Below are 56,485 nucleotides of genomic sequence, written 5' to 3'. Positions count from 1 at the left end.
GCTGGGACGGGGCGTGAACGCCTCGGCCGAGAACCCCTCGTACCACGGGGAGATGGTCGCGATGGCCGACTACGTGCACCGGGCCGGCAACCGCGACTGGGCGGCGACGACGCTGTACTCGACCGCGGAGCCCTGTGCCATGTGCATGAGCGCCTGCGCCTGGGCGGGGGTGGGCCAGGTGGTCTGGGGGACCTCGATCGAGGAGCTCGCCCGCACCGGTCTCGACCAGATCGCGATCCCGGCGGCCGAGGTGGTGCGGGCCGCGAGCCCCTTCTACTCCCCCGGCCTGCTCGGCGGAGTGCTGGCCGGGACGACGGACGCTCTGTTCCGGCGGGCGTGGCAGCTGCGCGCCGGCGGTACCGGCGAGGCGCCCTAGCCGGCCGGGACCGAAGCCCGCGAGGTGCGCAACGGCCCAGGTCCGTACCGGATTTCACGCGAAGGTTGCCCGTTCACCCTTTCGAAGCGGGGCCGCGTGCTGACAGACTCCGCAGGGTGCGCGATTTCGACATGCTTGTCATCGGATCCGGACCCGGCGGCCAGAAGGCCGCCATCGCCGCGGCCAAGCTCGGCCGCCGGGTCGCCGTCGTCGACAGCCCCGACATGGTCGGCGGCGTGTCCATCCACACCGGGACCATCCCCTCGAAGACCCTGCGCGAGGCGGTCCTCTACCTGACCGGTCTCACCCAGCGGGATCTCTACGGGCAGAGCTACCGGCTGAAGGAGGAGATCACCGTCGCCGACCTGACCGCGCGCACCCAGCACGTGGTCAGCCGCGAGGTGGACGTCATCCGCAACCAGCTCTCCCGCAACCACGTCACGCTGTGCTCCGGCACCGGCCGGTTCGTCGACCCGCACACCGTCGCCCTGCGCGAACCGAGCGGCAACGAACGTCTGTTGACCTCGGAGCACATCGTCATAGCCACCGGCACCCGGCCGGCCCGCCCGGACAGCGTCGCGTTCGACGGCCGCACCGTCATGGACTCGGACAACGTGCTGTCCCTGGAGCGGGTGCCGCGCTCCATGGTCATCGTCGGCGCCGGTGTCATCGGCATGGAGTACGCCAGCATGTTCGCCGCGCTCGGCAGCAAGGTCACCGTGGTCGAGAAGCGCGCGGCCATGCTCGACATGTGTGACGTCGAGGTCGTGGAGTCGCTCAAGTACCACCTGCGGGACCTGGCCGTCACCTTCCGGTTCGGGGAGACCGTCGCCGCCGTGGAGCGGCACCCCCGGGGCACCCTGACCGTGCTGGAGAGCGGCAAGAAGATACCGGCGGACACGGTGATGTACTCGGCGGGCCGCCAGGGTCTCACCGACGGACTGGACCTGGACAAGGCGGGCCTGTCCGCGGACCGGCGGGGCCGGATCACGGTGGACGAGCACTTCCGCACCGGGGTGCCGCACATCTACGCCGTCGGCGACGTCATCGGCTTCCCGGCGCTCGCCGCGACCTCGATGGAACAGGGCCGGGTCGCCGCGTACCACGCCTGCGGGGAACCGGTCGGGCAGATGGACAACCTGCAGCCCATCGGCATCTACACCATCCCGGAGATCAGCTTCGTCGGCCGGACCGAGGACCAGCTCACCGAGGACTGCGTGCCGTTCGAGGTCGGGGTGGCCCGCTACCGGGAGCTGGCCCGGGGCCAGATCATCGGCGACTCGCACGGCATGCTCAAGCTCCTGGTCTCCCCGGAGGACCGGCGGCTGCTCGGTGTGCACTGCTTCGGTACCGGAGCGACAGAACTGATCCATATCGGTCAGTCGGTGATGGGTTGCGGGGGCACGGTCGACTACTTGGTGGACGCGGTGTTCAACTACCCGACGCTCGCGGAGTCTTACAAGGTCGCGGCCCTCGACGCCACCAACAAGCTGCGGCAGCTCGACCGGCTGGAGGACTGAGGGACTGACGGAACGTCTGCTTCCGATGTGAGAGTTGATGGCTCCAAGTGGCATATGTGATTACCGCTCGGTCAGCTTGAAAGGTCAAAGAGGGCCGCTATAGTCACACCCACACACGCGGTGTGACCGCCCGCCGACTCTCGGCATGCGGCCTTCACCACCCCTTTCTTCTCCTGGCCGACCCCTGCCCCGAGGCCATCCCTCACCGGGTCCGAGGACGGTCGCGCACCCCCCACCCGTACCGCCGCGGGCCTGCACTCCTGTGCGCCGTGCACGACCGGAAAGCAGCACAACCTATGAGCAACAACAGGGGCAGAGGGCTGCAGGCCAACGCCCTCGGCACGTTCGACACGGTGGTCATGGCCGTCGCGGGCAGTGCACCGGCGTACTCGCTGGCCGCGACCACCGCGGTGCTGGTCGGGTCGGTGGGGCTGGCCAGTCCGGCCGCGCTGCTGTGGTGTGCGATACCGATGCTGGGCATCGCGCTCGCCTTCAGCTACCTGGGCCGTATCGACGTGAACGCGGGCGCCAGCTACTCCTGGGTGGGCCGTACCCTGCACCCCTTCCTCGGCTTCGTCAGCGGCTGGGCGCTGGTGGTGTCCGCGACCATCTTCATGGTGGCCGGCTCACTGCCCGCCGGGTCGATGACGCTGTCCCTGTTCGACGCGGACCTCGCCGACAACGTGGCCCTGTCCACCGTGGTCGGCGCCGCCTGGTTCCTGATCATGCTCGCGGTGGTGCTCGGCGGCGCCCGCCTCACCGTGCGCGCCCAGCTGCTGATGTCCGGCATCGAGCTGACGATCCTGCTGCTCTTCGCGGTGCTGGCCCTGTTCCACACCGGCAACGCCCGCGCCTTCGACTGGTCCTGGCTCGGCTTCTCCCACTTCGACGGCGTCTCCGGCTTCGCCTCGGGCGCACTCATCGCCGCGTTCTACTACTGGGGCTGGGACGTCACCAGCAACCTCAGCGAGGAGACCCGCAACTCCCGGCGCACCACCGGCCTCGCCGGCCTGATCGGCGTGGGCATCGTCTTCGCCCTGTTCGAGGTGTTCACGATCGCCGTGAACGTCATCCTGTCCTCGGACCAGATCGCGGCGAACGACGCCAACGTCCTCGGCGTGCTGGGCGACGAGATCTGGCCGGGCTGGGGCGGCAAGCTGCTCATCGTCGCCGTGATGCTCTCCACCATCGCCACCCTGGAGACGACCCTCATCCAGGTCACCCGCTCGCTGTTCGCGATGGGCCGGGACCGGACGATGCCGACCGCCCTCGGCAAGGTGCACCGCACCTGGAACACCCCGCACGTGGCGATCGCCGTGGTCGGCGCGGTGGCCCTGACCCTGTTCATCGCCTCCAACGCGCTGGGCTCGGTGGGCGAGATCCTCTCCGACGCCATCTCGGCGATCGGCCTGCAGATCGCCGTCTACTACGGCCTCGCGGGCCTCGCGGTGGTCGTGGCCTACCGCAAGATGCTGTTCAGGTCGGCGGGCAACTTCCTCCTCGGCGGGCTCTGGCCGCTGGGCGGCGCGGTGTTCATGTTCTGGATCTTCGTCGAGTCGCTGGGCGAGCTGAGCACCGCGGCGATCGCGATCGGCATCGGCGGCCTGGCCGTCGGCCTGGTCCCGATGCTCTGGTACTGGAGGCAGGGCAGCGACTACTACCGGCCGGCCAAGCTGGACGCCACCCGCACGGTCGAGGCCGACTACGTCCCCGACGACCCTGTCACCGTGCAGGCCCAGGCTTACGAAGGTCTCCCCACCGACTTCTGAGGTACGAGTCCGATGGCGCGCGACCGCTTCGCCCCCGACTTCGACCCGGACTGCGGGGACCAGCCCCTCACCTCGGCCCGTCAGGACATCGTCATCGGCCGCTGGCAGGGCCTGAGGGACCTGCTGCGGGCCACCGGCCCGGACTGGCTGGTCCGGGGGCACCGGGTACGGCTGCTGGCGCAGGCCTGCGCGGGCAGTTCGACGGCGGAGTCCTGGCTGGCCACCGAGCCGCACGGCGCCGACGCGCTGGTGCTGCGCGCGGCGACCGAGACGGCCCGGGCGTTCACCCTGGCCATCTCGGCGGGCCGGGGTGTCCCGATCGACCGGGCCAGGATCGACACCGCCGTGCTGGCCTGCCTGGCCGCCGCCGAGGCGTACCCGCAGGACCCGACCCCCTGGGTCTCCCTGATCTCGGTGGCCCGGCTGTATCCGACCGGGGTGCGCCGGCAGGAACTCGCCCGCTGGTGGGACGAGTTGCACCGGCGCGACCCGTACAACGTGGAGGGCCACCTCCAGGTGCTCCACTACTACTCCGCGCGCTGGCACGGCACGCACGGCCTGATGTACGACTTCGCCCGGGACGCTGCCGGGGTCGCCCCACCGGGCTGCGCGCTGCCCGTCCTGGTGCAGTACGCCCGCGTCGAGGAGTTCCGGTACGCCCTGGACGCGGCGCAGGGTCAGCAGAACGCGGTCGCGCTCAGCCAGCACTGGAAGCACGACGGCGCGGTCAGCGACGTACGGCGCACCTGGGAGCGGTGGATCACCCATCGCGGCGAGACCCCGGTGGCCCCGGGCGAGCTGCGGGACCTCAACTACCTGACACACGCGGCCTGTCAGGCGGGCGTCACGGACGTCGCCACGGACCTGCTGCGGCTCATGGGGCGACGGGCCACCCGCACGCCCTGGTCGTACACCGGGGACGCGGAGAAGCAGATCGTGAAGTGGCGGGCGGATCTGAAGGTGCGTGGGTGACGGCTGAGCGCTCCGCTGGAAGTGCCGCGTGCCGCGATGTGCCGACTGCCGACTGCGGCGCCGTCGTGGCTGGTCGCGCGGTTCCCCGCGCCCCTACGGGGCGCTGCCGAACCGCAGCGGACTTCGCTGGACCCGCTCAGCCCTCGGTCTGCTCGGCGGGGCGGGCGAGGCCGGTGGTCCACTTCTCCTCGATGCGCCCCGCCTTCCAGACCAGCAGGGCGATGGCCCAGGTGGCGAAGAAGAGGCCGACGATGACGAAGCCGACGGTGTTGAGGTCGAGGCCGGCGACCCAGTCCCAGAAGAAGCCGTGCAGGTCGAGCTTGTCGGCGAGGAGGCCGAGGAGTTCCACGGTGCCGATGATGAGGGCGACGGCGACGGACAGGCCGGTGATGGTGAGGTTGTAGTAGACCTTGCGGACCGGCTTGGAGAACGCCCACTCGTAGGCGAAGTTCATGAACGAGCCGTCGATGGTGTCGAGCAGCGACATGCCGGCCGCGAAGAGCACCGGCAGGGTGAGGATGGCGTACCAGGGCAGGCCGGAGGCGGCGCCGGAGCCGGCGAGGACCAGCAGGGCGATCTCGGTGGCGGTGTCGAAGCCGAGCCCGAACAGCAGGCCGAGCGGGTACATCTGCCAGGGCTTGCTGATCGAGCCGGTGACCCGGCCGAGGAAGCGGTTCATGAAGCCGCGGTTGTTCAGCTGCGTCTCCAGCGCGGCCTCGTCGTAGGCGCCGGAGCGCATCTGCCGGAACACCTTCCAGATGCCGGCCAGGATGACGAGGTTGATGCCGGCGATGAGGTAGAGGAAGGTGCCGGAGACGGTCGTACCGATGAGGCCGGTGACCTCGTGCAGGTGCGAGTCGTCGTTCTGGACCGGTCCGGCCAGGGTCTTCATGCCGAGCGAGAGCAGCAGGGCGAGACCGAAGACGATGCTGGAGTGGCCGAGGGAGAACCAGAAACCGACCGACAGCGGCCGCTGCCCCTCCCCCATCAGCTTGCGGGTGGTGTTGTCGATGGCCGCGATGTGGTCGGCGTCGAAGGCGTGCCGCATGCCCAGCGTGTACGCGGTCACGCCGATGCCGATGCCGAAGGACTCGGTACCGACGCTGAAGTGCTGCGGTGCGATGATCCCGACCAGCGTGCCCCAGCCGATGACGTGCAGGGCGAGTACGAAGCCGGCCATCCCGCCGACCCTGATCCACTCCTGCCGTGTCATGGAGCCCCGGACACGGCGCCAGGCCGAGCGCTTGGCGTCGGCCTGGACGGGGCGGGACGGAGCGGAACCAGGGGCGGCCGTCATCGGGAGGTGACATCCTTCGGTCGAGCAGTGGGCAGCTGCCATCGGCAGCCTTGTGCCATCCTCCCGTACCTGCAAATGGTTCGCATCAATGCCCGCGGCAGGCCTTCACCAAGAGAATCCCACGGGAAGGTAAAGGCCGGTGCGGCGGTCAGGCGGTCGCCAGCAGTCCGCTCCCCAGCCAGTCCTCGGCGTTCCTCACGCCCGGCAGGGCGAAGAAGTAGCCGCCGCCGGTCGGCGAGATGTAGTCGACGAGGGGCTCGTCGATGAGCCGGGTCTGGGTGGCCTCGAACTGGCGCCGGACGTCCTGGTTGTAGCAGCAGAAGACCAGGCCCATGTCGAGGTTGCCGACGCTGTCGATGCCCCGGTCGTAGTTGTAGCCGCGGCGCAGGATGCGGGAGCTGTCGGTCTTCGCGGTCCGCGGGTTGGCGAGCCGGATGTGGGCGTCCAGCGGGATGGCGTTGCCCTTCGGGTCCTTGGCGTACTGCGGGATGTCGGTCTCCTTGGCGCCGTCCAGCGGGGCGCCGGTGTCCTTGCGGCGGCCGAACATCAGCTCCTGCTCGCTGAGCGAGACCCGGTCCCAGAACTCGACGAGCATCCGGATGATCCGGACGACCTGGTAGCTGCCGCCCGCCGTCCAGGCCGGCTCACCCTGCCCCTCGCCGACCCAGATCAGCCGGTCGGTCTCCCGGGCGGAGCCGACGTCCGGGTTGGCGATGCCGTCCTTGAAGCCGAGCAGGTTGCGCTGGGCGCCGGTGGGGCGAGGGGCGTTCTGGAAGCCGTCGATCCGCCACCTGATCTGCATGGCGCCGCGGGTGTGCTTGGCGATGTCGCGCAGCGCGTGCAGCACGGTGTCGGTGCTGGCGGCGCAGATCTGCAGCGAGAGGTCGCCGTGGCACTCGGCGGCCTTCAGGTTGTCGTTGGGGAAGGTCCGCATCGGCGTCAGCCGGGCCGGCTTCGCCTTCGCCAGGCCGTAGCGGTCGTCGAAGAGGGAGGCGCCGACGCCGACGGTGACGGTCAGCGCGTCGGAGGGGACCTCGGGGCCGAGGATGCCGTTGTCGGCGGGCGGCGCGCCGACGCCGAGGTCCTCGGGGGCGCCGCCGGAGGTGAGGAAGCGGGCCCGCTCGGTGATCGTCTTCAGCAGGTCGGAGAGTCCCTGCCGGTCGTCGGCGATGACGTCGAGGGAGACGAAGGTGGCGGCGGCCGGGGCCGGGGTGAGGATGCCGGCCTGGTGGGTGCCGTGGAAGGGGACCTTCGTGGTGCCGGTCGCGTCGGCGGCCCGGGCCTCGGCGGTGCCGCCGGCCTGGCTCAGCGCGAAGCCGCCGCCGGCCAGGACCGCGCCCGCGGCCCCGGCGCCCAGCGCGGTCCGCACGAAGGAGCGGCGGCCGGCGCCCATCGGGCAGGACGGGGTGTCGGCAGCGGACATCGGAGGGTTCCCTTCGTCGTACGGGTGCGGGTGCTCTGCGCGGTTCATCAGGCGGACTTCCTGATCTCCAGGAGGTCCGGCACCGGGGCGAGGTCCTCCAGGAGCTGGCCGGTGGCTCCGGCGATCCGCTGCCGGGTGACGGTGTCGAGCTGCTCGACCGGGGTCCAGGTCGCGCCCTGGTGCTGGGCGTCCAGGAGCTTCTGGAGGCGGGCGATGTCCGCGTCGACGACCGGCAGCAGCTTCGGCGCCCGGGTGGTCAGCAGCGGGCGCAGTACGGTGAGGAGCTCGCGGGTGCCTGCGAGGTTGGCGTCCGCGGTGGCGAGGTTGGTGCCGCTGCCCTCGTCGGTGTCTGCGGTCAGCTCGAACTGGAGGGTGTTCTCCAGGATCTCGTGGGCGCGCAGCGGCAGGTCGCCCGGGTCGAAGTCCTGGGACGGGAACGCCTTCTGGAGCCCGGCGGCCGCGTCCGCGAGGGCCTGGACCGGCGCCTTCAGCCGTCCGGCGGTCTGCGCGTGCCACAGCCCGTACTCGACCCGGTGGAATCCGGCGAAGTCCTGGTCGGCCACCCCGCCCGGGAGGCCGTCGGCGCGGCCGTTGATCTTCTGGTCGTAGTCCTCGAAGGTGCCGTAGGCGGCGCCGAGGGAGGCGTAGGTGAGGTGGGCGGTCAGCCAGTCGGTGCGGGCCTTGGCGAGGTGGTTGCCCGCGATGTCGTCCTGGAGCGTGCGGGTCTGCGCGACGAGGGTGGCCAGGCCCTGTTCGACATAGGCCTTGTACGCGGTCAGCGGTGCGGTGAGGTCGTTCTCGGAGACCGGTACGACCGCCTTGGTGCTGCCTCCGCCGCCGCTGACGGTGACCGACCGCGAGGTGACGGCCTTGCCGCTGGAGGGGACGCAGCGCCAGGCGTAGGTGCCGCCGGCCACGGTGGCGACCAGGTCGCGGGTGGTGCCGGGGGCGAGGCCCTCGACCTCGCCGTAGACCGCGTTGCTGCCCGGGTCGATCAGGTACACCTCGGCGGTCTTGCCGCCGGTGTTCTGCATCCGGAAGGTCTGCCGGCCCGGCTTCGGCGCGGTGAAGCCCTTGCCGCACTCGGTCTCGGAGACGGCGACGGTCTGCCCGCCGCTCGGCTTGGGCCGGGCGAAGGCGACGACGAGCCCGGCGACCACGGCGGGGACGGCGACCACGGCCACGGGCACGACCCAGGCAGGCCGGCGCCACGGCTCCCTGGCGGGCTTGCCCGGTTCCGGCCGGCCGGCGGCGAGGTCCGGCCGCGCCTGCGGCTCGGGCTCCCCTGCGGCGAGCCGCGCCGCCGAACCGGCGGCGGCGGGCTCGGGCCGCGACTCGGGCCGGTCCGCACCGGGATCCGGCACGGCCCCGCCGGCAGCGGATTCCGGCTCGCCCTCACCCGCGACCGGCTCCGGCTCCGGCCGGCCTGCGGCAGCGGTCGGCTCCTTCCGCTCGGCGGCCGGCTTCGGTACGGACGTCCGCACTCCGCGCACGAACAGGGTCATGACGACGGCCAGATAGGCGACGTACCCGGTCACCTGCAGCCAGGTCATCGTCGGTGTGATGTTGAGGACGCCCTGGAGGAGGGTGCTGTACCAGGAGCCCGCGTCGATGTGGCCGCTGAGGTCGACGGCGTAGGCCGTGTTGCCCGGGAGGACGCCGCCCTCCTGGAGGTCGCGCAGTCCGTAGCCGAGGACGCCGGCCGCGATCACGATCAGGACCGCGCCCGTGTAGGTGAAGAACCTCGTGAGGTTGATCTTCAGCACGCGTCGGTACAGGCCCCAGCAGAGGCCGGCCGCCAGGACCAGGCCGATCCCGGCGCCGGTCAGGGGGCCCGCGGACTCGCCGGCCGCCTTGGCCGTGGTCCACAGGAACAGCGCGGTCTCCAGGCCCTCACGGCCGACCGCGAGGAACGAGGTGAGGATCAGGACGCCCGAGCCCATGGCCAGGGCGCCGGTGACCTTCTCCTTGATCTCGCCGGCGAGGCTGCGGGTCGAGCGGCGCATCCAGAAGACCATCGCGGTGACGAAGGCGACCGCGATCACGCTGAGGGTGCCGCCGAAGGCCTCCTGGGCGGTCGCGGAGAGGGAGGCGGCGGTGAAGGTGAGGACCGCGCCGAAACTCATCGCCAGCGCGATCGCGGCCAGGACACCCGTCCACACCTGCGGCAGCCGGTTCCTGGCCTCGGCCCGCACCAGCGTGGCGACGAGGATCGAGACGATCAGCCCGGCCTCGAGACCCTCCCTCAGCCCGATCAGGAAACTAGGAAACGCGTCGTCCCACATCCGTCGCAGCCCTCCCCGGCAGGCCCGTCCCCGCCCCTTGGCTCGAACTTAGTGAAGGCATGCCTTACTCCGCCGACCATGATGACTACACCCATGTAGTCAGTCGGTCATGAACTGGCAATGGTGCGGCAAAGGCCGCGACCGGACCCGGACGTGACCCGGACGCGGACCCGCGGGAACGCCGGCGTGGCGCCGATCGTCTACATTCGAGTAGACCGACTACACCTTCGTAGTCACCGGATCGTCGTAGTCACCGGAAAGGGCCGTCGTCGGCGTCATGGCAGGCAAGAGGACCGCGGAGTTCGCGGGGAGCGTCGCGTTCGGGGCCTGGACGGCGTTCGCGGTGCTGGCCCTGGTCGTGACCGGGCTGCACGGCGCCCCGCTCGGCCCGGACCGCACCCTGCTGGACTGGTCCCTCGCGCACCGGCCGGACGTGGCGGTGGCCGTGGCCCGCGGGATCACCGCGACCGGCACCGGGGTCGTGCCGTACGCCCTGGTCGTGGCGGCCGGGGTGGCCGTGGGCCGCACCCGGCGGCAGCGGCTGGTCGCCGCGCTCCTCGGCGCCGGTTGCCTCGCCCTGGGCCAGACCGCCCGGAGCGCGCTGATGGAGCTCGTCGGCCGGGCCCGGCCGCCGCAGGCCGACTGGCAGACGTCCGCCTCCGGCTGGTCGTTCCCCTCCGGGCACAGCACCACGGCCGCGCTGGCCGCCGGCCTCCTGATCCTCGCCCTCCGGTGGCGGGCCCCGCACGGCCGTACGCCCTGGTGCGTGGCCGTCGCCTGCTGGGGGCCGGCCGTCGGGGCCACCCGGGTGTTCCTCGGCGTGCACTGGTGCACCGACGTGCTGGGCGGCTGGCTGTTCGCGGTCGGGTGGCTCGGGATCTGCGTGTACGCGGCGGCCCGGTGGGTTCCGCGCGCCTGGGTACCGGACGACGTACCGGAGAGACCGGTGGCCGCGCCGTGAGTCAGGACGCGGCGCGGGGTCCGTCCGGGCGGGTGCGGCGCTGGTCGACCATCTCCCGGGTCAGGTCCGCCGTCTCGGGCTCCGGCAGCCGTTCGAAGCCGTCCTCCGTGATGACCGAGACCAGCGGGAAGATACGGCGGCTGAGGTCGGGGCCGCCGGTCGCCGAGTCGTCGTCGGCCGCGTCGTAGAGCGCCTGGAGTGCGGCCAGGGCGGCCTCGCGGCGGGTGAGGCCGGGGCGGTACAGCTTCTTCAGGGCGCCTCCGGCGTACGGCGAGCCGCTGCCCTCGGCGTGGAACGCGCGCTTCTCGTACAGGCCGCCGGCGACGTCGAAGCTGAAGATGCGGCCGCGTTCACCCTCCGGCGCCCTGGGGTCGTAGCCGGCGAGCAGCGGGACGACGGCGAGGCCCTGCATGGCCTGGCCGAGGTTCTCGCGGATCATCGCGGCGAGCCGGCGGGCCTTGCCGTCGAGGGTCAGGGGGATGCCCTCGACCTTCTCGAAGTGGGTCAGTTCGACCTGGTAGAGCTTGACCATGTCGAGGGCGAGCCCGACCGTGCCGGCGAAGGCGACCGCCGTGTGGTCGTCCGCGGGGTGCACCTTCTCCAGGTCGCGCTGGGCGATGAGGTTGCCCATGGTGGCCCGGCGGTCGCCGGCGATCAGCACCCCGTCGCGGTAGGCGAGGGCGAGGACGGTGGTGCCGTGCGGGAAGGCGTCGGGCGCGGCGACCGTGCCCGGGGGCAGCGGGCTGCGGGTGGGCAGCAGTGCGGGCCGGTGCGCGGCGAGGAACCGGGCGAAGGACGAGGTCCCCGGCGTGAAGAACTCCTCCCCCAGCCGCCCCCCGGTGTCGTTCTCCGGCATACCAGTCCCCCTCCTGTCGGCCGACGACACCGGACTCCTACCTACTGCGGGCCGCCGGGAAACGCCCGCCCGGTCACAGCGCCCGGCGCCGGATCAGCACCCCGAGCACCAGCAGGCCCGGCAGCAGCGGCAGCCACACGGTCAGCAGCCGGTAGCCGAGCACGGCGGAGGCGGCCGCGGCGGCCGGGGTTCCGGAGGCGGTGAGGGCGAGCGCGAGGGCGGCGTCGAGGGAGCCGAGCCCGCCCGGGGTGGGCAGCAGCGCCGCGGCACCGCTGGCCGCGAGGTAGAGCAGCGCCACCCGGGCCGGGGCGAGCGGCAGTCCGACGGCCCGGGAGACGGCGATGAGGACCAACGCGTGCAGCCCGGCGAAGGCGAGCGAACCGCCCCACAGCGCGGCCGCGCGGACCGGACGGGCGTGCAGGGCCCGGATGTCGGCGGTCACGGCGGCCGCCGCGCCCCGGCAGCGGGGCCACACCCGGGCCCCGACAAGGACAAGGACCACGACGACCGCCGCGGCGACGGCGAGGAGGGCGGCCACGGACACGTGCGGGATCCGCAGCAACCCCGGACACGCGGGGGCGAGGACGGCGACGAGGGCCAGCCGGACCACCGCGCCGGCGGCCGCCTTGACCGCGAGGGCCGAAGCGCCGCGGCCCGCCGGAAGTCCGCAGCGCATCAGGAACCGCAGGTTCACCGCGCCCGCGCCGAGCCCGGCGGGCAGCACGTGGTTGGCCGCGGAGGCGGCGAACTGCGCGGCGACCAGCCGCCCGCCGGGCAGCCGGCACGCGACCGCGCCCTGCTGGGCGAGCGCGGAGGACACCCAGGTCCCGACCGCCGCCACGGCCGCCACCAGCAGCCACCCCTGGTCGGCGACGGCGAGCCGGACCGCCCCGTGCGTCACGGCCGGCCAGTGCCGCCGGACCAGCCAGCCGGCGCCGAGCAGCAGCACGAGGCAGACGCCGCTCTGCCAGTAGAGTCCCCGGCGCCCCAGGACGGGCGTGGCGTTCACGTTCGGGACCATCGAGGCACCCCCCCTGTTCCTCTGCGATGCGCGGGACCCTTCATGGACTCAGGGACAAACACTGACAAATTAACCGGACTTATCGGCGGAGGCAGCGCGGGTACGGCCATACGAACGGCGGCACTACGCGCTGTAAGGTTGTGCCATGGCTGGCACAGGGTCCCGCGGCAGGGCGGAGCGGCGCAGCGCCGGGGAGCTCGAGAGCGAGGTCCTGGCAGCCCTGTGGGCGACCGAACGCCCCTTGACCCCGGCCGAGATCCAGACCGAGATCGGCGGCGGGCTCGCCTACAACACGGTCCACACCATCCTGAAGCGGCTGTACGACAAGGGCCTGGTGCTGCGGGACGCCGACGGGCGGCGCGGCGCGTACCGGCCGGCGAAGAACGCGGCCCAGCTGACCGCCGAGGCCATGCACGAGGCCCTGGACCGGGGCCCGGACCCGATCGCCGCGCTCCAGCAGTTCGTCTCCGGGCTGAGCCCGGAGGAGGAGCGGGCGCTGCGGAACCTGTTCGCCGGAGGCGGCGCATGAGGTTCGACGTCTACACCCCACTGCTGGTCTCCCTCCTGCTGCCCCTGGTCAGCCCGGTGGTCGGCCGCCGGATGGCCCCCGCGCTGGCGGCACGCGTACTGGCGTCCGCCGCCGTGCTCACCGCGGCCGCGGCCACCTGGTCGCTGATCCTGCTGACGACGGCCCTGCTGGGCGACGCGCCGCCGGTGGTCCGGGAGGCCCACGAGGACGGCCGCCCACTGGCCGACCCGGTGCCCGAGGTCATCGGCGTCGCCGCGTGTCTCGCGCTGGCCGTGGTGGTCTGGCGGGTGCAGCGGGCGGTACGGGCCGAGCGGCGCACCCGGCGGGCGCTGCGCCGGCTCTGCGAGGGGCATCCGCGGGACACCGAGCTGGTGGTGGCCGCCTGCGAGGTGCCGCAGGCGTTCGCGATCCCGGGCCGACCGGGCCGCATCCTGGTCACCTCGGCGATGCTGGGCGCGCTGGCACCGGCGGAGCGGCGGGTGCTGCTGGCCCACGAGCGGGCCCATCTGCGGCACCGCCACGGCCGCCTGGTGACCGCGGTGACACTCGCCGCGGCCGCCAACCCGCTGCTCGGCCCGGTCCGTTCCGCCGTGACCTTCCTGGTCGAGCGGTGGGCGGACGAGCAGGCGGCGACCGAGGTCGGAGACCGCGGCACCACCGCCAGGGCACTGGCCCGGGCGGCCCTCAGCGCGGGCCGCGCCGCGCGCCCGGCCTGCACCCTCAACTTCACGGACCGCGCGGTCACGCGCCGGATCGCCGCCCTGCAGACGAGTCCGCCCCCGCATCTCTGGCCGGCCGCGGCAGCCGTTCTCGCCCTGGGCGCACTGGCGGCCCTGTTCGCGGCGGACGCGACGAGCGATCTCGTGGGGCTGCTGTGGAACGCGTTGACGTGACCGAGCGGGCCGCCGGAAGGATCGGAAGGCACGATCGAGTCGTTGCCCGGACGACGGGCGGATGAGCAGCTGGGCCGGCCGGCGGTCGATGCGGGCTCGGTCGGCTGTCAACCGGGGGCGGGCGCGAGCCGGAACACCGGCCAGCCGATCTCGGTACGCCAGGCTGCCGGATCCGGGTCGTCGCGCGGGCCGACGAGATAGGTCTCGTGCACCGGACCGTCGACCGCGAGGGCATGGTCGACCACCCAGGCGCCGAGCCGGCCGTAGGTGACGTCGATGTCGTCGTGCGGTCCGGGATGGACGACCACGGCAAGCTCGCCGGCCGGGAGATCCACCGGTCGCACCCGGCCCCGGGTCGGCGGGTCGGCCACAGGCCGGTGGACCAGCGCCGTTCCGCGACCGCGGGTGAACAGCTCGTTGGCGTAGCACCCACCCGGCGGCCCCAGTGCGGGCAGACCGGCGACCGCGGCGTCGAGTTCGGCCATCGCCCCGTCGTACCAGGAGGTCACCTCCTCGTGTCCGACGACGTCCTCGATCCCGGCGACCGTTCTGGCTGCCACCGGTCGCAGCTCGACCTGCAGGCCGCCGCCGTCGGGGCGCAGCAGGCTCCGCAGGGAGGTCAGAGCGGCTCGCGTGCGGTCCAGTTCCGCTTCCAGCCGCTGCACGTGTTCACCGACCAGGTCCGCGCGCTCCGCGGCGTCCTCGGTGGCGAGGATCTTGGCCACGTCGGCCAGCGGCACGTCCAGTTCACGCAGCCGATGGATGACCTGCGCGGCGGGGATCTGGTCGCTGGAGTAGCGGCGGTAGCCACTGACGGGGTCCACCGAGGCGGGCTCCAGCAGCCCGGACTCGTGGTGACGACGCAGGGTCCGCACACTCAGGTGCGTCAGCTGCGCGAACTCGCCGATCGTCAGTCCACGGGACATTCCCCCAGTGTGCATCCGCCGGGCTCGACGCGCTTGACCCTCTCCCCGGGGGAGGCCCCATCGTGATCGGCATGAGCCACCCGGCCGGCATGAAGGTTCTCGCACCCGGGCTTCTGAACCGGTCGCGGGCCGTGGCCTCCCCCACCCGATCAACTCTCGTAAGGCACCCCATGACCGACAGCACCGTTCGTATCGGCATCACCGAGCTGCCCGCGGCCGTCCGGCAGTTCGTGACCGCGCTCGACACCCGGGACACCACCGCGGTGGCCGGGATCCTGACCCCGCAGGCGAGCGTGACCGACGAGGGCCGCACCCACACCGGCATCCCCTCGATCACCGAGTGGATGGCCGGCGCCGCCTCCGAGTTCACCTACACCACCACGCCGGTGGCCGCCGAGCGCACCGGCACCCACCAGTTCACCCTCACCCAGCACCTGGAGGGCGACTTCCCCGGCGGCAGCGTCGATCTCGACTACCGCTTCACCCTCGAAGGCACGCTGATCAGCAGCCTGGTCATCGCCCCCTGACGCGCTGCCGCCTGTCACTCTCCAAGAATCCGAGGAGGAGCACTGTGAGGACATGGTTCATCACCGGCGGTACCGGTGGTTTCGGCAGGGCCTATGCCGACGTCGCGCTGGAGCAGGGCGACAACGTCGTGCTGACCGCCCGCCGGCCCGGGCAGCTCAAGGAATGGGCCGACCTGCACGGCGCCGAGGCGCGCGAGCGGATCCTGCTGCTGGAGCTGGACACCACCGACCCCCAGCAGGTCCGGGACACGGTCCGGGCCGCGGAAGCGCACTTCGGCGGGATCGATGTGCTGGTCAACAATGCCGGCCGCGGTTGGTACGGCTCGGTGGAGGGCTCCCCGGAGGCGGATGTACGCCGTTCCTTCGAGCTGAACTTCTTCTCCGTCGTCGACCTGGTCCGCGCGGTGCTTCCCGGAATGCGGGAGCGGCGCAGCGGATGGATCGTCAACATGTCCTCGGTCGCCGGGATCGCGGGCGTGCCCGGTTTCGGTTTCTACAGTGCCGCCAAGTTCGCGGTGGAGGGCATGACGGACGCGCTGCGCACCGAGGTGGAGCCGTTCGGTGTCCAGGTCCTCGCCGTGGAGCCGGGCGCCTTCCGCACCCGGGCCTACGCCAGCTTCGCCGAGGAGCCGGTGACCGAGACCGTGGAGGCCTACCGGGCGTTCGTGGAGAGCGTGCGGGTGGCCATGGTCGGTCAGGACGGCCGCCAGCCCGGCGATCCCCACCGCGGCGTCAGGGCCGTGGTCGACGCCATGGGCCAGGACTCCCCGCCCCGCCGCATCGTCCTGGGCAGCGGCGGCTACGACGCCGTCCACGACCGGCTGCGCGGCGCCCTGGACGAACTGCGCGCCCAGGAGACCGCCTCCCGGGCCGCGGACTTCCCCCCGGCGGGGTAGCCCGAGCGCGCACCCTGCGGCGACCCGGGGCACAGGGCCCTCGGCTGTCTGCTCAGGTCGGCTCAGGCGTTGGGGCGCTTGCCGTGATTGGCCTTCTTCTTCTTGCGGGCGCGTCGTTTGTTCCCTCGTTTGGCCATGGCAGATATCTCCCTAATCCATTATTTTCCACTCCTCGCCAGTCTAGATTCGCCCCGAGATGTCCGCATCAAGTGACGCAGCCCCGGCCCCTCAGGCCGGTCGGTTCGGTGCCCGGTGCGGTGGCTGCCGCGGAGCCGGGCCCGGGCGGGCCGGGGGCACCGCACGCACGGCGGGGCTGTCGGTGCCGACCGTCACCGGCTCCCCGTGGTGATGGACGGTGAGCGGCGGGCCGTCGAGGAGGGTGTACGTCGCCTTGTCGGCGCCGATCTCCACGCGGAGCCTGCTGTCGCGCAGTTGCAGGCTGAAGGCCAGCCTCCGCAGCCGCTCCGGCAGCCGCGGGGCGAACCTGGCGCCGTCGTCGTAGTGGCGCAGCCCGCCGAAGCCGGCCACCAGGGCCATCCAGGTGCCGGCGAGGGAGGCGATGTGCAGTCCGTCGCGGGTGTTGTGCTCCAGGTCGTCGAGGTCCATCAGCGCGGCCTCCGCCGTGTAGGCGTGCGCGAGCGTCAGGTGCCCGGCCTGGGCGGCGACGACGGCCTGGCAGCAGGCGGACAAGGAGGAGTCGCGGACGGTCAGCGGCTCGTAGTAGGCGAAGTTGCGGGCGATGTGCTCCTCGTCGAAGTACGCCTCGCAGGTGTACATCGCCAGCACCAGGTCGGCCTGTTTGACGACCTGTTTGCGGTAGAGGTCGAAGTAGGGGAAGTTCAGCAGCAGCGGGTACTGCTCGGGGCGGGTGTTCTCGAAGTCCCAGCGCTGGTAGCGGGTGAACCCGGCGTGCTGCTCGTGGACGCCGAGCTCGTGGTTGTAGGGGATGTGCACGGACTCGGCGGCGTCCCGCCAGGCCGCGCTCTCCTCCGCGTCGACACCGAGTTCCGCCGCCTGCCTCGGGTGGCGTTCGACGGCGTCGGCGGCGGCCAGCAGGTTCGCCCGGGCCATGAGGTTGGTGTACGTGTTGTCGTCGGCGACCGCGCTGTACTCGTCGGGGCCGGTGACGCCGTCGATGTGGAAGGCGCCGCGGCTGTCGTGGTGGCCGAGGGAACGCCACAGGCGGGCGGTCTCCACGAGCAGTTCGACGCCGGTGTCCCGTTCGAAGTCGGTGTCGCCGGTGGCGGCGACATAGCGGACCACCGCGTCGGCGACGTCGGCGTTGACATGGAAGGCTGCGGTACCGGCCGGCCAGTAGGCGGAGCCCTCCGAGCCGGCGATGGTCCGCCACGGGAACGCGGCCCCGTTCAGGCCCAGTTGGGCGGCGCGTTCGCGGGCGGCGGGCAGGGTGTTGTGGCGCCAGCGCAGCGCCTCGGCGACGGCGCCGGGGGCGGTGTGGGTGAGGACGGGCAGCACGAACATCTCGGTGTCCCAGAAGGCGTGCCCGTCGTACCCGGAGCCGGTGAGGCCCTTGGCGGGTATCGCCCGCTGTTCGGCGCGGGCACCCGCCTGCAGGACGTGGAAGAGAGCGAAGCGGACGGCCTGCTGGACCTCCTCGTCGCCGTCCACCTCGACGTCGGCACGGGACCAGAAGTCGTCCAGGTAGCCGCACTGCTCGTCGGCGAGCCCCTGCCAGCCCTCGTGGGCGGCGGCCGCGAGCGCCGCGTCCACCTGGTCGGCCATGGCGGGCAGCGAACGCACCCCGGACCAGCCGTGGGCGACGAACTTCTCCACCCGCAGCCGCTGCCCCGGCTCCAGCACGGAGGTGACGGTCAGCCGGGCCACGTCCACACCACTCTCGGCGCGGGCCGAGGTCCGCTCAGGACCGGAGACCGTGTGGTCGGCGGCGACGGCGACCCGCAGGCCGCTGCGCCGGGTGCGGTGCACCATGCGCAGCCGGTGCCCGGAGACGAAGTTGTCCTCCTGCTCCAGCGCCGACCCCAGCGCCACGGCGGCGCGCGGGTCGCCGTTGGACCCGGGCAACTGCTCGTTGGCGACCAGTTCGGACTGGACGACGATCCGGCAGCGCCGGTCGACGGCCTCCACCTCGTAGGAGACGGCGGCGATCGCCCGCTGGGTCAGCGACACCAGCCGGGTCGAGCGCACCCGCACGGTGGAGCCGGCCGGCGAGGTCCACTCGCAGGTCCGCTCCAGGACGCCCCGGCGCAGGTCGAGGACCCGCTCGTGGGCGACGAGCCGGCCGTAGCGCAGGTCGAAGGGTTCGTCGTCGACGAGCAGCCGCAGGATCTTGCCGTTGGTGATGTTGATGACGGTCTGCCCGGACTCGGGGTAGCCGTAGCCGGCCTCGGCGTACGGCAGCGGGTGCACCTCGTGCACGCCGTTGAGGTAGCTGCCGGGGAGGCCGTGCGGCTCGCCCTCGTCGAGGTTGCCGCGCCAGCCGACGTGCCCGTTGGACAGGGCGAACACCGACTCGCTCTGCGCGAGCACGTCGAGGTTGAGGTGCGTCTCACGGACCGCCCAGGGCTCCACGGCGTACGACCGGTGGGTGATCACTCCTTGCCTCCCAGCTCCGCGAGGTCCTTCACGACGGTGTCCGCGCCGTGCGCGTACAGGGCGTCGGTCTGCCCGACCCGGTCCACGCCGACGACGTACCCGAAACGGCCCGCGCGACCCGCGTCCATCCCGGCGAGGGCGTCCTCGAAGACCGCGCCCGCGGCGGGTTCGACCCCCAGGTCACGGGCGGCGGCCAGGAAGGTGTCCGGGTGCGGCTTGCCGGGCAGCCGGCGCTCGGCGGCCACGACCCCGTCGATACGGACGTCGAAGAAGTGCTCGGCGCCGATCGAGCGCAGCACGTCACGGCAGTTGGCGCTGGAGGAGACGATCGCGGTGCGCAGCCCGTGCGCGCGGACCGCCTCCAGGTAGCGCAGGGTGCCGTCGTAGGCCTCGACCCCCTGGGCGCGGATCTTCGCCAGCAGCAGCTCGTTCTTGCGGTTGCCGAGGCCGTGCACGGTCGGGGCGTCCGGCGGGTCGTCGGGGGTGCCCTCGGGCAGGTGGATGCCGCGGGAGTCGAGGAAGGCGCGGACCCCGTCGGCGCGCGGGCGTCCGTCGACGTACTCGTCGTAGTCGTCGACCGCGTCGAAGGGCCGCTGTCCGTCGCGGTCGCGCAGGAAGGCGTCGAAGGTCTCCTTCCAGGCCGCGGCGTGCACGACGGCCGTCTTGGTGACGACCCCGTCGAGATCGAAGAGACAGGCCTGGATGGTGTCGGGCAGACCGAGTGCAGTCATGACCCGCATCTTCCCCACCGGACGGCTTCGAGGGGGTGGCGCCCGCCACATTCCGGGCCCGGTGCCACACTTTTTGCGTGCCGCTGACTTTCGACGACCTTCTCGACCGCGCCCGTTCACTCGCCGGACGGGCCCCGCGCGCGATCCTCGGCATCGCCGGCAGCCCCGGCGCCGGCAAGACCACCCTCGCCGAACATCTGGTGCGGGAGCTGAACGGCGCCGGTGAGCCGTGGGCCGCGCACGTGCCGATGGACGGATTCCACCTGGCCGACGTCGAGTTGGACCGCCTCGGCCTCAGGGACCGCAAGGGGGCGCCCGCGACCTTCGACGCGGGCGGGTACGCGGCGCTGCTGCGGCGGCTGCGCACGGAGACGGACGTCGTGGTGTACGCGCCGGGTTTCGAACGGGTCCTGGAGCAGCCGCTCGCAGGCGCGATCCCCGTCCTGCCGACGGCCCGGCTGGTGGTGACGGAGGGCAACTACCTGCTGCTGACGGAGGGTCTGTGGACGCGGGTACGGCCTGCCCTGGACGAGGTCTGGTTCTGCGAGATCGACGAGACGGAGCGGGTACGGCGCCTGGTCGCCCGGCACGAGGAGTTCGGCAAGGCGCACGAGCAGGCGGTGGCCTGGGTGGCCGGCACCGACCAGCTCAACGCCGACCTGGTCGCCGCCACCCGGGACCGCGCGGACCTGGTGGTTCCCGAGACGGTACTGGGCAGCGCCCCGTAAGAGGAGCGCCCCGTAAGAGGAGCGCCCCGTAAGAGGAGCGCCCCGTAAGGGGCGCGGGGCCGTATCCGATATGCGGCTGCCGCCGCGTGGGCGCGACCAGCCACGACGTCGCCGCAGCCGACAGACGGCCTGCCGCGGCAGTTCCAGCGCAGCGCTCAGCAGGCGGCGAGAGCCAGTTCGGGATCCCCGTGCGCGTCCTCGCCCCCGATGACCGCCGTGAACGCCTCCGTGTGCACGGTCAGGTCGCCCTCGAACGACGGCGTGAAGTCACCGCCGGGCCCGTACCGCACGGCGAACACGTGCAGCGACTCCGGTGCGCCCGGCGCCGGTTCGGCCTCGTACGCCGTGGAGGCGACCAGATGGCGCCAGCCCTCGTCCGGGTTGCCGTAGCCGCGCGGGTCGGCGGCTAGGGCGAACGCGGCCTGTTCCTGGGTGAGTTCGGTGCGCGCGTCGAAGTGGTCGGCGCCCTGCGCCGAGGGGTGTGTGAGCCGCAGCGCACCCGCCGAGGCGACCTCGCCCTCGGCGACCCTGCGCACCCGGTCGCCGTCGTCCGCGGCGTACGGCAGCCCGGCCAGCAGGTACGGCGTCCCGGCGAGCCGCTCCACGGCCACCGTCACCCACAGCCGGGTGCCGTCCGTGACGTACAGGGAACGCACGTGGCGCAGCACGTGGTCGCGGCCCACGACCGGCTTGCTGACCAGCTTGGCGGTCAGGCCGTCGGCGCTCATGTCCCGGACCCGGACCTCGCCCATCGGCCTGCAGTACAGGAAGCCGTCCAGGACCGGGCCGAAGCCGGGCTGGCGGTTCACCGCCGCCGGCAGGTAGTAGGTGCCGGCGGCCTCGACCAGCGACGGGGTCATCCGGCTGTCGAAGGCCACCGAGACGGAGCCCGCGCGGAGTTGGTGGCGGGCCGGGGCGGTCGCCGGGTCGCGGTGCCAGGGGGTGGTGTCCTGGATCTGCCAGACCAGCATCCAGGCGAAGTGCCCGTCGACACCGCCGTCCGGCTTGACCGCGTGCCGGCCCCAGTTGGTGTCGCCCCGGTAGCGGCCCAGGTCGGATCCGATCCGGGCGCCGAAGTAGCGCAGCCCGAGGACGGATTCGAAGCCGGAGTGCTGTTCGCTGTAGCGGGGGCCGCCGTTGTCGAAGCCGCCGCCCGGCAGGCGGGCGTCGAGGTAGCGGGCGAGTGCGTCGCCGTCCTCGGCGAACATCTCCGAGTCGCTGATCCGGTGGGCCTGGGCGAGGAAGGACAGGGAGATCGGGCCGTAGTTGTTGTCGTAGGCGCCGCCGTGCTCGGGCGGCAGCAGTGCGCCCCGGTCCAGGACCCGGTGGGCACGGATCTTGTCCGCGTACAGGGCCAGTGCCCGCTCGCGGACCGGCTCGGCCTCCTCGGGCGGGAGGTGCCGGGCCAGCATCAGGCCGCCGACCACGCACCCGATGGCCTGGTTGCCGGCCTCCTGCGGGTTGAAGAAGGTGGCCTCGGTCAGCCAGCGCCAGTAACCGCGGGCCACCTCGACCAGCTCCGCGCGCCGGCCGTCGTCGACCAGGCCGTCCGCGAGGTCGAGGATGTTCACGGCCTGGAGCAGCGCCCAGACCGTGCTGGGCCAGTCGCCGATCGGGTGTGCGCCCGCCGCCAGGACGTAACGGGCGTACGGCAGGCCGGAGTTGCGGACGGTGAGGTTCGGGTAGCCGGGGTTGTCCTCGGTGTAGACCCGTTCGCGCAGGTGGAAGGCGAGGCTGCGGGCCACCGCCTCCGGCAGCCGCGGGTCCTTGGACCGCTGCCAGGCGAGGGCCAGCAGGGAGGTGACGCCGAGGGAGGTGTCGCCGATGTCGTCGTCGGCGTCGGGGTGTTCGAGGTTGCCCTCGGGGGTGAGGCGGGCCAGGGCCTGTTCGACGACGTCGGCGAGGACCGCGTCGTACGCCTCGGGGGTGGACGGCAGGTCGTGCAGCGGGCCGAGCTGGCGCGGCAGGTGCATCGGAGGAGGTCAGCCCTTCATGCTGGAGGTGGCCGTGGCGGGGTTCGTCGGGGTCAGGCGACCGACGCGGGACGGCGGGCGGCGCGCAGTGCGACGGTCAGGGTGTGCGGGCCGAGCCCGCCGAGGTAGACGCGGTTCCCGGTCGTCGCGTCGGTGCCGCCGACCACGGTGTGGTCCTGCCCCGGGTCGTACCGTAGTACGTCGCTCCGGTCCGGACCGGCGAGCGGCTCGCCCGCCTCGACGTCGGCCTCGACCCGGATCTCGTCGTCGCCGGCCCGGTAGGTCAGCGGCCCGGTGCTCAGGCACCAGCGTCCGTCGCCGATCGGTTCGGCGCCCTCCGGCGTGCCGCCCGGCCGGAAGGTCAGTTCGAGGGCCCAGGGCACGCGTGGTCCACTGATGTCGATCCGCAGGTCGGCGCCGTCCTCGCGCAGCTGCACGTCGATGCGGGTGGTGTGGGAGACCTCGTCCCGGGGCCGGTCCGGGAAGGCCATCGCGGCCGAGAAGCGGCCTTCGTCCGTCACGCGGTAGGCGCCGTCGTCCTGGCGCAGGTCCGGTGGGAGCGGCTGGTAGTAGGCGGCCGTGAGGGTCTCGGTGAGCCGGTAGTGGTTCTCGGCGAGTTGTTGCATGTCCGCGGCGCGGAACGGGCCCAGGTCGAAGAATCCCCGCGAGAGGCGGACCGCGTCGAGGACGGCGTCGCCGGCGAACAGGCGCAGGAAGGTGGGGTTGCAGGCGAGGCCGGAGCGGATGCGCCGGTGTTCGGGCACGTCCGAGCCGCCGTACAGGACGCTGTGCGCGGTGGCGGAGGCATGCGAGGCGAGACGCGCCGTGGTGAGGTGGCTGTGGCGGGGCAGGGGTTCCGGCGCCGGTGCCGGGAGTGCGCGGCACAGGTCGGGGGTGAGGAGGGTCTGGGCGAGCAGGTCGGGGTCGTCGATGCCGCCGGCCTCGGCCAGCCGTGCCGCCCGGCTGAGGTCGCCCCGGCCGGTGCGGATGGCGAGCAGCCGGTAGTGCGGCAGGTAGGGCGCCAGCGGGAACGGGTGGTGCTGGTCCTGCCGCCGCGAGTGGACGGTCTCCACCGTGCCGTCCGGTCTGATGAGGTCCAGGGTCGCGGTGAGGTTGCGTTCGACGGCGTCCCGCAGGTCGGTGCGGCCGAGGACGTCGGCCAGGAGCAGCAGCGACGGGTTGGACACGTGGGACGCGTAGACGGCGCTGCGCTCCGAGTACAGGCCCTCCGCGTCGATGTCGACGCCCTCGGCGAGCCACGCGTCGACGCGGTCGAGAAGCCTGCTGTCCGGGAACGACCGGTGCAGCCGGGCCAGCGCCGCGCAGAGCTCCCAGCGGTGGTTCGGGGTGTGCACCCCGCCGGTCAGGAGGGCGCCGGAGGCGGCGCCGGCGATCTCGGCGAGCGCGGCCGTGACCTCGCGCAGTTCGGGACCCGCGGCCGCGGCGAGGACGTGCGCGTCGCACACGTCGTTGACGGTGAACGCGGAGTCCGGCGGTGACTGCACGTTGTCGCCGCCGGCGAACAGGCCGGTGGCGGTCTGCGCGGCCCGGAGGGCGGCCAGCTGGGTCATCGCGGCGGCGACGGCCTGCCCGCTGCCGTGCAGTGCCGAGTCCGGGGAACGGTAGGCCGCGACCAGAGTCTTCACCCGGCGGGCCAGGGTGCGGTGGGTCGCACCGGCGGGTTCCGCGCCGGGGCCGGCCGCCAGCGGGGCGGCCGGCCGGTCGGCCGCCCCGGCCGCCGCGCGGACGAACTCGTGGTCGAGCGGGGTGGGCAAGGTCAGTCCTTCAGGCCGGCGTTGATGTCGGCGCCCATGACGTAGCGCTGGAAGACCAGGAAGATGACGATCAGCGGGATCATCGAGATGACCGAGGCGCCGAGCAGGACCGACCAGTTGATGTTCTGGGCGCCGACGATGCTCTGGATGCCGATCTGCACGGTGAACTTGTTGGGGTCGTTCAGCATCAGCAGCGGCCAGATGTAGTCGTTCCACCGCCACTGGAAGGACAGGATGGCGAGGGTCAGCATGATGGGCCGGGAGAGCGGCACCATGATCCGCAGGAAGATCGACAGTTCGCGGGCGCCGTCGATGCGCGCGGCTTCCACGAGTTCGTCGGGGACCGTCAGGAAGAACTGGCGGAACATGAAGCATCCGGTCGCCGTGAGGACGGCGGGGAGGATGACGCCGGCGAACGAGTTGTAGAGGCCGAGGTTGCGGACCACCAGGAACTCGGGGGCGAGCATGACCTCGCCCGGCAGCATCGTGGTGGCCAGGATGCAGATGAAGAAGGCCTTGAGCCACTTGTTGTCGTACTTGGCCAGCGCGTACCCGGTGCAGCAGCTGGCGCCCACCGTGAGGATCGTCGTGATCACGCACACGAGGGTCGTGTTGATGAAGTACTGCGAGAAGTTGGCGCTGCGCCACGCAGTGAAGTAACCCGACAGCGTGGGGTGGCGCGGAATCAGCTGCAGCGGGTAGGAGAACAGGTCCCCGGCCGGTTTGAAGGAGCTGAGGATGAACCACAGCACCGGCAGCCCGTAGAGGCACGCCAGGATCCACAGCAGTGTCGTCGCCGGCACCGCTCGGCGGAGCCCGCCGCTGCCCGTGCCGCGGGACCGCTTCTTGGCCGCGGCCCGTCCCGAATCGGAGTCGACCGAGCGGGGCATGTCTGTGGTTGTCATCGGTTCTCCACCCGTCGGTTGACGATCAGCTGGATGATCGCGACGGCCATCAGGATGAGCATGAGCACGAACGACGCGGCGCTCGCGTAGCCGATCTGGCCCCGTTGGAAGCCGGTCTGGTAGATGTACTGGACAAGCAGGTTGTTCGACGTTCCGGGTCCGCCGTTGTTGAGGGAGACGAACACCGGGTATTCCTTCATCGCGTTGATCGTGTTGAGCAGGATCACGATGAACGAGGTGGGCGCGATGCTCGGCAGCGTGATGCTGAAGAACTGGCGCCAGGGACCGGCGCCGTCGAGCGAGGCCGCCTCGTAGTACGACACCGGTACGTTCTTGATCGCCGCGATGAACAGCAGCATCGAGAAGCCCGTCCAGGCCCAGGACGCGGCCATCACCACCACCAGCAGCGACAGGTCGGCGTTCGACTGCCACGGAATGGCGTGCCCGCCGAGCTTCTCGACGAAGTAGTTGACCAGTCCGAAGTTCTCGCCGAACAGCCACCGCCACAGGACACCCACGACGATGGGTGACAGCAGCCACGGGATGAAGAAGATGACCCGGGCGACCGACGCGCCCTTGGCGTGCTTGCTCACCAGCATGTTGGCGATGAGCAGTGAGGCCGCGAAGTTCAGCGGGACGAAGAGGACGGCGTAGAGCAGCGTCCGGGTCAGCGCGTCGTAGAAGGCGGAGTCCCCGAACAGGTTGTGGTAGTTGTCCAGTCCGATGAACTGGAACGCGCCCACACCGGTGTAGTTCGTGAAGGAGTAGACGAGCCCGATCACCGCCGGCCACACGAAGAACAGCGCGAAGAGCACGACATTGGCCGCGATGAGAACGAGTGGCGCGAGGGTGTAGCCCTTGCGTTTCCTGGGTGGGCTCGCGGACACGGCCGAGGCGCGTTTTGTCATCTTCCTGACTCCGTGCTGGTGGAATGGTTTGCGGTGGGCTCACGCCGTGAGCCCGGCATCACGTGGGCGTCGGGGCAGGGCGGCGGGGTGGGCCCACCCCCCCCCAGCCCCCCCGCCGACCAAACCCCCCCCACCGGGGGGGTGTATGCGGCCACCATGGTAAGGTGGGCCGTGGGGACCGACAGGGGGCCGTTGATCGCCTTGCCCAGCTCCGTCTTGGTCGGGTCGGTGGTGAGGCTCTTGCCCTTCAGCACCCAGTTGGTCTGCGCGCCGTTGAAGTAGCCCGAGATCGGGGCGTAGAGCGGGATCTCCTCGTTGTAGAGGGTGAACGCCGCCTGGGCCGCCGAGGAGGTGAAGGGGTACTTCGGGTTCAGACCGCTCTCGACCGGCAGGAACCCGGACGCCTCGCACAGCTCGCGGTACTGGTCGGGCTCGTAGACCCAGTTCAGGAACTTCTTCGCGGCGGCGGACGCGGCGCTGTTGTTGTTGAAGCCCACCATCATGCCGCCGCTGTTGACGTCACTGGCCTGCACCGGCTGGGCCGGGGTCGGGACGCTCGCCCAGTCGAACTTCTTGATGCTGTCCGCGAAGGAGGCGACCTGCCAGACACCGGACCAGTAGGCGACCACGTCACCGCTCTGGAACATGGCGGACGGGTCGGCGCCGCTGGTCCACACCGACTTCGGCATGGTCTTGTCGTCGTTCAGTCCGACGAAGTACTTCACGGCCTTCGTGGTCGCCGCGTCCACCGAGAACTTGCCGGAGGAGTCCGCGTGGACGTACTTCCCGCCCATCTCGTACACCATGGCGCGGAGCCGGGACGGCGACTGGTCGAAGGTCAGGGAGTACTTGGCACCGGTCTTCTCCCGGACCTTGTTCGCCGCCTTGATGAACTCGTCCCAGGTCCAGGTGTCCGAGGGCGAGGTCGGGACGGCGACGCCGGCCTTCTTGAACAGCGTCTTGTTGATGAACAGGCCGGACGCGGTGACGTCCGAGGGGATGGACAGCACCTTCCCGGACGAGTCCTTGGCGAGGAAGTTGGCGTTGATGTTGTAGCTCTTGTTGTTGGCGATGGAGCTGAGGTCGATCAGCTTGCTCGACCAGATCGGGTCCAGGGCCGGGACGTCGGCAACATCCGGCAGCGAGTTCGCCTGGGCGGCGTTGTGCAGCTTCGTCGGGTAGCCGTCGTAGGGGATGTTGACGAGCTTGACGGCGACGCCGGTTTCCTTCTTGTACTGCGCGACCAGCTTCTTCCAGCCCGCGTCCTGCCCCGGAACCGTGGAGATCCAGAACGTCAGCGACTTGGAGGTCCCGCCGGAGCCGGACCCCGACCCGCAGGCGGAGAGCAGCAGGGCTCCTGCCGAGGCAACGGCAGCGAGGGGAATCAGGCGGCGCATACCGCCGCGGCCGAGTCGGCTGGAGCGCCGCACACCCACAGTGGTCATCTTCGATCCCATTTCGTCGTACGGACGGAGCACGGCGCCGGCTGAGGCGGCACTGGTGCATTTTGAAGGAAAGTCGCTTTCCGGGGGCGCGGCCTCGCCCGGCCGCATCGTCCACGCGGGGCGAGATCCCCGGCCGTCCTGGCCGTCACCGCACGGACACGCCCTGGTGCGGTTGCCGTACGTCGTGTACGGGCTGGGAGGCTCACCCCAAGCCGGCGTCCCGGCCGACTTAGAAAGCGCTTGTCCGGACATTGGCAGACCGATAAGGAAGCCGTCAATCCTTCGCCTGCACACCTTCGGTCACGGTTTGGACTCCCTTGGCCACCGCGAGCCGGGCGGCACCCACCACGGTACCGAGATCGCCGATCTGGCTGCTGACCACCTCGGTGGGCCAGCTCAGCCGCCCCAGCTCGGCCCGCACCCCGGACAGGAGCTGGGGATCCGCGCCGGTGCTGCCGCCGAGGACGATCAGCCCCGGATCCAGCACGGCGGCCACCGCGGCGGCCAGCCGGCCCACGTCGGCGGCGTGCCGGGCGACGAGGGAGCGGGCCGGTTCACGGCCCTCCGCGGCGAGCGCGAACAGCCGGTCGGCGGTACGGGGGCAGGGCCCGTCGGCGTCCCCCCAGGCCTCGGCGGCCCGGCGCAGCAGGGCCTGCGAGCCGACGTAGGCCTCCAGGGCCTCCTGGCGGGGCTCCCGGTCGTCGTCCCAGGGGTAGGGCAGCCGGGCCAGCTCACCGGCCGCGCCGTTGGCGCCGCGCAGCACCTGGCCGCCGATGACGATGCCCAGACCGATACCGACGCCGATCCGCAGGTAGCCGAAGGTCCGGCGGCCCCGGGCGGCACCCTCGTGGAGCTCGGCGAGGGCGGCGCAGTTGACGTTGTTCTCCAGGTGGACCGGCACCCCCGGTGGCAGGGCGACGGAGACCGCGTCGAAGACGGGCCCCGCCTTGGCGGTCGCCGGGCGCATCCCGGTACCGGCCAGGTCGGGGGCGCTGACGTCACCGATGGCGACGACGATGGCCCGCAGCGGGGCGCCCGCGGGCAGCGCGGCCAGGGCCTCGCGGACCGCGTCGGCGGCGCGCGGGCGGGGTGTGTCCGCCTCGGCGAGCAGGGCGCCGTCCAGGGCGCAGCCACGCACCCTGGTCCGGGCCGGGCCGAGGTCGACGGCGAGGACCGAGCCGGAGGCCGGCCCGAGGCCGTAGACGGCGGCGGAGCGGCCGGTGCCGCTGGAGGCGGTGCCGGAGTGGGTGGCGAGACCGGCCCCCTCCAGCTCCGCGACGGCGGCGGAGACCGTCGGCTTGGACAGGCCCGCGAGGCTCGCGAGCTGCGGCCGGGTGGCGCTGCCGGCCTGGGCCAGCACGGCGAAGACCGCGCCGGCGCTCTCGGTGAGCCGGGGGGCTTCAGCCACGACGTGTTCCACAGTTCCCCCAGGGGTCAGGGGCCGCGCTCCCCCGGGTGTCGCGGGATGCGGCGATGCGGTGCCCTTGTTGCCGCGCGGTTGTGGCCTCGACAGCGTCCCGTTGATCGAGTCCGCGGCAACTCTTGACGCACTGTACTTCGTTAGTTAACTTCCTAACGAAGTACACGGTACTCGCCTGCCGTGCTCCGCAAGAAGCCCGTCCCGGGGCTTCCCTACTTGCTCAACTCCTGTTCGTCCAGGCACGGTTCGCCCACCGGCCCGGCCCTGAGCGCCCAGCTCTTCTGCGCTGTTCGCCCAGACGACGAAAGAGGATCCGTGCAGGACGCACCTTCTTCCCCGCTTGTGGTCGGCATCGACGTGGGCGGCACCAAGACCCAGCTCCGCGCCGTCACCGGCGCGGACCGGGTCGCCGACCACGTCCGCCCGAGCAGCGGCTGGCGGCCGCACGACGCGGCCGCCGCGGCCGGCTGGCTCGCCGCGATCGTCCACGACGCCCTGCCGGCCGGCACCCGCCCGGCCGCCCTGGCCGTCGGCGGACACGCCTGTGAGACCCCCCGTCAGTGCGCCGGCATCGCCGCCGCACTGCGGGGGCTTCTCGGCGTTCCCGTCCGGGTGGTGGGCGACGCCGAGCTCCTCGTCCCCGCCGCCGGCCTGGACAAGGGCGTCGGCCTGGTGGCCGGCACCGGCTCGGTGGCCGTCGGCCGGCTGCCCGACGGCAGCCCCGTGCAGGTGGGCGGCTGGGGCGCGGTCCTCGGCGACGAGGGCGGCGCCGCCGGACTGGTCCGGGAGGCCGCCCGCGCCGTCTGGGCCGCGCACGACCGCGGCGAGGCCCCCGACGCGCTCGCCACCGGACTCGTCGCCGCCTTCGAGGTGGCGGAGGTACCCGCGCTCGGCGCCGCCCTCGAGAGCGCCTCCGACGTCTCCGCCGAGTGGGGCCGGCACGCCCCGGTGGTCTTCGCCGCGGCCGACGCGGGCTCCCGGGTCGCCGCGGACGTGATAGCCGACGGCGGCCGTGCCCTGGCCGGCCTCGTGGCCCGGCTCGCCGCCCGCGGTCTCGCCGTGGACGACGTGGTGGTCGCGGGCGGCACGATCCTCTCCCAGCCGCGGCTGTACGACGCCTTCGCCGCCGCGCTCGCCGAGGCGGTACCCGGAGCGCGGCCACAGCCGTTGCGGCTCCCTCCGGTCGAGGGAGCGGTGGCGCTGGCGCGTTCGGCCCTGTGAGAAACCCGTCCGCAGCCCGTCCGGTCCCGCGGCGCTGGACCACGGGCCGTTCGAGGCTGCGAACACGCAGGTCCCGGGCGGTTCTTCCTGTGAACCACGGAGCTCCCGTTCAACTCCGGGTCACACAGCGGTCGTCGGGCGATGACCGCCGGGACACGAACTCGCCCTAGAACTTCGCTCGTTCAATACTTTTCCCACGCGAACCCACACGCTCACGCGCATCCGGAGCATCGGCCGTCCGCGTGTACTCCCGCAGAACTCAAGAGAGGCACATCCATGCCGTCACCTGCCGGGCACCACTCCGCTTCTCCGGCCCGTGGACTCGCCGTCGGCCGACGGGGATTCCTGAAGACCTCGCTCGGCGCGTCGGCGGGTGTGCTGGCGGCCCCGACCTTCGTCGGCTGGCTCGCGGCCGCCGACGCCAAGGCCGCCACGGCCCTCGCGTTCGTCGACGACTACAAGACGAACATCAGCACCAACCTCACCGCCGACACCAACGCGGTGGTCCGCATCCTCGGCGGCTTCGCGCAGATCTGGAAGACCGGTTCCGCCTGGAACACGGGGAGCGTGCTGCGCGCCGACATACTGCGCGACAACATGCGCTACTGCGCCAAGATCACCAGAAAGCGGAGCGCCGCCGACGCGAAGAAGGCGTTCCTCTACGACCGCCAGCACCAGAGCTACGCGATGATCGCCGGCCTCGGCCCGCTCGCCGACCTCTACAAGGCCGGTTCCCTCGCGGTCACCTCGATCACCAGCGCCCCCGACGGCACGCCCGCCACCACGATCAGCGACGCCGTCCCGGCCGACGCCCCGGCGGGCGCGGCACTCGGCGCGGGCTCGCACGACTCGGCGCTGGGCAAGGTGGCCACCCTGGTCGACACCCTGCGCGGCAACTACGCGTCCGGCAACCCGTCCAAGTACGCCTACCAGTACCCGCGTCCGTGGCGGATGAACGAGCACAGCGAGGTCGTCGACACCGGTACGACGGACGCCTACGGCTACCCGGTCTACGAGTCCGACGTGGTCGTCGCCCCGCAGCTGCTGCGCCAGCGCAGCACCTCCCCCACCGACGACGGCGGCTTCCCGTCCGGCCACACCAACGCCTTCCACCTGGCGGGGCTCGCCTACGCGTACGCGGTGCCGGAGCGCTTCCAGGAGCTGGTCGCCCGGGCCCTGGAACTCAGCGACACCCGGATCATCGCGGGCATGCACAACACGGTCGACGTGATCGGCGGCCGCGTCATGGCCACCGCCCTGGCCGCCGCCACCCTCGCGGACCCGGCCAACGCCGACCTCAAGGCGGCCGCCCGCGCCCAGGCCCTCGCCTACTTCGAGGCGCAGACCGGCTCCACCGCCGACACCCTGTACGCCTACGCCCACTCGGCCGGTACCGCCACCGACCCGTACGCCGACCGCGAGGCCAACGAGCGCGCGGCCACGCCCCGCCTGACGTACATCCTGGACCGGGAGGGCCGCGAGCTGCCGTTCACCGTGCCCAAGGGCGCCGAGGTGCTGCTGGAGACCCGTCAGCCGTACCTCACCGCCGACCAGCGCCGCGAGGTGCTCCGCAGCACCGGCCTGCCCTCCGGGTACGTGCTGCTGGACGGCCCGGAGCAGTGGGGCCGCCTCAACCTGTTCGCCGCGGCGGACGGTTACGGCGCCTTCGACACGGACGTCACGGTCACCCTCGACGCGGCGGCCGGCGGCTTCGCGGCGGCCGACACCTGGCGCAACGACATCGACGGCCACGGCGCGCTCACCAAGAAGGGCACCGGCACGCTGACCCTGACCGGCGACAACGGCTACCGGGGCGGCACCGTGCTGGCCGCCGGCACCCTGGTCGCCGCCTCCGAGGACGCGCTGGGCCGCGGTGACGTCCGGGTCTCGGCCGGCACCCTGCGGGTCGCCGGGAAGCTGTTCGTGCGCGGCACGTACACGCAGGACGCGGGCGCCCTGGAGGTCACCCTCGTCAAGGGCGGCAAGGCGCCGCTGGCGGTGAAGCACCTGGCCGTCCTGGGCAAGGGCAGCACGCTCGTGCTGAACCTCGGCACCGAGCACCCGCCGGCCGCGGGCAGCACGCTCCCGGTCGTCGACGCGCCGCGGCTGCGCGGCCAGTTCGACAAGGTGGAGCTGAACTCCGCCACGCTGCGGGCCGTACCCGTCTACACGGCAGACGGTCTGTCGGTACGACTCGTGAAGCGGTGACGCACCCGGTGGCGGGAGCGATGCGACAGTAGGGCCCATGGCTGCTCGTGATCGCTCCCGTCACCGCGGGCCCGGTGTCCCCGCGGGGCGGAAGATGGCAAGCGAACAGCAGTCGGTCCTCGAACCCGACGTCCCCGGCGTCCCCGACCTCCCTGCCGACCCCGGGCCGCTCCCCCGGCGCACCGCCGCGGCCCGGCTGGCCGCCGCCCTGCGGACCCGCCGCCGGTGGCTGGTGCCGGTCCTCGCGGTGCTGCTGCTCGCCCAGATGGCGGCGGCGATGGTGACCACCGCCGTCCAGCAGACACCCACCATCGACGAGCCGGTCTACGTGGCCACGGCCACCGACTACCTGCACGAGCACCGGCTGCGCTACAACACCGAGCACCCGCCGCTCGGCAAGCTGGTCGTCATGGCCGGCATCGCCGTCGCCGACCCGCACTACGACCCGTCGTACGAGGGCGACCAGGGGCAGGTGGGACAGCACCTGCTGTACGCGTCCGGCAACGACCCCTGGCGGGTGATGCTGTGGGCGCGGCTGCCGGTGATCGTGCTGACGCTGCTCTTCGGTCTGGTCGCGTTCGCCTTCGCCCGTGAGGTCCTCGGTACGGCCGCCGGGCTGCTGGCGCTCGCCCTGTACTGCTTCTCCCCCGACGTGATCGCGCACGGCTCGCTGGCCACCCTGGACGTGCCGTCGGCCGGGTTCGTGCTGACGGCGGCCTGGCTGGTGTGGCGGGCCCGGCGCCGCCCCAGGCTGTATCTGCCCCTGGCCGGAGCCGCGTTGGGGGCCTCGGTGGCGACGAAGATGAGCGCGCTGCCCGCGGTCCCGGTGCTCATGGCGCTGGCCGTGGTGTCGGTGTGGGGAGCACGCCCGGGCCGCGCGCTGCGCGCCCTCTCGGCCGCCGCCGTGGTGGCCGTGACCGCGGTCGCCGTCGTGTGGCTCTCCTATCTGGCGGTCGACCCCCGGCTGCGTCCGCTGTCCGCCGAGCCGGTGCCGACGGTGCACGGACTGCGGGGCCTCCTGACCGACCTGATGCCCTTCCCCCAGGCCTACCGGGACGGCATGCGGATGCAGTTCGCCCTGGAGGACTACCCCTGGCAGGGCTATCTGTTCGGGCACCTCTACACCGGCTCCCGCTGGTACTACCTGCCGGCCGCCCTGCTGGTGAAGACCCCGCTCGGCATGCTGGCGCTGTGGACGGCCGGTGCCGTCGCGCTGGTGGCGGTACGGCGGTCGCGGCGTGCCGCGCCGTACCTGCTGCTGCCGCCGGCCGTGCTGCTGGCCTCGGCGATGACCGGGTCGCGGGACTTCGGGACGCGGTACGCGGTCTTCATGCCGATGTTCCTCGCGGTGGGCGGAGCCGCGGTCCTGACGGTGCGTCGGCGGTGGGCGCGGCCGGTGGGCGGGGCGCTGGTGCTGTTCGTCGCGGTGAGCTCGCTGCGCACGTTCCCGTTCTATCTGCCGTACGCCAACGAGGCGTTCGGGGGTCCGGCGAAGACGCATCGGTGGCTGCACGACTCCAACGTGGACTGGGGGCAGGATCTTGGCCGCCTCGCCGACCGGCTGCAGGAGCGCTACCCGGGCGAGCGGATCTGGCTGGTCTACAAGGGCAGTGGCGTCCCGGCGTACTACGGCATCCACGCCACCGACCCTCGCAAGGTGGCGCCCGGGAAGGTGCACGGACTGCTGGTCGTCTCCGACTCGGCGGCCGCCAAGGCACGGGGCAGGCTGGCCGAATTGATCGACACCAGCCGTCCGGTCGATGATGTCGGTCATTCGATCACCATCTATCGGCGGTGACCGTACGATCCACCCGATCCACCGGCGACGGCCACCGCATACGTCGCCGGTGAGCACCGGAATCCCGGTGCTGCTTCCGCATCCTGAGCGTTCGGCGCCGGGACGGTCCGGCGTACCGCACAACCCCTGGTCACCACGGTCCGTGAGCTATGTTGAGTCCTCGTGGGAGACAAAGGAGGCGCTTCGGTGCCATCGCCGCAGCAGGCACGAGCACAGGCATCCGCGATCACCTCGGGCAAAACCGTGCCGGAGGCCGAGGCCGCGCCCACCTCCCAGCTCCGCGAACTCTTCGACGGCCCCCGGCTCTCGCCCGGCCAGCGCCGCATCGCCCAGTACCTGATCGACCACATCACCGAGGCCGCCTTCCTGTCGATCACCGACCTCGCCGAGCGGGTCGGGGTGAGCCAGCCGTCGGTGACCCGGTTCGCGGGCGCGGTCGGCTTCAGCGGTTACCCCGCGCTGCGGGAGCGGCTCCAGTCGATCGCGCTGCGCACTCTGGCAGGCGGCACCGGGGCGGCCACGGAGCAGCGCAGCAACGAGCTCCAGGCGGCCGTCGACGCCGAGATCGAGAATCTGGAGAACCTGCGCCGGGACTTCGCCGACCCGGACCGGGTGATCTGGATCGGCCGCGAACTGTCCCAGTCGTCCCCGCTGACCGTGCTCGGCCTGCGCATCTCCGTCTCCCTGGCCGAGTACTTCGCCTACGCCGCCCGCCGTATCCACCCCGACGTACGGGTGGTGACCAGGGGCGGCAGCGTGGCCTACGACGCGCTGCTGCAGTCGCGCGAGGCGGGCGGCACCTGGGTGCTGGCGTTCGGCATGCCGCGGCACGCGCAGGAGACGCTGACCGCGATCCGGGTGGCGCGCACGGCGGGGCTGCGGGTCGCGCTGGTGACCGACCAGGCGCTCGGTGCGCTGGCCGACGAGGCCGACGTCACCTTCAGCACCGGCATCGGGTCCCGCCTGGTCTTCGACACCTACGCGGCGCCCGGACTGATGGCCGCCGCCCTGCTCCAGGCCATGACCGACGCCGATCCCGAGCGCACCCAGGCGCGCCTGGAGGAGTACGAGCAGGTCGCCGAGGAGCACCAGTTCTTCCTCAAGGACTGACCCGGTGATCCCCGCATACCGGCGGTAACCCCTCCCTGTGACCTCTCTCCGCATGACCCCGTAGGGGGACCATTCACCGCATTTCACGCATGAATGTTTTCATACGTCTTGCAAACCGGACGGCATATATAAATACTGCTCACGGATCACCCCCGGCCCACTCCGGGCACGTTCCGCACCCGAGGACGCACCGCTCGCACCCGCCCCGAGAAAGCCGACGGACCGCCCATGCGCACGCAGCACCAACCGCAGTGCCGGCGGCCGACGCCCGGGGCCTCGCACGGACATCCCCAGCCGCCGTCTCCTACCCGCGTCGGCGCCGGGGATGTTCGAACGGGCATCGCCTGCGCGATTCGCCCGCGGCGGCTCCGGCCATCCCCTAGGCCGGAGCCGCCCAGACCCCCGTCGAGCACCCTCACGACGCCGCACACCCGGAAGCGATGATCATGACTCTGACGACGACCGCGCGCATCAGCTCCGACTGGCCCTGCCAGGTCAAGGCACCGGGCAGCTACGACTGGGAACGCTCCGCCGCCAAGTGGCTGCGCGAACTCGTGCCGGCCCGCTACGCCAGCTACCCGGCGCTGATCCGGCACCCCGTGCTCCTTGCCCGGCACGCGCAGATCCAGGTCCAGCAGGAGGTCCGGGTGGCGCGCACCGCGCTGCAGACGGCGCGCGCCGAACTGCCCCTGCTCGGCCTGCCGGAGTCGGTCATCGAGCACACGATCAAGCTGTACGCGGCAGAGGTCATGCAGCTCCAGCACATCGCCCGCAGCGTCCGCGTGGTCACCGAGGCGCTCGTCGGACACAGCACCGGCCGCTGACCGTTCCGGTCCGCCGCCCGCCCCGCCCGGCAGCGCCCAGACCCCGGGCCGGCGGGTGGGGCCCCGCCCGCCGATCGAAGCCACCGGTCAGCTGTCGGTGAGGCTGGTACGGGACTCCAGGGCGCTGCGGGTGTCGTCGCCGTAGACACCGCGTTCGTCGCCGCTGATGCCGTACCAGACCTGGAAGCGTTCCACGGCGGCGGTCAGAGCGGCGTCGTAGGTGCCGGCGGTGGAGCCGTCGCGGTAGACGTCCGGGATGCGCAGCAGGCGCTGCTCCAGCTCGACGACCTCCGGGCCGGAGTCGCCCTGGCGGAGGGTGCCGGCGCCGTCGGGATCGGTGGAGGTGTCGGAGGCCGGTGGGGTGGTGGCCGGTGCCGTGGTCGCGGAGGCGGACGGCTGGGCGGCCTCGGCGGTGCCCTCGCGGCCGGGCAGCAGCAGGGCGCAGCCGAAGCCGACCAGGGCGGCCGCCCCGACCGCCACCACCACGGCGGCCCGGCGCAGTCCCGGCCCGAACCCGAAGGCGCGGGACGGGTGGGCGTCAGGACCGTGCCCGTACCCGTGACCACGGCCGCCCGGCGCGGTGCGCGGGCCGTCGGTGACAGGCGGCAGTTCCTGGGTCTCGTCCTCCGTGCCGGAGCCGGACGCCGGGTCGAAGGCCTCGAAGTCCGCCGGGTCCCGGCTCTTCGGCGCCCTCGCCCTCGCGTCGGCCTCCGTCCCCTCGTGGAACTCGCGCATCAGCTCCGCGAGGGTGTCGAGCCTGCGGGGGCGCAGGACCCGGACCGGTTCCAGGACCGGTCCGCGGTGCGGCTGTTCAGAGTCGGGCGGTGTCGACACACTGCTCTCCTTCCACGCACCCGCGCGCACGGGTGTCCGCGATCCCCGAGGACACATACGGGAGGACCGGCCCGCCGGTTCAGCCCGGGAACGAGAGCGGCCCCGGGAACAACCTGCAGAGCACTCAGTCCCCCATCCTCGTGCACTGAGTGCCAGACAGGCGGACGGAGTGCTACGTTCGCGTCCATGAGCTCCAGCAGCGTGGCACCGCCCGCCAAGCCGCCCATGCGGGACGCCCTGGTCGCGGCGGCCTTCCGGCTCTTCCTGGAGCGCGGTTACGAGCAGACGACCGTCGACGACATCGTTGCCCTCGCGGGGGTGGGACGGCGCTCGTTCTTCCGCTACTTCCCCTCCAAGGAGGACGTGGTCTTCCCCGACCACGAGGGGTGCCTCGCCGACATGACCGCCTTCCTGGCGGCCGGCGACCCGCAGTGCGAGCCGGTGCGGCGGGTGTGCGACGCGGCGCGGCTGGTGTTGCGGATGTACGCCGAGAACCCCACGTTCTCCGTGCAGCGCTACCGGCTCACCAAGCAGGTGCCGGGGCTGCGCGCGTACGAGCTGTCGGTGGTGTGGCGCTACGAGCGGGCGCTCGCCGCGTACCTGCGGGGCCGGTACGCGGGCCGCCCGGACGGGACGCTGCGGGCGGACGTCGTCGCGGCGGCCGTGGTCGCGGCGCACAACAACGCGCTCCGCTCCTGGCTGCGTTCGGACGGGCGGAGCGACGCGGACGAGACGGTCGACCACGCCCTCGGGTACGTGCAGGACGCGTTCGGTGCCGGGTCCACCGAACCCACCGATTCCGCCGCGCCCGCCGGTCCCGCCCCGGGCGGGGCGCCGACGGCGCTGTTCGGCGGTCCGGTGGAACACCCGGACGACGTCGTCGTCCTCGTCTCGCGGCGCGACGCCCCGCTGTGGCGGGTGGTGCAGGAGATCGAGACCGCGTTCGGCCGCACCTGAGAAGTTCCGGCAACCCCATATTGGGGGTACGCAGTGCCTTTACGGCTGACACTGAGTGCCATACGCTGTCGGCGTGCACGGTGGCACCGCCGGCCGGGCACGGGCGTGCCCGGCCGGGTCCGGACACGCGGGATTCCGGGCGAGCCCAGGGAGTTGACCAGCGTGTACCACCACTCGACGAGCGCCGCGCAGTCGGCGGTCGGATTCGCGACGGGCGTTCTCGACCCCGCGCCCGCGGACCTCGCCAAGGACGCCATCGTCTACCAGCGCTGCACCTGGTGCGGCACCGCGACGTACCACCGGCTGCTGTGCCCGGTGTGCCAGGGCAGCGAGCTGCGCACGGAGCGCAGCGAGGGCATCGGTACGGTCCGCCACTCGACGGTCGTGCACCGCAACACGCCCGCCGCGCGCAACGTGTCCCTGATCGAGATGGCCGAGGGGTTCGTGGTGCGGGGCCGGGTCATGGGCCCGCCGATCGGCATCCACAGCGGCGACCGGGTCAAGCTCTCCACCGCCAAGGACCCGGTGCGCGGCGAGCCGGTCTTCCAGCTGCTCGACGAGCCGTACCGCGCCTGGACCTGACGGCCGGAAATCCGGTTGCCCGGCGCCCCGTTGCGCGGGCGAGGATGTGCCCATGAGTGATCGGAGCGGCCGGCGGACGTACTACCACCACGCCGTGCACTGCCACCACGCCGCGGTCGTTCCGCCCGGCGTCGACTAGCGCGGCGGAGCCGGGGACAGCCGTGGCGGTGATCGTGGTGGGGGCCGGGATCCTCGGCGCGTCGGTGGCGTACCACCTGGCGTGCCGGGACGTACCGGTGACGCTGGTCGAGCGGGGTCCCGGTCCGGCCGCGGGCGTCACCCGGGACTCCTTCGCATGGATCGGAGGCACGTCCGGCGGGGACTGGCCCGGCGGTGCCGAGGATCTGCGCCATGCGGTCCTGGCGGACTGGCGGCGGCTGGAGCGGGAGGTGCCGGGCGTCGCGGTCCGCCGGACCGGCTCGCTCACCTGGCCGGTGCCGTACGGCTCCGAGGACGGCCGGCTCTCCGAGGGACGACATCTGGTCGGCCGCGCGGCGATCCGGGCGCTGGAGCCCCGCTTCCGGACACCCCCCGACGCGGCCGTGCACACCCCGTCCGACGCGGGCGTGGACCCCGTCGCGGTCACGGCGGCACTGGTCGGGGCGGCTCGGGCACGAGGCGCCCGGATCGAGTACGAGGCGGCGGGCGCGGCGCTGCGGACGGCGAACGGGCGTGTCACGGGGGTCGACACCGCCGCCGGATTCCGTCCCGCCTCCGCCGTCGTCCTGACCGCCGGAACGGGCGTCGTCGAACTGGCCGCACCCCTCGGAATCGCCCTGCCCGTCACCGGCTCCCCCGCCCGGCTGCTCCGGCTGGCCGCGCCTCCGGGACTGGTGCGGTCCGTCGTGGCCGGACCGGACTTCGAAGTACGCGAAGTGAGCGCGGGACGGCTGCTGCTCACCCATACCCAGGCGGACGACGAAACGGCCGTCACCGGCCTCCGCGAGGCGTTCGAGGGCGAGTTCAGGGTGCTCGGGTCCCGGGTGGGCGTCCGCCCGATGCCCGAGGGCGGCCCGCTGATCGGCCCGCTCGCCCCGGACGGCTCCGCCTACCTGGCCGTCACCCACTCCGCGGTCGCCCTCGCTCCCACCGTCGGCCGCCTGGTCGCGGCGGAACTCGCCACCGGACAGGCCGCCCCCGAACTCGACAGGTGCCGTCTCCCGCGCACTTGACCTTTCGCACACGTCTCACAGGCAATCAGGTCCCACAGGCAACCCACAGACTCGACTCCCCGTCCTCCGGAGGGCGAGGGGCTCCCCGGGACGGCCGGGACGGCCCGTGCTCGCCTTCCGAGGAGGAGGGGACATTGGTCCGTACCCGGCGCATATGGGTCATCGCGACAGCGGTGCTCGCGCTCGCGGGAGGAGTGTCCGGCACCACCGCACAGGCTCAACAGGCCCCGGCCGCGGCCGTGTCCGCCGCCACGTCCGGCGGAGAACTGCCGCCCGGCTGGCACATCGACCAGGGGCGGTCGGCGCCCCAGCTGGTCTGGCGGTCCGGCAGGCGGGTGCCGATGGGTGACGCGCGGGTCGAATTCAGGTCGGCCGGACGGCTGTTGGGGGTGCCGAAGCCGGAGCGGGACGGGCACACCTTCCGGCTCGGTCTGGCCGGGGCGCGGGCGGGAGCGCTGACGGACCTTCAAGTCTGGTCCGGCGGCCACCGGTTGGACAGCCGCCCGGGCGCATCCGCGCCCTCGGCGGCGGTCCGGCCCCCGGCGCCGCTGCCCGCCAATCCGGTGGACCCGGGCAGGCCCGGCCCGTACCGCACCAGGACGGGCTCGTACCGGCTCGAGTCGGTGCGCCTGCCCGGATTCTCCGTCCCGGTCGAGATGCGCGCCGTGGTGGTCGCGCCCACCGGGGTCTCCGGGGCGCGCCCGCTTGCGCTGTTCCTGCACGGCCGCCACGCCACCTGCTACGCCCCGCACGGCGGAGGCGACGACGCCTCCGGCGCCTGGCCGTGCCCGGCCGGCACGTTCCCGGTGCCGAGCCACCGGGGCTATCTGCGCGACCAGCGGCTGCTGGCCTCCCAGGGCTATGTGACCGTGTCGATCTCGGCGAACGGGATCAACGGCCAGGACTGGCAGGCCGAGGACGGCGGTGCGCAGGCCCGTTCGTCGCTGATCCGGCTGCACCTGGCGCACTGGGCCGACTGGGCGCGCCACCCGCGCCTCGCGCCCCCCATCGTGCGCGAGTCACCCCGCGCCGACCTGTCCCGCGTGCTGCTGATCGGCCACTCGCGGGGCGGCGAGGGCGTCAACCGGGCCGCGCTGGACAGCCTGTACCCGCCGCCGGCCGCCCAGGACGGCTATCACGGCAGGGTGCGCTGGCACATCAGCGGGACCGTGCTGATCGGCCCGACCGTCTTCGGCCAGAACCCGGTGCCGGACGTCCCGTCGCTCACGATCCTGCCGGGCTGCGACGGCGACGTCTCCGACCTGCAGGGCGAGATCTACGTCGACGGCACCCGCGGGGTCAGCAGCGGCAGGGCCCTGCACAGCGCCGTGTACGTGATCGGCGCCGACCACAACTTCTTCAACACCGAGTGGACGCCGGGGCAGGCGCAGGCCCCCGCGGAGGACGACTTCTACGACGACCCGGACCACCCGGACCCGGTCTGCTCCCCGCGGGCCGCGACCCGGCTGACCGCCGACCAGCAGCACCGGGCCGGCTCGACGTACATCGCGGCGGCGGCCCGGCTGTTCGTCGCGGGGGACGACAAGGTCCGTCCGCTGCTGGACGGTTCGGGGCGGCGGGCGCCGTCGGCGGACCCGGCGCGGGTGCTCGCCCACGCGGTCGGCGCGGACCGCGATGCCGGGTTCCTGCCGGACGGCCAGGTGACGGTGACCGGCGGCCGGCTGTGCTCGGCGGTCGATCCCGACCCGGCGGTGGCCTGCCTGGGCGAGGGCACCACGGGTGTCTCGCCGCACTTCGCGCAGTGGGAGACGGGACGGGAGGCCGGCCGGCACGCGGTCGCGCTGCACTGGACGTCCGCCGGATCCCCGACCCGCATCCGGGTGGCGCGCCCGGTCCCGCTCTCCGGTGCCGAGGCGCTCGCGCTCCGGGTCTTCGTGCCGCCGAACTCCCGGGGCACCCGGCTCGACGTGTCCGTCACCGACAGCCACGGCCGACGGGCGACGCTCGGCCGGGTCCGGGTCGACGGGCTGCCCGGCAGTGACCGCACCGCGTCCTACTGGGCGCGCGAACTGCGCGTACCGCTCACCGCGGCCCGCCGGGCCGGGCTCGACCTGCGGTCCGTCACCTCCCTTGAGCTGACACCGCGTTCGGGGTCCGGACGGGCCTGGCTGATGGACGCCTGGGGCTGGCGGCCGGGCACCCCGGCGGTCCGCGCGGCCGTGCTGCCGCGTGTCGACGTCGGGAGGCTCACCGTCGACGAGGGCGACTCGGGCGTACGCACGTACCACGTCCCGGTGCAGGTGTCGGGGCGGGGCACCGGCCGGGTACGGGTGTACGTCGTCGACCCGGCGACCGGCACCGCGACGGACCGCCTGGTCACCGTGCGGCCGGGCGGCCACGACATCGACGTGCGGGTCGAGGTGCGGGGCAACACCCGCTACGGCGCGGACGTGCCGTACGACGTGCTGGTCAAGGCCGTGCACGGGGCCGTGGTCGGCTCCTACCGGGGCGGGGTCACCGTGCACGACGACGATCCGGCGCCCACGGTCACGGTGACGCCGCTCGCGGACCGGGTGACCGAGGGCGCGGCCCTGAAGTGGCGGATCTCGCTGTCCGCAGTCGCGGACACGGACATCGGCGCGCTGTTCGTCCCCGTCCCGGTCGGCAGCGGCGGCACGGAGCTGTCCACCAAGGACGTCGACCCGGCCTGGCTGGCCGGCGTCTCCGGCGCGGAACCGGACCCGGAACGGCCGCTGTCCCAGGTGGACGGCCTGTATCTGTGGCTGGACGTGCCCGCCGGGGAGACCGGCCTCGACGTGACCCTGCCCACCGTGCGGGACCGGGTCCGGGAGCCGGCCGAGTCGGTGTCCTTCCGGCAGACGTCCGACGCCGGCAATCCGCTGCCCGGCGGGCCGACGCTCACCGGAACGGTGCTGGACGCCTCCTAGCGGTCCGCGCGTACTGGGGAGACCGTGGTCTCCCCAGTACGCGGCCTTCTCAGGCGGTCAGCGTCACCCGGATGCCGACGGTGCCGTCGAGGCCGCGGCGCAGCCTGCTGCCGAGGAGGGTGAGCCGGCCGGTGATGCCGTACTTGCGGGCGATGAGTCCGCGGTAGCGGGCCGTGGTGGCCGCGTCGACGATCTCCGCGGTGGCCGGGACCGGGTCGCCGGTCGGACGGCCTCGCAGGTCACAGGGGCCGACCTTGACATCCGCACGGCGCCGGATGCGCTTGACCTTCCAGGAGTCGGCGATCGTCCAGACGCCGAGCGTGTCCCCGTCCCGCACCACCCACACCGGGGTGGGAACGGGGGTGCCGTCCTTGCGGTAGCTGGTGACCAGCAGGTACTTACCGGCGCCGAGCCGGTCGAGGTCCGTCCCGGAGTTGTCATCCATGCCCGGAGTCTAGGCGCAACCGCGCCCCCGAAGGGGCGCGGGGAACTGCGCGACCAGCCCCCACCGGCCCGCGGCCGATGAATCGCATGACCAGCGGAGCGCTCAGGCGTCCGCACCCCGGTCGAGCAGTTCGAGATACCTCCGCGCGAACAGATACGCATCGCCGGGCCAGCGGGCCGAGAGATACGCGCCGTCCTCCACGACGAAGGCATGTGTGTCATCGCTCGCGGTACCGCGCCGGGTGAGCTCGCGGGGGCCGCGCTCGAACCGCCCGGCCGGGGCGGCGAGGGCGGCGCGCACCTCGTCCTCGACGTAGGCGGGGTACGTGCGGTAGTAGCGGCCCAGGCGCCAGGCGGTGGTGAAGTAGGCGGTGCGTTCCATGTACTTGGGCAGGCAGGTGGTACGGCGGCCGTGCAGGACGCTGTGCCCGGTGGCCTGGTCCCGGGTACGGGCGAGGACGAGGACGCCGTGGCAGATCGCGCCGACCGGGCGCCCCAGTGCCCAGAACGTCCGCACCTGCTCGCGGAGTTCGGGCGAGCCGAGGTACTGGCGCATGCCGGGCGCGTGTCCGCCGGGCAGCACCAGCCCGTCGAAGCCGGTGACGTCGAGGTCGGCCCAGGCCACGGTGGCGGTGAACTCCGGTGCGGCGGTGAGCTGTTCGTAGAACCGCCTGGGTTCGTCCGCGGCGCCGAGCTGCCCGAACAGGACGCCGGTGAGCAGCCGGGGGTCGGCCGCGGGCCGGGTGCCGGCGCGTTCGGTGGCGAACACGACCTGGTGGCCGGCCCGGGTCAGCTCCCGCCAGGGCACGGCCACCTCGGTCACATCGAAGTCCCGGTCGGGAAGCGGTATCAGCACGCGCATACGGCCATGATGTCAGCCGGGCGGTCGCGCCTCACGCGAGCGCCGCGGCCATCCGCCGTACCGCCTCCGTGATCACCTCGGGCGAGGTTGCGAGGTTGAACCGTACGTGCCCGGCGCCGCCGGTCCCGAAGGGGATGCCGGAGTTCACGGCGACCCGGCCGCGCTCCAGGAAGACCTCGGCCGGGTCGTCGCCGAGGCCGAGGGCACGGCAGTCGAGCCAGGCGAGGTAGGTGGCCTCGGCGGGCCGGTACCGGATGCCGGGCAGGTGCCGGTCGAGGAGCCCGGCGAGCAGGCGCCGGTTCTCGTCGAGGCCCGCGAGCAGGGCGTCCAGCCAGGCGGTGCCGTCGGTCAGGGCGGCCGTGTGGGCGATGACGCCGACATGGCTCGGGCCGTGGCTGACCTCCTCCGGCAGCCGGGCGAGGTCGGCGGCGGCGCCGGGTCCGGCGAGGGCGAGCGCGGCCTTGAGGCCGGCGAGGTTCCAGGCCTTGGAGGCGGACATCAGCGAGAGTCCGCGGTCCGTCCCCGGCACGCTCAGGTAGGGGACGAAGTCGACGCCCGGGGCGGTGAGCGGGGCGTGGATCTCGTCGGCGACGACCCGGACGCCGTACCGCTCGGCGAGGACGGTGACGGCGGTGAGCTCGGCGGCGGTGTGGACGGTGCCGGTCGGGTTGTGGGGGCTGCACAGCAGATAGCCGGCCCGTCCGCCGCCGAGCCCGCGGAACACCGCCTCCAGCACGTCGGGGTCGATACGCCCGTCGGCGCCGAGCGGGGCCTCCACCACCCGCCGGTCCATGTTCCCGACGAACTGGTAGAACGGCGGGTACACCGGCGAGTTGACGACCACCGGGTCACCGGGCCCGGTGACCAGCCGGAGCATCTCTACGACGCCGAGCATCACGTCGGGGACGATCGCGGTGCGGGCCACGTCGAGCCCGTCCCAGCCCCAGCGTTTCGCGGCGAACGCGGCGAGCGCCTCGGCGTAGGCGGTGCCGGCCGGGTAGCCGGTGTCGCCGAGTTCTAGCGCGGCCGTGACCGCGCGCACGACCGGTGCGGCGAGCGGCACGTCCATCTCGGCCACCCAGACCGGGAGCACGTCCTCGGGGTAGGTGCGCCATTTCATGCTGGTACGACATCGCAGCCGGTCGAGGGTGAGGGCGCGCAGCGGGTTCGGTTCGCCCGGATTCTCCTGCGGGATGCTGGTCATGGGCTCAAGATAGGCGGCCGGGGCGGGCCCGGGAACGAGGCGTGCGGCCACGCCGTACTGCCACGGGATCGTAAAGATCACCAACGCTGTGAACACCCTGCGCGCCGCCCACGTATGGAGAGCAGGGCGCTCGACGACCGGAGGGCCCCGCGGTGCAGGCACCGCGCGTTCGGGGTTCGGGAGCCATGGATGAGGCACGCACGACGACGGGTCGTCCGGCGGGGGACACAGCTGGCGGCGGTCGGCGGACTCCTTCTGGGAGGTGCGATGGTCACCACGGCCATGGCGAGCGAGACTCCCGGCACGACCGCCGTGCCGTTCAGCTCCGGTTCCGCGACCGAGGCCGGCAACACCGGTGCCGCACTGGTGGCCAAGCTCGGCACGGCCCGTACGGCGGGCAGCTGGATCGGTGCCGACGGCAAGCCGGTGGTCGCGGTCACCGACGCGCAGGCCGCGGCGATGGTGAAGCAGGCGGGCGCCGAGCCCAAGATGGTGTCGCACAGCATGAACGAGCTGAAGGCGGCCACCGCCACGCTCAAGGCGGCGCCGCGGGTGACCGGCACCGCCTGGGTGGTGGACTACAAGACCAACCGGGTGATGGTGGAGGCCGACAGCACGGTCTCCGCCTCCGACTGGTCGGACCTGAGCCGGGTCGCCGCGGGCATCGGCAGTTTCGTGCAGATGCAGCGCTCCGAGGGGAAGTTCACCACCCGGCTGAACGGGGCGCAGCCGATCCTGTCGACGGGCGGCCGCTGTTCGGCGGGGTTCAACGTCACCAACGGGACGACCGACTTCATCCTCACCGCCGGTCACTGCGGTCCGGCCAACACCATCTGGTTCGACGAGGGCCAGGGCAACGACCAGCAGGTGGGCACCACGATCGACACGCAGTTCCCGGGCAGCGACTTCTCGCTGATCCAGTACGCGAACGGGAAGGCCGGTGACAACGCGGACGTGGTCGCGATCGGCAACGGCCAGGGCGTGCGGATCACGGGGGCGGCCGATCCGACGGTCGGGCAGAAGGTGTTCCGCAGCGGGTCCACCAGCGGGCTGCACGACGGCACGGTGACCGCGCTCAACGCGACCGTCAACTACCCGGAGGGCACGGTCACCGGGCTCATCCAGACCAACGTGTGCGCCGAACCGGGCGACAGCGGTGGTCCGTTGTTCTCCAACGGCATCGCGCTCGGGGTGACCTCGGGCGGCAGCGGTGACTGCACCACGGGCGGGGTGACGTTCTTCCAGCCGGTGACGCGGGCGATGGCGGCACTGAACGTGCAGCTGATCGTGACGAAGCAGGCCGCCGGGGGCCAGGGCGCCTCGCCGGCGCCGTCCGCGTCGGCCAACCACAGCGCCATCGCGCCGAGCGCGGCCTCGCCGGGTTCGACGGCGCCGGTGACCGGGGACGACACCAGCCTGGTCGCCCGGCTCACGGACACCCGGAACGTCGGTCCGGGGCTGCTGGTGATCGGGGGCAGTCTGGTCGCGCTGGTCGCGACCCGCTACATCCGCGCGGAGCAGGACCGCAAGGCGTACCAGCGCTACTACTCGGCGACTTGGGGCTGACAGGGGCAGGGGGCGGAGGACAGGGGCCTCGGCGAGGTCCTACGAGAAGGGCACCCGTGCCGACGGGTGCCCGGGACGCCGGGGTGCCCGGGACGGGCGGTCAGGCCGCCTGATCCGGCTGCTACGGGGTCGCTGCCGCCCATTCGAGGACGAGCCGCTGGTACTCCTCGCGCTGCTCGGTGCTCAGTGTCCCGCCCGACCGGAGCCACAGGGCCCGGATCTCCTCGTTGACCTCGTCGGCCGATCGCTCGGTGACGGCTTCAACAGTGGTGGACATGGCGTGAAGCATATGCCGGTCGACGTGAAGACGCCGTGAGTAAGTACGACCGATACGGGCATATCGGACCGTGTTACTCATCACGTCAATGTGTCAAGGAAAAGCGGGAGTTCGATGCGGTGCACCACCGGCTGTCCGAACGGAAACGGCAGTTCAGCCGCCCGCCCCGCCGAGCACCAGCACCTGGATCGCCAGTACGGCGGCGCCCCGCGCCCAGTCGTGGAAGTCGGAGACCTTGGTCTCCAGGCCGATCGGGGCGGCGAGCGGATGCCGGTGGGTGCGGACCGCGTCCCGCACCGTGTCACCGGCCACCTCCATCAGGCCGACCCCCTCCCCGGCCAGCAGGATCTTCTGCGGCATGACGAAGTTGGCTATCTGCGCGAGCAGCGTGCCGAGCGCCCGGCCGGCCTCGCCGATCACCCGTGTGGCCATCGGCTCGCCTGTGGCGGCAGCGGCGAGGATCTCCTCGTAGGACGCGTCCCGGCCGGTGGCGGCCCGGACCTGGTAGCGGATGCTGGGGATGGTGAGCAGCGACACGGCGCTGCCGCGCTCGCCCTGCGGGGTGAGCGGACCCTGCGGGTCGATGATCCAGTGCCGTCCGAAGCCGCGGTCCTCCTCGGCGCAGGGCACCCGCTTGCCACCGAGCACCAGGCCGTAGCCGATGCCTGCGCCGATGGTCAGCACGACGAAGCGGTCGAGTCCGCGGCCGGCGCCGAACCAGGTCTCGGCCTCGACCAGGGCCGCCACGTCGTTCTCCACGACGACCGGCAGCCCGGTGCGCTCCCGGACCAGCCCGGCCAGCGGGACGTCACGCCAGCACAGGTAGGGCGACTCGCCGACGACGGCGTTTTCGCGCACGAACCCGCCGACGCCTATGCCGATGCCCGCGACCGCGGGGTGACGGGCGGCGAGCTCGGCGGTCATGGCGGCCAGCAGGTCGGCGACGTACTTCGGGTCGTGGCTGGTGAGCGGCCGGTCGAGGCGGGCGACGATGTCGCTCCTGAGGCTGGTGACGACGCCGTAGACCATCTCGTCGGTGATCTTGAAGCCGAGGAAGGAACGGGACTCCGCGACCACGTCGAGCGGCTGCGAGGGACGGCCCTGGCGCGACTCCCCCGGAGCACCCGCCCAGGGGGCCTCGACGAGCAGGCCGGACTCGATGAGCGGCTTGGTGAGGCGGGTGAGGCTGCCCTGGGAGAGGTTCAGCCGGCGGGCCAGCTCGGTGCGCGACAGGGGGCCGTGGACGAGCACCTCGATCGCGACGGAGCGCTCGCCCGAGCTCAGCGGCAGCCAGTTGGCGGCAGGGGTCATGGGGGGTCTCTCGATGGTTTTCTTCTACGATGGAAGCAAGGGAGCCAACACTATGCCCGTCCCTGCGCCCCAGGAAGACCTGTGTGCGCCCCTTGACGCCAGAATTCTTTCATGGCGAAAGTAAGGGAGCCCCAAGGGGAGCCCAACGTGAGACCCAACCAGTGAAGGGCACGCACCAATGACGTTCTCGCTCGGCATCGTCGGCGCCGGTCAGTTCTCCGGCCAGTTCGCGACGCTGTTCCAGGCCCATCCCGGAGTCGGCGACGTGTACGTCACCGATCTGCTGCCCGAGCGGGCGGAGAAACTCGCCGCCGCCCAGGGTCTGGCGGGCACCTTCCCGTCGTACGAGGCCATGCTGGAGTCCGATGTCGACGCGGTCGCGATCTTCACCCAGCGCTGGACGCACGGCCCGCTGGTCCTGCAGGGCCTGAACGCCGGCAAGCACGTGTACTCCGCGGTCCCCATGGCGATCACGACCGAGGAGATCGCCGCGATCATCGACACGGTCAAGGCGACCGGCCTGACCTACATGATGGGCGAGACCAGCCAGTACAACCCGGCGACCGTGCACGCCCGCAACCAGATCGCCGAGGGCGCCTTCGGGCGGCTCTTCTACGCCGAGGGCGACTACGTCCACGACATGGACCTCGGCTTCTACGACGCCTACCGCTACAGCGGCGGCGAGAACTGGAAGTCGACCGCCAGCTACCCCCCGCTGCTCTACCCGACGCACGCGGTGGGCGGGGTGCTCGGCGCCTGGCAGACGCACGCGGTGAGCGTGTCGGCGATCGGCGTGGTCGACGACCGCGGCGACGGCGTCTTCGACAAGGACGTCAGCCAGTTCGGCAACGACGTGTCCAACGCGACCGCGCTGTTCGAGGTGGCGGGCGGCGGGTCGTTCCGGACGAACGAGTTCCGGCGGGTCGGCTACCCGTCCCACATCCGTGAGTCGCGGTTCCGGTTCTTCGGCACCGAGGCGAGCATGGAGCAGCTGGCGACGGTGGCGCTGTGGCAGGACAAGAAGGGCGTGCAGGACATCAGCGAGCTGCTGGAGCCCAAGCCCACCATGTCGCCCGACGACCCCTCGCTCCAGCACATCGCGCCGGAGCTGCGGGCGGCCTTCACCTCCGGGTCGGCGCCGGTGCACGACCGGGCGCGGCTGCCCCGGGAGTTCGACGCGCTGCACAACGGGCACGAGGGCAGCCACCACTTCCTGGTGGACGACTTCGTGACGGCGGTCAACACCCGCACCCTGCCGACGGTGAACGCGTGGGTCGCCGCCCGCTACACCCTGCCGGGCATCGTCGCGCACGAGTCCGCGCGGCAGGGCGGGGCCAGGCTGGAGATCCCGGACTTCGGGGACGCCCCGGCGAGCTGAGCCGGGGCGGTGGCCGGGGCCGGGTGCCGTCAGGTGCCCGGCTTGCGGCCGTACACGAAGACGTCGTCGCCGGTCTTCAGCAGCGACCAGTACTTCTTGGCGGTGGCGGGGGTCATGTTGACGCAGCCGTGCGAGCCCGGCGGGTTCCACATGCTGAGGTTCACCGAGTGGAAGGCCTGGCCGCCGTCGAAGAACTGGCTGTAGGGCATCGGCACGTTGTAGACGGACGAGACGTGGTCGATGTCACGCCAGTAGATCTTCTTCAGGCCGGTCCGGGTCTCGAACCCGTCACGGCCGGTACGGACCGGGACCGGGCCGTAGACCAGCTTGTTGCCGTCCTGGATCCAGCTCAGCTGGAGCGTGAGGTTGACGCAGGCGATGCGCCCCTTGTTCGTCGGGCACTTGCCGTCCTTGTTGGGGTTGTTCCCGACGGCCTTCTGCTTGTTCATCAGGTCCATCACGCCCCAGGTGACGGGACCCGCGTACCCGACGGCGGGCGTGATGCCGTGCTTGTTCTGGAACGCCTGGATCGCCTTGCAGTCGGCGGTGGACTGCTTGCCGTCGACCGGCCGCCCGAGGAACTTCTCCACCTGCTTCTGGTACGGCCCGGCCTGCGTGGTGCAGCTCGCCGCCTGCGCCGGAGCGGAGGTGAGGGCGAGTGTGAGCGGCGCCACGAGCCCGGTGACACCGAGCACGACGGCACTTCGTCTACGTATATCCCCCATATGACGTCTGTCTCCTTTTCCTGTCCCGTGGTCTCGTCGTACTGGACCGACCGAGACACGGCATTGGTTGTAACCCTGGTCAGGCTGTGACGAAACGGTTAACTTCGCCGTCGCGGCCGCCGCTGCCGGCACCGGTCCACTTACCCGGAAGTGGACCGCGCCACATCGTCGTGGCCGACCTAGTCTGCGGTTCATGCACCCCGCACTCGCCGACGATCTCGCGCGGCTTCCCGAACTTCTCCAGTCCGCCCGCGACGAGGCCGCCCGTGCGGCGGCCGGGTCGGCCGAGCGGCCGGTGGCCGCGCTCGGGCCCGCACCCGCACGGGCACCGCTGCCCGAGCAGGGGAAGGGCGGTGCCGGCGCGCTGGCCCGGTTCACCGAGCGATGGGCGCCGGGAATGTCCGCCTCGGCCGGGCCACGCTACCTCGGTTTCGTCACCGGCGGTGTGACGCCCGCCTCCCTCACCGGCGACTGGCTGACCTCGGCCTACGACCAGAACCTCTCCGGGGACGTCGGTTCCTGGGGTGCCGCCCTGGAGCGCGAGACCGTGGGATGGCTGGCCGAGCTGTTCGGACTCGGCGCGGCACACAGCGGGGCCTTTGTGACCGGGGCCACGATGTCGAACACGGTCGGCCTGGCGATCGCCCGGGAGTGGCTCGGCGAGCGGCTCGGGGTGGACGTCTCGCGGGCGGGGGCCGCGGCGCTGGGCCCGGTCGACGTGCTCTCCGGCAGCCCGCACTCCAGCGTGGGCAAGGCGCTGTCGATGCTCGGGATCGGGCGGGACCGGCTGCGCGCGGTGCCGTTGCTGCCCGGCAACCGGGAGGCGGTGGACGTGACCGCGCTGGACGCGGCGCTGGCCGGGCTGGACGGGCGGCCCGCGATCGTCGTCGCCAACGCCGGGACGGTCAACACCGTCGACTTCGACGACCTGCGGGCGATCGCCGCGCTGAAGGAGCGGTACGACTTCTGGCTGCACGTGGACGCCGCGTTCGGCGCCTTCGCCGCCCTCTCCCCCGCCCACGCCCCGCTCGTCGACGGTCTCGACGCGGCCGACTCGGTCTGTGTGGACCTCCACAAGTGGCTCAACGTCCCCTACGACGCGGCCGTCCAGTTCACCCGCCGCCGCGACCTCCAGGTGGCCGTCTTCCAGAACGAGTCCCCGTACCTGGGCCCGCCCGCCGGCACCCCGGACTTCCTGCACCTCACCCCGGAGAACTCCCGCCGGATGCGGGCGCTGCCCGCCTGGTTCGCGCTGACCGCGTACGGCCGGGACGGGCACCGCGAGATCGTCGAGCGCAACGTCGCCGAGGCCCGCCGGCTCGGCTCCGGCATCGAGGAGTCGCCCGCCCTGCACCTGCTCGCCCCGGTCCGGCTCAACGTGGTCTGCTTCACCCTCGCCGAGCAGCCCACGCAGGAGCGGGTGGCCGCCCTGGCCCGGGCGGTCGCCGCGTCCGGGGAGGCGTTCCTGACACCGACGGTGTACGGCGGGGTGCCGGCGCTGCGGGCGGCGTTCAGCAACTGGCGGACCACCGGGGACGACACCCGGCGGGTGCTCGCCGTGCTCGCGGCCGCCTCAGCCGCTCTGTGACCCGCGCCGGGCCTCCCGGTGCGGGCGGAGCGCCGCGTGGAACCCGCTGTTGACGGCGGTGAGCCCGCCGTCGACGCGGAGGGTGGTGCCGGTGATCCAGGCGGCGTCGCGGGAGGCGAGGAAGGCGACGGCCGCGGCGACGTCCTCCGGTTCGCCGACCCGGCCGAGCGGGTACAGCGGCCGGAGGGCGGCGAGTTCGTCCTCCCGGTCCGCCCAGGCCGAGGTGCGGACCGTGCCGGGCTCCACCAGGTTGACCCGCACCCCGCGCGCGGCCGCGTGCCCGGCGAGGGTGCGGGTGAGCGAGACGAGCCCGGCCTTGGCGGCGCTGTAGGCGTGGTTGCCGAAGTCGGCCTCGGCGTTGACGGAGCCGATGCTCACGATCGCGCCCCGGCCGGAGGCGGCCAGGTGCGGAAGGGCGGCGCGGCAGCAGCGGTGGACGCCGGTGAGCGTGATGTCGAGGTCCAACTCCCAGCCGTCGTCCGGCTGGTCCTCGAAGAGGGGGACGTCCGGGGTGCAGTGCGCGGCGCAGTTCACCAGGACGTCGAGCCCGCCGAAGGCGCCGACGGCGTGCTCGACGGCGGCCTCCACGGCTTCCCGGTCGGCTACGTCGCAGGCGAACGCCGTGACCGCCAGCCCCTGTTCGCGCAGCGCGGCCGCCGTCCGCTCCGCCTCGGGGAGGTCCCGGTCGGCCGCCAGCACCCGTGCGCCCTCCTCGGCGAGCCGGCGGGCGACGGCCGCGCCGATGCCGCGGGCGGCGCCCGTGACGAGAACTCCGTGTCCGGCAAAGCGATCGAGTCCGGTCATGACGACGACCGTACGGGCCGGACGATCAACAGGACAGATAGCGTGCGCACATGTCCTCGTTCTTGCAGCAACTCCCGGCCCTCATGGGCGTCGTGATCGGCGCGCTCGGCTCGTATCTCGCGGTGGTGCGCGGTGACCGGGCGCGGTTCCGGCGGGAGCAGGAGGTGCGCTGGGAGGAGCGGCGGCTGGCGGTGTACAGCGACTACGCGCGGGCGCTGAAGAAGTCGGTGAACCTCACCTACCGCGTCGCCGCTCATCTCGGCAACGACCCGCATCCGCACCCGATCTCCCCGGCCGAGGCCGAGCCGCAGCTGGCGGCGGCCACCGACGGCCGTGATCCGGCCGGGGAGGCGCTGATCATGCTGGGCAGCCGGGAGGTGGTGGAGCAGGCGCGGGAGTGGGTGACCACGGTGATGGACATGGAGCGGTTCATGCGCGCCGGGACGGTCGACCCGGACGCCTGGCAGGACCTGCTGGCACGGCAGCGGGCCTGCCGGGAGCGCTACTACACCGCCGTACGCCAGGATCTCGCGCTGCCCCCGGGGCACCCGGCGCTCTGGTCGACCCGGCCCGTGTCCGACGGCTGAGGGGCGTGCCGGTTCCGCGGAAGCCGCGGGCGGGCCTTCCGCGGAAGCCGACATCACACGTGGGTCAGTGTCCCCGGGCGATCCACTCCGCCAGATGGGGTGCCTCGGCACCGATGGTGGTCGGGTCGCCGTGGCCGGTGAGGACCTTCGTCTCGGGCGGGAGGGTGAGCAGCTTGTCCCGGATGGAGTCGATGATCGTCGGGAAGTGCGAGTAGGACCGTCCGGTCGCGCCGGGGCCGCCCTGGAAGAGGGTGTCGCCGGTGAAGACGACACCCAGGCCGGGGTCGTGGAGGCAGACGGCGCCGGGCGCGTGGCCGGGCGTGTGCAGGACGGTGAGGTCGGCGCCCGCGGCCTCGATGACCAGTCCGTCGGACAGGTGGTTGTCGGGGTCGCGGTCGGGGTGGGTGAGCTTCCACAGCGGCAGGTCGTCGGGGTGCAGCCAGATCTTGGCGCCGGTGAGGTCCGCGAGGGCGGGCGCGGCGTCGATGTGGTCGTTGTGGGCGTGCGTGCAAACGATCGCCTTCAGGACGCGGTCGTCGACCGCCGCGGCGATGGCCTCGGCGTCGTGTGCGGCGTCGATGACGATCACCTCGCGTTCGTCGCCGACGATCCAGACGTTGTTCTCGACGTCCCAGGTGCCGCCGTCGAGGGTGAACTGCCCCGAGGTGACGAGGCGTTCGATGCGCGTGGTCATCAGAGCACCACCACCGAACGCAGCACGTCGCCGCCGTGCATCCGCTCGAAGGCCTTCTCCACCTCGTCGAGCTGGATGGTCTCGGTGACGAAGGCGTCCAGCGGCAGCCGCCCCTGCAGGTGCAGGTCGATCAGCATGGGGAAGTCCCGGGAGGGCAGGCAGTCGCCGTACCAGCTGGACTTGAGCGCGCCGCCACGGCCGAAGACGTCGAGCAGCGGGAGTTCGAGCTTCATCTCGGGGGTGGGCACGCCGACCAGGACGACGGTGCCGGCGAGGTCGCGGGCGTAGAAGGCCTGCCGGTAGGTCTCCGGGCGGCCGACTGCCTCGATGACGACGTCGGCGCCGAAGCCGCCGGTCAGCTCGCGGATGGCCTCGACGGGGTCGCTCTCGCGCGAGTTGATGCTGTGGGTGGCGCCCAGGGCGCGGGCCTTCTCCAGCTTCCGGTCGTCGATGTCGACGGCGATGATCTTCGCGGCGCCCGCGAGGCGGGACCCGGCGATCGCCGCGTCGCCGACCCCGCCGCAGCCGATCACAGCGACCGAGTCGCCCCGGCCGACGTTGCCGGTGTTGATCGCGGCGCCGATGCCCGCCATCACCCCGCAGCCGAGCAGCCCGGCGACCGCCGGGGAGACGGCCGGGTCGACCTTGGTGCACTGCCCGGCGGCGACCAGGGTCTTGTCGGCGAAGGCTCCGATGCCGAGCGCGGGGGAGAGCTCCTGCCCGGTCGAGGCGAGGGTCATCCTCTGCTTCGCGTTGTGCGTGTTGAAGCAGTACCAGGGCCGACCGCGCAGGCAGGCCCGGCAGTTCCCGCACACCGCACGCCAGTTGAGGATCACGAAGTCACCGGGCGCGACGTCCGTGACGCCCTCGCCGACCGACTCCACCACCCCGGCGGCCTCGTGGCCGAGCAGGAAGGGGAACTCGTCGTTGATCCCGCCCTGTTTGTAGTGCAGGTCGGTGTGACAGACCCCGCAGGCCTGCACCTGTACGACGGCTTCGCCCGGCCCCGGGTCCGGCACCACGATCGTCTCGACCCGCACGGGCTCGTCCCTGCCCGGTGCGATCACGCCGCGTACTTCCTGCGCCATGGACCTGCCCTTTCGTCGCTCTGCTGACGTGCTGCCCTCCGACCCTACGCGGGAACGATCAGCGACGGCACGCATCGCTCGTCGCGGATCTTCCCCTGCGGCCGCCGTCCGTGTCGGCCGCCACCTCCCTCACATACCCCCGGGGGTACCTCTGCTACGGTGGTCCATATACCCCCGGGGGTAATTTCCGGGGAACGAGGAGAGGAGTGTGCCGCCATGTCCTTCGTCGACACCATCGAGGTGCCCGGACTGGGCAACCGCGGCTATCTGGCGGGCGGGGCGCACGGCGCCGTCGCGGTCGATCCGCCCCGGGACGTGGACCGGGTGCTGGCGGCCGTCGCCCGGCGCGGGGTGCGGCTCACGCAGGTCGTGGAGACGCATGTGCACAACGACTACGTCTCCGGCGGCCTCGAACTGGCCCGGCTGACCGGCGCCGCGTACGTGGTGCCGGCCGGGGCACGGGTGGCGTACGAGAGGGTGCCGGTGGCCGACGGGGACGTGCTGGAGATCGAGGCGGGCCTCGCGCTGCGCGCGCTGGCCACCCCCGGGCACACCCCTCACCACACGTCGTACGTCCTGGAGGAGACCGGGCGCGCGGTGGCCGTCTTCACCGGCGGCTCGCTGCTGATCGGCACGGTCGGCAGGCCCGACCTGGTGGAGCCCCGGCTCACCGGCGAGCTGGCCCGGGCGCAGCACGCCTCGGCGCACCGGCTGGCCGCCGAGCTGCCGGACGGGACGGCTGTGCTGCCGACCCACGGCTTCGGCAGCTTCTGCTCGGCCGGGGACGCCTCCGGCTCCGCCACCACCATCGGCCGGGAGCGCGCGGTGAACGAGGCGCTGGTCAAGGACGTCGACACGTTCGTCGCCGAGCTGCTGGCCGGGCTCGACGACGTCCCGGCGTACTACGCCCACATGGGCCCGCTGAACTCCGGGGGCCCGGCCCCCGTCGACCTCACGCCGCCGCGCCGGGCGGACGCGGCACAGATCGCGGCGCGGCTGGCCGCCGGGGAGTGGGTGGTGGACCTGCGCAACCGGGTGGCGTTCGCCGAGGGCCATGTCCCGGGCGCGCTGAACTTCGAGGCCGACGGACAGCTCGCCACCTATCTGGCCTGGCTGCTGCCCTGGGGCAGGCCGGTCACGCTGCTCGCCGAGTCGGCCGCGCAGCTCGCCGCCGCCCAGCGGGAACTGACCCGCGTCGGCATCGACCGCCCGGCCGCGGCCGCCACCGGCACCCCCGGGGCCTGGCTGCGTCCGGGCGAACAGCCCCGTTCCTTCCCGCGGGCCACGTTCACGGAGCTGGCGGCGCACGGGACGCGCGACGTCGTCGTCCTGGACGTGCGCCGGAACACGGAACGGGCCGGCGGCCACATTCGGGGCTCCCTCCACATACCCCTGCACCAGCTGCGGGAACGGCTCGGCGAGATACCCGGCGGCACAGTGTGGGTGCACTGCGCGGGCGGTATGCGGGCGGCCGTCGCCGCCTCGCTCCTCGACGCGGCCGGGCGTTCGGTGGTCGCCGTCGACGACGGGTTCGCGGCGGCGCGCGCGGCCGGGGCGGGTATCTGCAACCAATCTCCGTGCCCACCTCACCCCCGTCCATCGGGGGTGGCGGGTTGTGCGAGCTAAGCGCGC

General features: G+C 72.6%; 49 protein-coding genes (1 of these 49 cut by a window edge). 24 read left to right on the top strand and 25 right to left on the bottom strand.

Features of this window, described 5'->3' with window-relative positions; translation table 11 throughout:
* From ACFWPQ_RS15745 to ACFWPQ_RS15730, 4 genes are all read left to right on the top strand, one after another.
* Nucleotides 1–376: the 3' portion of a nucleoside deaminase gene (locus ACFWPQ_RS15745; protein ID WP_384033970.1), read on the top strand. It extends 248 nt beyond the left edge of the window; only the last 376 of its 624 coding nucleotides appear in the window; its start codon lies beyond the left edge, outside the window; the stop codon is at nt 374–376.
* Between the two features lie 116 nt (nt 377–492).
* Nucleotides 493–1,896, top strand: coding sequence for a Si-specific NAD(P)(+) transhydrogenase (sthA, locus tag ACFWPQ_RS15740; protein WP_384033968.1), 1,404 nt, complete (start codon nt 493–495; stop codon nt 1,894–1,896).
* Nucleotides 1,897–2,192: 296 nt separating this feature from the next.
* Complete coding sequence (locus ACFWPQ_RS15735; RefSeq protein WP_384033966.1) at nt 2,193–3,665, top strand: APC family permease; 1,473 nt, start codon at nt 2,193–2,195, stop codon at nt 3,663–3,665.
* A gap of 12 nt (nt 3,666–3,677) precedes the next feature.
* On the top strand, nt 3,678–4,637 hold the full coding sequence (locus tag ACFWPQ_RS15730) for a hypothetical protein (RefSeq protein ID WP_384033964.1): 960 nt from the start codon (nt 3,678–3,680) through the stop codon (nt 4,635–4,637).
* A 136-nt stretch (nt 4,638–4,773) separates the two neighbouring features.
* Here ACFWPQ_RS15730 and ACFWPQ_RS15725 read toward each other — a convergent pair whose 3' ends face one another.
* The 3 genes from ACFWPQ_RS15725 to efeU form a co-directional block, all read right to left on the bottom strand.
* Complete coding sequence (locus tag ACFWPQ_RS15725) at nt 4,774–5,934, bottom strand: HoxN/HupN/NixA family nickel/cobalt transporter (RefSeq protein ID WP_384033961.1); 1,161 nt, start codon at nt 5,932–5,934, stop codon at nt 4,774–4,776.
* Between the two features lie 148 nt (nt 5,935–6,082).
* Complete coding sequence (gene efeB / locus ACFWPQ_RS15720) at nt 6,083–7,357, bottom strand: iron uptake transporter deferrochelatase/peroxidase subunit (RefSeq protein ID WP_384033958.1); 1,275 nt, start codon at nt 7,355–7,357, stop codon at nt 6,083–6,085.
* A gap of 47 nt (nt 7,358–7,404) precedes the next feature.
* Entirely contained in the window at nt 7,405–9,642 is a 2,238-nt protein-coding gene (gene efeU / locus ACFWPQ_RS15715) for an iron uptake transporter permease EfeU (protein ID WP_384033955.1), read from the bottom strand.
* Between the two features lie 277 nt (nt 9,643–9,919).
* Between efeU and ACFWPQ_RS15710 the strand changes: the two genes are divergently transcribed.
* Nucleotides 9,920–10,603, top strand: coding sequence for a phosphatase PAP2 family protein (locus ACFWPQ_RS15710; protein WP_384033952.1), 684 nt, complete (start codon nt 9,920–9,922; stop codon nt 10,601–10,603).
* A 1-nt stretch (nt 10,604) separates the two neighbouring features.
* Here ACFWPQ_RS15710 and prcB read toward each other — a convergent pair whose 3' ends face one another.
* Both prcB and ACFWPQ_RS15700 read right to left on the bottom strand, forming a co-directional pair.
* Nucleotides 10,605–11,459, bottom strand: a complete 855-nt coding sequence (gene prcB / locus ACFWPQ_RS15705; protein ID WP_384033949.1) for a proteasome subunit beta — start codon at nt 11,457–11,459, stop codon at nt 10,605–10,607.
* Between the two features lie 73 nt (nt 11,460–11,532).
* Complete coding sequence (locus ACFWPQ_RS15700; protein ID WP_384033946.1) at nt 11,533–12,480, bottom strand: lysylphosphatidylglycerol synthase domain-containing protein; 948 nt, start codon at nt 12,478–12,480, stop codon at nt 11,533–11,535.
* A gap of 145 nt (nt 12,481–12,625) precedes the next feature.
* On the opposite strand from ACFWPQ_RS15700, the gene ACFWPQ_RS15695 reads away from it, so the two are divergent.
* Together ACFWPQ_RS15695 and ACFWPQ_RS15690 are read left to right on the top strand one after the other, a co-directional pair.
* A complete protein-coding gene (locus tag ACFWPQ_RS15695; RefSeq protein WP_361291895.1) occupies nt 12,626–13,009 on the top strand; it encodes a BlaI/MecI/CopY family transcriptional regulator in 384 nt (127 codons plus the stop codon).
* Nucleotides 13,006–13,902, top strand: a complete 897-nt coding sequence (locus ACFWPQ_RS15690) for a M56 family metallopeptidase (RefSeq protein WP_384033943.1) — start codon at nt 13,006–13,008, stop codon at nt 13,900–13,902. The genes ACFWPQ_RS15695 and ACFWPQ_RS15690 overlap by 4 nt, the downstream gene beginning before the upstream one ends.
* 107 nt (nt 13,903–14,009) lie before the next feature.
* On the opposite strand, the gene ACFWPQ_RS15685 is transcribed toward ACFWPQ_RS15690, so the two are convergent.
* The gene (locus ACFWPQ_RS15685) at nt 14,010–14,828 is read right to left on the bottom strand and encodes a MerR family transcriptional regulator (protein ID WP_384033940.1); all 819 of its coding nucleotides are present in this window, start codon (nt 14,826–14,828) and stop codon (nt 14,010–14,012) included.
* A 170-nt stretch (nt 14,829–14,998) separates the two neighbouring features.
* Here ACFWPQ_RS15685 and ACFWPQ_RS15680 point away from each other — a divergent pair, with 170 nt between their 5' ends.
* Together ACFWPQ_RS15680 and ACFWPQ_RS15675 are read left to right on the top strand one after the other, a co-directional pair.
* The gene (locus ACFWPQ_RS15680) at nt 14,999–15,355 is read left to right on the top strand and encodes a nuclear transport factor 2 family protein (protein WP_384033937.1); all 357 of its coding nucleotides are present in this window, start codon (nt 14,999–15,001) and stop codon (nt 15,353–15,355) included.
* Nucleotides 15,356–15,399: 44 nt separating this feature from the next.
* On the top strand, nt 15,400–16,251 hold the full coding sequence (locus ACFWPQ_RS15675; RefSeq protein WP_384033935.1) for an SDR family NAD(P)-dependent oxidoreductase: 852 nt from the start codon (nt 15,400–15,402) through the stop codon (nt 16,249–16,251).
* A 62-nt stretch (nt 16,252–16,313) separates the two neighbouring features.
* On the opposite strand, the gene ACFWPQ_RS15670 is transcribed toward ACFWPQ_RS15675, so the two are convergent.
* The 3 genes from ACFWPQ_RS15670 to ACFWPQ_RS15660 form a co-directional block, all read right to left on the bottom strand.
* Entirely contained in the window at nt 16,314–16,388 is a 75-nt protein-coding gene (locus ACFWPQ_RS15670; protein WP_100661309.1) for a 50S ribosomal protein bL37, read from the bottom strand.
* A gap of 91 nt (nt 16,389–16,479) precedes the next feature.
* Nucleotides 16,480–18,825 (bottom strand): glycoside hydrolase family 65 protein, encoded by a 2,346-nt coding sequence (locus ACFWPQ_RS15665; protein WP_384033932.1) that lies wholly within the window; start codon nt 18,823–18,825, stop codon nt 16,480–16,482.
* Nucleotides 18,822–19,556 (bottom strand): beta-phosphoglucomutase family hydrolase, encoded by a 735-nt coding sequence (locus tag ACFWPQ_RS15660; RefSeq protein ID WP_384033929.1) that lies wholly within the window; start codon nt 19,554–19,556, stop codon nt 18,822–18,824. Before ACFWPQ_RS15660 ends, ACFWPQ_RS15665 begins: the two co-directional genes overlap by 4 nt.
* A 77-nt stretch (nt 19,557–19,633) precedes the next feature.
* Between ACFWPQ_RS15660 and ACFWPQ_RS15655 the strand changes: the two genes are divergently transcribed.
* Entirely contained in the window at nt 19,634–20,284 is a 651-nt protein-coding gene (locus ACFWPQ_RS15655) for a nucleoside/nucleotide kinase family protein (RefSeq protein ID WP_384033926.1), read from the top strand.
* Between the two features lie 155 nt (nt 20,285–20,439).
* Here the strand turns inward: ACFWPQ_RS15655 and ACFWPQ_RS15650 are convergent, their stop codons facing one another.
* From ACFWPQ_RS15650 to ACFWPQ_RS15625, 6 genes are all read right to left on the bottom strand, one after another.
* Nucleotides 20,440–22,257 carry a hypothetical protein gene (locus ACFWPQ_RS15650; RefSeq protein WP_384033923.1) on the bottom strand — a complete coding sequence of 606 codons (1,818 nt, stop codon included), beginning with the start codon at nt 22,255–22,257 and terminating at the stop codon, nt 20,440–20,442.
* A gap of 53 nt (nt 22,258–22,310) precedes the next feature.
* On the bottom strand, nt 22,311–24,032 hold the full coding sequence (locus ACFWPQ_RS15645) for a hypothetical protein (RefSeq protein ID WP_384033920.1): 1,722 nt from the start codon (nt 24,030–24,032) through the stop codon (nt 22,311–22,313).
* A gap of 2 nt (nt 24,033–24,034) precedes the next feature.
* Nucleotides 24,035–24,937 carry a carbohydrate ABC transporter permease gene (locus ACFWPQ_RS15640; protein ID WP_384033917.1) on the bottom strand — a complete coding sequence of 301 codons (903 nt, stop codon included), beginning with the start codon at nt 24,935–24,937 and terminating at the stop codon, nt 24,035–24,037.
* On the bottom strand, nt 24,934–25,845 hold the full coding sequence (locus tag ACFWPQ_RS15635) for a carbohydrate ABC transporter permease (protein ID WP_384033914.1): 912 nt from the start codon (nt 25,843–25,845) through the stop codon (nt 24,934–24,936). The genes ACFWPQ_RS15640 and ACFWPQ_RS15635 overlap by 4 nt, the downstream gene beginning before the upstream one ends.
* Nucleotides 25,842–27,290, bottom strand: coding sequence for an ABC transporter substrate-binding protein (locus ACFWPQ_RS15630; protein ID WP_384033911.1), 1,449 nt, complete (start codon nt 27,288–27,290; stop codon nt 25,842–25,844). Before ACFWPQ_RS15630 ends, ACFWPQ_RS15635 begins: the two co-directional genes overlap by 4 nt.
* 274 nt (nt 27,291–27,564) lie before the next feature.
* Nucleotides 27,565–28,698, bottom strand: coding sequence for an ROK family transcriptional regulator (locus tag ACFWPQ_RS15625; RefSeq protein ID WP_384033908.1), 1,134 nt, complete (start codon nt 28,696–28,698; stop codon nt 27,565–27,567).
* A 327-nt stretch (nt 28,699–29,025) separates the two neighbouring features.
* Between ACFWPQ_RS15625 and ACFWPQ_RS15620 the strand changes: the two genes are divergently transcribed.
* From ACFWPQ_RS15620 to ACFWPQ_RS15600, 5 genes are all read left to right on the top strand, one after another.
* Nucleotides 29,026–29,931 carry an N-acetylglucosamine kinase gene (locus ACFWPQ_RS15620; RefSeq protein WP_384033906.1) on the top strand — a complete coding sequence of 302 codons (906 nt, stop codon included), beginning with the start codon at nt 29,026–29,028 and terminating at the stop codon, nt 29,929–29,931.
* 276 nt (nt 29,932–30,207) lie between these two features.
* On the top strand, nt 30,208–32,139 hold the full coding sequence (locus tag ACFWPQ_RS15615; protein ID WP_384033903.1) for a phosphatase PAP2 family protein: 1,932 nt from the start codon (nt 30,208–30,210) through the stop codon (nt 32,137–32,139).
* Nucleotides 32,140–32,233: 94 nt separating this feature from the next.
* Complete coding sequence (locus ACFWPQ_RS15610; protein ID WP_384033902.1) at nt 32,234–33,937, top strand: ArnT family glycosyltransferase; 1,704 nt, start codon at nt 32,234–32,236, stop codon at nt 33,935–33,937.
* Between the two features lie 186 nt (nt 33,938–34,123).
* Complete coding sequence (locus ACFWPQ_RS15605) at nt 34,124–35,047, top strand: MurR/RpiR family transcriptional regulator (protein WP_384033899.1); 924 nt, start codon at nt 34,124–34,126, stop codon at nt 35,045–35,047.
* A 440-nt stretch (nt 35,048–35,487) separates the two neighbouring features.
* Nucleotides 35,488–35,871, top strand: a complete 384-nt coding sequence (locus ACFWPQ_RS15600) for a hypothetical protein (RefSeq protein ID WP_361291859.1) — start codon at nt 35,488–35,490, stop codon at nt 35,869–35,871.
* An 87-nt stretch (nt 35,872–35,958) separates the two neighbouring features.
* Here the strand turns inward: ACFWPQ_RS15600 and ACFWPQ_RS15595 are convergent, their stop codons facing one another.
* The gene (locus ACFWPQ_RS15595) at nt 35,959–36,705 is read right to left on the bottom strand and encodes a peptidoglycan-binding protein (RefSeq protein ID WP_384033896.1); all 747 of its coding nucleotides are present in this window, start codon (nt 36,703–36,705) and stop codon (nt 35,959–35,961) included.
* A gap of 186 nt (nt 36,706–36,891) precedes the next feature.
* Here ACFWPQ_RS15595 and ACFWPQ_RS15590 point away from each other — a divergent pair, with 186 nt between their 5' ends.
* From ACFWPQ_RS15590 to ACFWPQ_RS15575, 4 genes are all read left to right on the top strand, one after another.
* On the top strand, nt 36,892–37,662 hold the full coding sequence (locus ACFWPQ_RS15590; RefSeq protein ID WP_384033893.1) for a TetR family transcriptional regulator: 771 nt from the start codon (nt 36,892–36,894) through the stop codon (nt 37,660–37,662).
* 162 nt (nt 37,663–37,824) lie between these two features.
* Complete coding sequence (locus ACFWPQ_RS15585) at nt 37,825–38,244, top strand: zinc ribbon domain-containing protein (protein WP_361291953.1); 420 nt, start codon at nt 37,825–37,827, stop codon at nt 38,242–38,244.
* A 161-nt stretch (nt 38,245–38,405) separates the two neighbouring features.
* Complete coding sequence (locus ACFWPQ_RS15580; protein WP_384033890.1) at nt 38,406–39,416, top strand: NAD(P)/FAD-dependent oxidoreductase; 1,011 nt, start codon at nt 38,406–38,408, stop codon at nt 39,414–39,416.
* Nucleotides 39,417–39,550: 134 nt separating this feature from the next.
* The gene (locus ACFWPQ_RS15575; RefSeq protein WP_384033887.1) at nt 39,551–42,325 is read left to right on the top strand and encodes a hypothetical protein; all 2,775 of its coding nucleotides are present in this window, start codon (nt 39,551–39,553) and stop codon (nt 42,323–42,325) included.
* Nucleotides 42,326–42,374: 49 nt separating this feature from the next.
* Here the strand turns inward: ACFWPQ_RS15575 and ACFWPQ_RS15570 are convergent, their stop codons facing one another.
* The 3 genes from ACFWPQ_RS15570 to ACFWPQ_RS15560 all read right to left on the bottom strand — a co-directional run bounded on the left by ACFWPQ_RS15570 (nt 42,375) and on the right by ACFWPQ_RS15560 (nt 44,835).
* Entirely contained in the window at nt 42,375–42,770 is a 396-nt protein-coding gene (locus ACFWPQ_RS15570; RefSeq protein ID WP_384033884.1) for a PPOX class F420-dependent oxidoreductase, read from the bottom strand.
* A gap of 102 nt (nt 42,771–42,872) precedes the next feature.
* Nucleotides 42,873–43,631, bottom strand: coding sequence for a type 1 glutamine amidotransferase domain-containing protein (locus tag ACFWPQ_RS15565; protein ID WP_384033881.1), 759 nt, complete (start codon nt 43,629–43,631; stop codon nt 42,873–42,875).
* Between the two features lie 31 nt (nt 43,632–43,662).
* Nucleotides 43,663–44,835 (bottom strand): MalY/PatB family protein, encoded by a 1,173-nt coding sequence (locus ACFWPQ_RS15560; protein ID WP_384033879.1) that lies wholly within the window; start codon nt 44,833–44,835, stop codon nt 43,663–43,665.
* Between the two features lie 189 nt (nt 44,836–45,024).
* Here ACFWPQ_RS15560 and ACFWPQ_RS15555 point away from each other — a divergent pair, with 189 nt between their 5' ends.
* The gene (locus ACFWPQ_RS15555) at nt 45,025–46,401 is read left to right on the top strand and encodes a S1 family peptidase (RefSeq protein WP_361291843.1); all 1,377 of its coding nucleotides are present in this window, start codon (nt 45,025–45,027) and stop codon (nt 46,399–46,401) included.
* A gap of 121 nt (nt 46,402–46,522) precedes the next feature.
* Here the strand turns inward: ACFWPQ_RS15555 and ACFWPQ_RS15550 are convergent, their stop codons facing one another.
* Nucleotides 46,523–46,678 (bottom strand): hypothetical protein, encoded by a 156-nt coding sequence (locus ACFWPQ_RS15550; protein WP_167450010.1) that lies wholly within the window; start codon nt 46,676–46,678, stop codon nt 46,523–46,525.
* Between the two features lie 153 nt (nt 46,679–46,831).
* Nucleotides 46,832–47,989: an ROK family protein gene (locus ACFWPQ_RS15545; RefSeq protein ID WP_384033876.1), complete on the bottom strand. Its 1,158-nt coding sequence runs from the start codon at nt 47,987–47,989 to the stop codon at nt 46,832–46,834.
* 178 nt (nt 47,990–48,167) lie between these two features.
* On the opposite strand from ACFWPQ_RS15545, the gene ACFWPQ_RS15540 reads away from it, so the two are divergent.
* Nucleotides 48,168–49,367, top strand: a complete 1,200-nt coding sequence (locus ACFWPQ_RS15540; protein WP_384033874.1) for a Gfo/Idh/MocA family protein — start codon at nt 48,168–48,170, stop codon at nt 49,365–49,367.
* A gap of 29 nt (nt 49,368–49,396) precedes the next feature.
* Here the strand turns inward: ACFWPQ_RS15540 and ACFWPQ_RS15535 are convergent, their stop codons facing one another.
* The gene (locus ACFWPQ_RS15535; protein ID WP_361291837.1) at nt 49,397–50,092 is read right to left on the bottom strand and encodes a L,D-transpeptidase; all 696 of its coding nucleotides are present in this window, start codon (nt 50,090–50,092) and stop codon (nt 49,397–49,399) included.
* A gap of 193 nt (nt 50,093–50,285) precedes the next feature.
* On the opposite strand from ACFWPQ_RS15535, the gene ACFWPQ_RS15530 reads away from it, so the two are divergent.
* Complete coding sequence (locus ACFWPQ_RS15530) at nt 50,286–51,680, top strand: pyridoxal phosphate-dependent decarboxylase family protein (RefSeq protein ID WP_384033871.1); 1,395 nt, start codon at nt 50,286–50,288, stop codon at nt 51,678–51,680.
* On the opposite strand, the gene ACFWPQ_RS15525 is transcribed toward ACFWPQ_RS15530, so the two are convergent.
* On the bottom strand, nt 51,666–52,484 hold the full coding sequence (locus ACFWPQ_RS15525) for an SDR family NAD(P)-dependent oxidoreductase (RefSeq protein ID WP_384033868.1): 819 nt from the start codon (nt 52,482–52,484) through the stop codon (nt 51,666–51,668). The genes ACFWPQ_RS15530 and ACFWPQ_RS15525 overlap by 15 nt on opposite strands.
* Nucleotides 52,485–52,534: 50 nt before the next feature.
* Between ACFWPQ_RS15525 and ACFWPQ_RS15520 the strand changes: the two genes are divergently transcribed.
* Complete coding sequence (locus tag ACFWPQ_RS15520; RefSeq protein ID WP_384033865.1) at nt 52,535–53,071, top strand: hypothetical protein; 537 nt, start codon at nt 52,535–52,537, stop codon at nt 53,069–53,071.
* 64 nt (nt 53,072–53,135) lie between these two features.
* On the opposite strand, the gene ACFWPQ_RS15515 is transcribed toward ACFWPQ_RS15520, so the two are convergent.
* Together ACFWPQ_RS15515 and ACFWPQ_RS15510 are read right to left on the bottom strand one after the other, a co-directional pair.
* Nucleotides 53,136–53,765, bottom strand: coding sequence for an MBL fold metallo-hydrolase (locus ACFWPQ_RS15515; protein ID WP_361291829.1), 630 nt, complete (start codon nt 53,763–53,765; stop codon nt 53,136–53,138).
* Entirely contained in the window at nt 53,765–54,853 is a 1,089-nt protein-coding gene (locus tag ACFWPQ_RS15510; protein WP_384033862.1) for an S-(hydroxymethyl)mycothiol dehydrogenase, read from the bottom strand. The genes ACFWPQ_RS15515 and ACFWPQ_RS15510 overlap by 1 nt, the downstream gene beginning before the upstream one ends.
* 216 nt (nt 54,854–55,069) lie before the next feature.
* Here ACFWPQ_RS15510 and ACFWPQ_RS15505 point away from each other — a divergent pair, with 216 nt between their 5' ends.
* On the top strand, nt 55,070–56,479 hold the full coding sequence (locus ACFWPQ_RS15505) for a rhodanese-like domain-containing protein (RefSeq protein ID WP_384033859.1): 1,410 nt from the start codon (nt 55,070–55,072) through the stop codon (nt 56,477–56,479).
* Nucleotides 56,480–56,485 lie beyond the last annotated feature (6 nt).

Source organism: Streptomyces sp. NPDC058464, from assembly GCF_042721035.1.
Lineage (GTDB): Bacteria > Actinomycetota > Actinomycetes > Streptomycetales > Streptomycetaceae > Streptomyces.
The sequence above is the reverse complement of the archived record's forward strand: the minus strand, read 5'-3'. Positions and strand labels throughout refer to the sequence as shown.

Coding starts and splice junctions, on each gene's coding strand:
- ACFWPQ_RS15560 (WP_384033879.1), bottom strand. CDS start 44,835: ATGACCAGCATCCCGCAGGAGAATCCGGGCGAACCGAACCCGCTGCGC.
- ACFWPQ_RS15630 (WP_384033911.1), bottom strand. CDS start 27,290: ATGACCACTGTGGGTGTGCGGCGCTCCAGCCGACTCGGCCGCGGCGGT.
- efeU (WP_384033955.1), bottom strand. CDS start 9,642: ATGTGGGACGACGCGTTTCCTAGTTTCCTGATCGGGCTGAGGGAGGGT.
- ACFWPQ_RS15550 (WP_167450010.1), bottom strand. CDS start 46,678: ATGTCCACCACTGTTGAAGCCGTCACCGAGCGATCGGCCGACGAGGTC.
- ACFWPQ_RS15535 (WP_361291837.1), bottom strand. CDS start 50,092: ATGGGGGATATACGTAGACGAAGTGCCGTCGTGCTCGGTGTCACCGGG.
- ACFWPQ_RS15700 (WP_384033946.1), bottom strand. CDS start 12,480: ATGGTCCCGAACGTGAACGCCACGCCCGTCCTGGGGCGCCGGGGACTC.
- ACFWPQ_RS15650 (WP_384033923.1), bottom strand. CDS start 22,257: ATGCACCTGCCGCGCCAGCTCGGCCCGCTGCACGACCTGCCGTCCACC.
- ACFWPQ_RS15735 (WP_384033966.1), top strand. CDS start 2,193: ATGAGCAACAACAGGGGCAGAGGGCTGCAGGCCAACGCCCTCGGCACG.
- ACFWPQ_RS15520 (WP_384033865.1), top strand. CDS start 52,535: ATGTCCTCGTTCTTGCAGCAACTCCCGGCCCTCATGGGCGTCGTGATC.
- ACFWPQ_RS15570 (WP_384033884.1), bottom strand. CDS start 42,770: ATGGATGACAACTCCGGGACGGACCTCGACCGGCTCGGCGCCGGTAAG.
- ACFWPQ_RS15530 (WP_384033871.1), top strand. CDS start 50,286: ATGCACCCCGCACTCGCCGACGATCTCGCGCGGCTTCCCGAACTTCTC.
- ACFWPQ_RS15545 (WP_384033876.1), bottom strand. CDS start 47,989: ATGACCCCTGCCGCCAACTGGCTGCCGCTGAGCTCGGGCGAGCGCTCC.
- prcB (WP_384033949.1), bottom strand. CDS start 11,459: ATGCCGGAGAACGACACCGGGGGGCGGCTGGGGGAGGAGTTCTTCACG.
- ACFWPQ_RS15510 (WP_384033862.1), bottom strand. CDS start 54,853: ATGGCGCAGGAAGTACGCGGCGTGATCGCACCGGGCAGGGACGAGCCC.
- ACFWPQ_RS15540 (WP_384033874.1), top strand. CDS start 48,168: ATGACGTTCTCGCTCGGCATCGTCGGCGCCGGTCAGTTCTCCGGCCAG.
- ACFWPQ_RS15690 (WP_384033943.1), top strand. CDS start 13,006: ATGAGGTTCGACGTCTACACCCCACTGCTGGTCTCCCTCCTGCTGCCC.
- ACFWPQ_RS15555 (WP_361291843.1), top strand. CDS start 45,025: ATGAGGCACGCACGACGACGGGTCGTCCGGCGGGGGACACAGCTGGCG.
- ACFWPQ_RS15660 (WP_384033929.1), bottom strand. CDS start 19,556: ATGACTGCACTCGGTCTGCCCGACACCATCCAGGCCTGTCTCTTCGAT.
- ACFWPQ_RS15725 (WP_384033961.1), bottom strand. CDS start 5,934: ATGACGGCCGCCCCTGGTTCCGCTCCGTCCCGCCCCGTCCAGGCCGAC.
- efeB (WP_384033958.1), bottom strand. CDS start 7,357: ATGTCCGCTGCCGACACCCCGTCCTGCCCGATGGGCGCCGGCCGCCGC.
- ACFWPQ_RS15635 (WP_384033914.1), bottom strand. CDS start 25,845: ATGACAAAACGCGCCTCGGCCGTGTCCGCGAGCCCACCCAGGAAACGC.
- ACFWPQ_RS15505 (WP_384033859.1), top strand. CDS start 55,070: ATGTCCTTCGTCGACACCATCGAGGTGCCCGGACTGGGCAACCGCGGC.
- ACFWPQ_RS15525 (WP_384033868.1), bottom strand. CDS start 52,484: ATGACCGGACTCGATCGCTTTGCCGGACACGGAGTTCTCGTCACGGGC.
- ACFWPQ_RS15685 (WP_384033940.1), bottom strand. CDS start 14,828: ATGTCCCGTGGACTGACGATCGGCGAGTTCGCGCAGCTGACGCACCTG.
- ACFWPQ_RS15615 (WP_384033903.1), top strand. CDS start 30,208: ATGCCGTCACCTGCCGGGCACCACTCCGCTTCTCCGGCCCGTGGACTC.
- ACFWPQ_RS15710 (WP_384033952.1), top strand. CDS start 9,920: ATGGCAGGCAAGAGGACCGCGGAGTTCGCGGGGAGCGTCGCGTTCGGG.
- ACFWPQ_RS15600 (WP_361291859.1), top strand. CDS start 35,488: ATGATCATGACTCTGACGACGACCGCGCGCATCAGCTCCGACTGGCCC.
- ACFWPQ_RS15610 (WP_384033902.1), top strand. CDS start 32,234: ATGGCAAGCGAACAGCAGTCGGTCCTCGAACCCGACGTCCCCGGCGTC.
- ACFWPQ_RS15695 (WP_361291895.1), top strand. CDS start 12,626: ATGGCTGGCACAGGGTCCCGCGGCAGGGCGGAGCGGCGCAGCGCCGGG.
- ACFWPQ_RS15515 (WP_361291829.1), bottom strand. CDS start 53,765: ATGACCACGCGCATCGAACGCCTCGTCACCTCGGGGCAGTTCACCCTC.
- ACFWPQ_RS15590 (WP_384033893.1), top strand. CDS start 36,892: ATGAGCTCCAGCAGCGTGGCACCGCCCGCCAAGCCGCCCATGCGGGAC.
- ACFWPQ_RS15565 (WP_384033881.1), bottom strand. CDS start 43,631: ATGCGCGTGCTGATACCGCTTCCCGACCGGGACTTCGATGTGACCGAG.
- ACFWPQ_RS15730 (WP_384033964.1), top strand. CDS start 3,678: ATGGCGCGCGACCGCTTCGCCCCCGACTTCGACCCGGACTGCGGGGAC.
- ACFWPQ_RS15640 (WP_384033917.1), bottom strand. CDS start 24,937: ATGACAACCACAGACATGCCCCGCTCGGTCGACTCCGATTCGGGACGG.
- ACFWPQ_RS15680 (WP_384033937.1), top strand. CDS start 14,999: ATGACCGACAGCACCGTTCGTATCGGCATCACCGAGCTGCCCGCGGCC.